Annotated in this window: 53 protein-coding genes and 1 tRNA gene (2 of these 54 cut by a window edge); 37 read left to right on the top strand and 17 right to left on the bottom strand. The window is 69.4% G+C overall.

All coding sequences use genetic code 11. The annotated features are described in order from the left end of the window. Together ACRYCC_RS06670 and ACRYCC_RS06665 are read left to right on the top strand one after the other, a co-directional pair. Positions 1 to 10, top strand: partial view of an NAD-dependent epimerase/dehydratase family protein gene (locus ACRYCC_RS06670; RefSeq protein ID WP_433809684.1) — the end only. The gene continues 935 nt to the left of window position 1, outside the view; the window shows 10 of its 945 coding nt (coding positions 936–945); the start codon falls outside the window, past its left edge; its stop codon occupies positions 8 to 10. Positions 11 to 141: 131 nt separating this feature from the next. Further along, the gene (locus tag ACRYCC_RS06665) at positions 142 to 669 is read left to right on the top strand and encodes a hypothetical protein (protein ID WP_433809683.1); all 528 of its coding nucleotides are present in this window, start codon (positions 142 to 144) and stop codon (positions 667 to 669) included. A 33-nt stretch (positions 670 to 702) separates the two neighbouring features. Here ACRYCC_RS06665 and ACRYCC_RS06660 read toward each other — a convergent pair whose 3' ends face one another. Continuing rightward, on the bottom strand, positions 703 to 1,173 hold the full coding sequence (locus tag ACRYCC_RS06660) for a MarR family winged helix-turn-helix transcriptional regulator (RefSeq protein WP_433809682.1): 471 nt from the start codon (positions 1,171 to 1,173) through the stop codon (positions 703 to 705). Positions 1,174 to 1,270: 97 nt separating this feature from the next. On the opposite strand from ACRYCC_RS06660, the gene ACRYCC_RS06655 reads away from it, so the two are divergent. From ACRYCC_RS06655 to ACRYCC_RS06640, 4 genes are all read left to right on the top strand, one after another. Next, positions 1,271 to 1,819: a dihydrofolate reductase family protein gene (locus ACRYCC_RS06655; protein WP_433809681.1), complete on the top strand. Its 549-nt coding sequence runs from the start codon at positions 1,271 to 1,273 to the stop codon at positions 1,817 to 1,819. Positions 1,820 to 1,928: 109 nt separating this feature from the next. Further along, entirely contained in the window at positions 1,929 to 2,273 is a 345-nt protein-coding gene (locus tag ACRYCC_RS06650; protein ID WP_433809680.1) for a DUF1801 domain-containing protein, read from the top strand. A gap of 154 nt (positions 2,274 to 2,427) precedes the next feature. After that, positions 2,428 to 3,234, top strand: coding sequence for a DUF5753 domain-containing protein (locus ACRYCC_RS06645; RefSeq protein WP_433809679.1), 807 nt, complete (start codon positions 2,428 to 2,430; stop codon positions 3,232 to 3,234). After that, positions 3,221 to 3,406: a DUF397 domain-containing protein gene (locus tag ACRYCC_RS06640; RefSeq protein WP_433809678.1), complete on the top strand. Its 186-nt coding sequence runs from the start codon at positions 3,221 to 3,223 to the stop codon at positions 3,404 to 3,406. The genes ACRYCC_RS06645 and ACRYCC_RS06640 overlap by 14 nt, the downstream gene beginning before the upstream one ends. Here ACRYCC_RS06640 and ACRYCC_RS06635 read toward each other — a convergent pair. Next, entirely contained in the window at positions 3,403 to 4,350 is a 948-nt protein-coding gene (locus ACRYCC_RS06635) for a 4-(cytidine 5'-diphospho)-2-C-methyl-D-erythritol kinase (protein ID WP_433809677.1), read from the bottom strand. The genes ACRYCC_RS06640 and ACRYCC_RS06635 overlap by 4 nt on opposite strands. Continuing rightward, positions 4,347 to 5,573, bottom strand: coding sequence for a 1-deoxy-D-xylulose-5-phosphate reductoisomerase (gene dxr, locus ACRYCC_RS06630; RefSeq protein WP_433809676.1), 1,227 nt, complete (start codon positions 5,571 to 5,573; stop codon positions 4,347 to 4,349). Before dxr ends, ACRYCC_RS06635 begins: the two co-directional genes overlap by 4 nt. Before the next feature lie 182 nt (positions 5,574 to 5,755). Here dxr and ACRYCC_RS06625 point away from each other — a divergent pair, with 182 nt between their 5' ends. Genes ACRYCC_RS06625 through ACRYCC_RS06605 form a run of 5 tightly spaced genes read left to right on the top strand, consistent with a single transcriptional unit; the run spans position 5,756 to position 12,337 of the window. Further along, a complete protein-coding gene (locus ACRYCC_RS06625) occupies positions 5,756 to 7,180 on the top strand; it encodes an NAD(P)/FAD-dependent oxidoreductase (protein ID WP_433809675.1) in 1,425 nt (474 codons plus the stop codon). Beyond that, positions 7,180 to 8,190: an alpha/beta hydrolase gene (locus tag ACRYCC_RS06620; RefSeq protein ID WP_433809674.1), complete on the top strand. Its 1,011-nt coding sequence runs from the start codon at positions 7,180 to 7,182 to the stop codon at positions 8,188 to 8,190. Before ACRYCC_RS06625 ends, ACRYCC_RS06620 begins: the two co-directional genes overlap by 1 nt. Continuing rightward, positions 8,187 to 10,055 (top strand): 2-oxoacid:acceptor oxidoreductase subunit alpha, encoded by a 1,869-nt coding sequence (locus ACRYCC_RS06615; protein WP_433809673.1) that lies wholly within the window; start codon positions 8,187 to 8,189, stop codon positions 10,053 to 10,055. Before ACRYCC_RS06620 ends, ACRYCC_RS06615 begins: the two co-directional genes overlap by 4 nt. Then, positions 10,048 to 11,133 (top strand): 2-oxoacid:ferredoxin oxidoreductase subunit beta, encoded by a 1,086-nt coding sequence (locus ACRYCC_RS06610; protein ID WP_433809672.1) that lies wholly within the window; start codon positions 10,048 to 10,050, stop codon positions 11,131 to 11,133. The genes ACRYCC_RS06615 and ACRYCC_RS06610 overlap by 8 nt, the downstream gene beginning before the upstream one ends. A 13-nt stretch (positions 11,134 to 11,146) precedes the next feature. Beyond that, positions 11,147 to 12,337, top strand: coding sequence for a nitric oxide synthase oxygenase (locus tag ACRYCC_RS06605; protein ID WP_433809671.1), 1,191 nt, complete (start codon positions 11,147 to 11,149; stop codon positions 12,335 to 12,337). Positions 12,338 to 12,417: 80 nt separating this feature from the next. On the opposite strand, the gene ACRYCC_RS06600 is transcribed toward ACRYCC_RS06605, so the two are convergent. Then, positions 12,418 to 13,728 carry an NADH-quinone oxidoreductase subunit D gene (locus ACRYCC_RS06600; RefSeq protein WP_433809670.1) on the bottom strand — a complete coding sequence of 437 codons (1,311 nt, stop codon included), beginning with the start codon at positions 13,726 to 13,728 and terminating at the stop codon, positions 12,418 to 12,420. Further along, a complete protein-coding gene (locus ACRYCC_RS06595) occupies positions 13,725 to 14,264 on the bottom strand; it encodes a NuoB/complex I 20 kDa subunit family protein (RefSeq protein ID WP_433809669.1) in 540 nt (179 codons plus the stop codon). The genes ACRYCC_RS06600 and ACRYCC_RS06595 overlap by 4 nt, the downstream gene beginning before the upstream one ends. A 425-nt stretch (positions 14,265 to 14,689) precedes the next feature. On the opposite strand from ACRYCC_RS06595, the gene ACRYCC_RS06590 reads away from it, so the two are divergent. Further along, positions 14,690 to 15,676: a hypothetical protein gene (locus tag ACRYCC_RS06590; RefSeq protein WP_433809668.1), complete on the top strand. Its 987-nt coding sequence runs from the start codon at positions 14,690 to 14,692 to the stop codon at positions 15,674 to 15,676. A 70-nt stretch (positions 15,677 to 15,746) separates the two neighbouring features. Here the strand turns inward: ACRYCC_RS06590 and qcrB are convergent, their stop codons facing one another. After that, the gene (gene qcrB / locus ACRYCC_RS06585; protein ID WP_433809667.1) at positions 15,747 to 17,408 is read right to left on the bottom strand and encodes a cytochrome bc1 complex cytochrome b subunit; all 1,662 of its coding nucleotides are present in this window, start codon (positions 17,406 to 17,408) and stop codon (positions 15,747 to 15,749) included. A 333-nt stretch (positions 17,409 to 17,741) separates the two neighbouring features. Between qcrB and ACRYCC_RS06580 the strand changes: the two genes are divergently transcribed. Together ACRYCC_RS06580 and ACRYCC_RS06575 are read left to right on the top strand one after the other, a co-directional pair. After that, the gene (locus ACRYCC_RS06580) at positions 17,742 to 18,314 is read left to right on the top strand and encodes a TetR/AcrR family transcriptional regulator (protein ID WP_433809666.1); all 573 of its coding nucleotides are present in this window, start codon (positions 17,742 to 17,744) and stop codon (positions 18,312 to 18,314) included. A 152-nt stretch (positions 18,315 to 18,466) separates the two neighbouring features. Then, on the top strand, positions 18,467 to 18,847 hold the full coding sequence (locus ACRYCC_RS06575; protein ID WP_433809665.1) for a sigma factor-like helix-turn-helix DNA-binding protein: 381 nt from the start codon (positions 18,467 to 18,469) through the stop codon (positions 18,845 to 18,847). Here ACRYCC_RS06575 and ACRYCC_RS06570 read toward each other — a convergent pair. The 4 genes from ACRYCC_RS06570 to ACRYCC_RS06555 all read right to left on the bottom strand — a co-directional run bounded on the left by ACRYCC_RS06570 (position 18,795) and on the right by ACRYCC_RS06555 (position 22,159). Further along, positions 18,795 to 18,998, bottom strand: a complete 204-nt coding sequence (locus ACRYCC_RS06570; protein ID WP_433809664.1) for an MbtH family protein — start codon at positions 18,996 to 18,998, stop codon at positions 18,795 to 18,797. The two genes, ACRYCC_RS06575 and ACRYCC_RS06570, sit on opposite strands and share 53 nt — an antisense overlap. A 238-nt stretch (positions 18,999 to 19,236) precedes the next feature. Next, on the bottom strand, positions 19,237 to 19,890 hold the full coding sequence (locus ACRYCC_RS06565) for a response regulator (RefSeq protein ID WP_433809663.1): 654 nt from the start codon (positions 19,888 to 19,890) through the stop codon (positions 19,237 to 19,239). Continuing rightward, the gene (locus ACRYCC_RS06560; RefSeq protein ID WP_433809662.1) at positions 19,880 to 20,983 is read right to left on the bottom strand and encodes a sensor histidine kinase; all 1,104 of its coding nucleotides are present in this window, start codon (positions 20,981 to 20,983) and stop codon (positions 19,880 to 19,882) included. The genes ACRYCC_RS06565 and ACRYCC_RS06560 overlap by 11 nt, the downstream gene beginning before the upstream one ends. Positions 20,984 to 21,223: 240 nt before the next feature. Then, complete coding sequence (locus tag ACRYCC_RS06555; RefSeq protein WP_433809661.1) at positions 21,224 to 22,159, bottom strand: UbiA family prenyltransferase; 936 nt, start codon at positions 22,157 to 22,159, stop codon at positions 21,224 to 21,226. 422 nt (positions 22,160 to 22,581) lie between these two features. Between ACRYCC_RS06555 and ACRYCC_RS06550 the strand changes: the two genes are divergently transcribed. The 10 genes from ACRYCC_RS06550 (at position 22,582) to ACRYCC_RS06505 (ending at position 32,742) form a co-directional block, all read left to right on the top strand. Further along, positions 22,582 to 23,289: a response regulator transcription factor gene (locus ACRYCC_RS06550; RefSeq protein ID WP_433809660.1), complete on the top strand. Its 708-nt coding sequence runs from the start codon at positions 22,582 to 22,584 to the stop codon at positions 23,287 to 23,289. Then, positions 23,286 to 24,140, top strand: coding sequence for a sensor histidine kinase (locus ACRYCC_RS06545; RefSeq protein WP_433809659.1), 855 nt, complete (start codon positions 23,286 to 23,288; stop codon positions 24,138 to 24,140). Before ACRYCC_RS06550 ends, ACRYCC_RS06545 begins: the two co-directional genes overlap by 4 nt. 191 nt (positions 24,141 to 24,331) lie before the next feature. Continuing rightward, the gene (locus tag ACRYCC_RS06540; protein ID WP_433809658.1) at positions 24,332 to 24,910 is read left to right on the top strand and encodes a response regulator transcription factor; all 579 of its coding nucleotides are present in this window, start codon (positions 24,332 to 24,334) and stop codon (positions 24,908 to 24,910) included. 519 nt (positions 24,911 to 25,429) lie between these two features. Next, positions 25,430 to 26,500, top strand: coding sequence for a LacI family DNA-binding transcriptional regulator (locus ACRYCC_RS06535; protein WP_433809657.1), 1,071 nt, complete (start codon positions 25,430 to 25,432; stop codon positions 26,498 to 26,500). 105 nt (positions 26,501 to 26,605) lie between these two features. Beyond that, entirely contained in the window at positions 26,606 to 27,574 is a 969-nt protein-coding gene (locus ACRYCC_RS06530; protein WP_433809656.1) for an ABC transporter substrate-binding protein, read from the top strand. A 68-nt stretch (positions 27,575 to 27,642) separates the two neighbouring features. Then, entirely contained in the window at positions 27,643 to 29,169 is a 1,527-nt protein-coding gene (locus ACRYCC_RS06525; RefSeq protein ID WP_433809655.1) for a sugar ABC transporter ATP-binding protein, read from the top strand. Further along, positions 29,166 to 30,221, top strand: a complete 1,056-nt coding sequence (locus tag ACRYCC_RS06520) for an ABC transporter permease (protein ID WP_433809654.1) — start codon at positions 29,166 to 29,168, stop codon at positions 30,219 to 30,221. Before ACRYCC_RS06525 ends, ACRYCC_RS06520 begins: the two co-directional genes overlap by 4 nt. Continuing rightward, on the top strand, positions 30,218 to 31,222 hold the full coding sequence (gene yjfF, locus ACRYCC_RS06515; RefSeq protein WP_433809653.1) for a galactofuranose ABC transporter, permease protein YjfF: 1,005 nt from the start codon (positions 30,218 to 30,220) through the stop codon (positions 31,220 to 31,222). The genes ACRYCC_RS06520 and yjfF overlap by 4 nt, the downstream gene beginning before the upstream one ends. 261 nt (positions 31,223 to 31,483) lie before the next feature. Next, the gene (locus ACRYCC_RS06510) at positions 31,484 to 32,461 is read left to right on the top strand and encodes an aldo/keto reductase (RefSeq protein ID WP_433809652.1); all 978 of its coding nucleotides are present in this window, start codon (positions 31,484 to 31,486) and stop codon (positions 32,459 to 32,461) included. A 208-nt stretch (positions 32,462 to 32,669) separates the two neighbouring features. Then, positions 32,670 to 32,742: transfer RNA gene (locus ACRYCC_RS06505), tRNA-Lys, on the top strand. Between the two features lie 344 nt (positions 32,743 to 33,086). Here ACRYCC_RS06505 and ACRYCC_RS06500 read toward each other — a convergent pair. From ACRYCC_RS06500 to ACRYCC_RS06490, 3 genes are all read right to left on the bottom strand, one after another. Beyond that, positions 33,087 to 33,404: a hypothetical protein gene (locus tag ACRYCC_RS06500; RefSeq protein WP_433809651.1), complete on the bottom strand. Its 318-nt coding sequence runs from the start codon at positions 33,402 to 33,404 to the stop codon at positions 33,087 to 33,089. A gap of 129 nt (positions 33,405 to 33,533) precedes the next feature. Then, complete coding sequence (locus tag ACRYCC_RS06495) at positions 33,534 to 36,092, bottom strand: ABC transporter permease (RefSeq protein ID WP_433809650.1); 2,559 nt, start codon at positions 36,090 to 36,092, stop codon at positions 33,534 to 33,536. Then, complete coding sequence (locus ACRYCC_RS06490) at positions 36,092 to 36,886, bottom strand: ABC transporter ATP-binding protein (protein ID WP_433809649.1); 795 nt, start codon at positions 36,884 to 36,886, stop codon at positions 36,092 to 36,094. The genes ACRYCC_RS06495 and ACRYCC_RS06490 overlap by 1 nt, the downstream gene beginning before the upstream one ends. Before the next feature lie 471 nt (positions 36,887 to 37,357). On the opposite strand from ACRYCC_RS06490, the gene ACRYCC_RS06485 reads away from it, so the two are divergent. Genes ACRYCC_RS06485 through ACRYCC_RS06475 form a run of 3 tightly spaced genes read left to right on the top strand, consistent with a single transcriptional unit; the run spans position 37,358 to position 40,067 of the window. Continuing rightward, positions 37,358 to 38,305 (top strand): histidine kinase, encoded by a 948-nt coding sequence (locus tag ACRYCC_RS06485; RefSeq protein WP_433809648.1) that lies wholly within the window; start codon positions 37,358 to 37,360, stop codon positions 38,303 to 38,305. Further along, complete coding sequence (locus ACRYCC_RS06480) at positions 38,302 to 39,462, top strand: sensor histidine kinase (RefSeq protein WP_433809647.1); 1,161 nt, start codon at positions 38,302 to 38,304, stop codon at positions 39,460 to 39,462. The genes ACRYCC_RS06485 and ACRYCC_RS06480 overlap by 4 nt, the downstream gene beginning before the upstream one ends. Beyond that, positions 39,462 to 40,067, top strand: coding sequence for a response regulator transcription factor (locus tag ACRYCC_RS06475; RefSeq protein WP_433809646.1), 606 nt, complete (start codon positions 39,462 to 39,464; stop codon positions 40,065 to 40,067). Before ACRYCC_RS06480 ends, ACRYCC_RS06475 begins: the two co-directional genes overlap by 1 nt. Positions 40,068 to 40,176: 109 nt before the next feature. On the opposite strand, the gene ACRYCC_RS06470 is transcribed toward ACRYCC_RS06475, so the two are convergent. Next, on the bottom strand, positions 40,177 to 41,184 hold the full coding sequence (locus ACRYCC_RS06470) for a GlxA family transcriptional regulator (protein WP_433809645.1): 1,008 nt from the start codon (positions 41,182 to 41,184) through the stop codon (positions 40,177 to 40,179). Positions 41,185 to 41,255: 71 nt separating this feature from the next. Here ACRYCC_RS06470 and ACRYCC_RS06465 point away from each other — a divergent pair, with 71 nt between their 5' ends. Further along, positions 41,256 to 42,560, top strand: coding sequence for an APC family permease (locus ACRYCC_RS06465; RefSeq protein ID WP_433809644.1), 1,305 nt, complete (start codon positions 41,256 to 41,258; stop codon positions 42,558 to 42,560). A 40-nt stretch (positions 42,561 to 42,600) separates the two neighbouring features. On the opposite strand, the gene ACRYCC_RS06460 is transcribed toward ACRYCC_RS06465, so the two are convergent. Next, positions 42,601 to 43,587: a helix-turn-helix domain-containing protein gene (locus ACRYCC_RS06460; RefSeq protein ID WP_433809643.1), complete on the bottom strand. Its 987-nt coding sequence runs from the start codon at positions 43,585 to 43,587 to the stop codon at positions 42,601 to 42,603. Between the two features lie 85 nt (positions 43,588 to 43,672). Here ACRYCC_RS06460 and ACRYCC_RS06455 point away from each other — a divergent pair, with 85 nt between their 5' ends. Further along, positions 43,673 to 44,932 carry an MFS transporter gene (locus ACRYCC_RS06455; protein WP_433809642.1) on the top strand — a complete coding sequence of 420 codons (1,260 nt, stop codon included), beginning with the start codon at positions 43,673 to 43,675 and terminating at the stop codon, positions 44,930 to 44,932. A 141-nt stretch (positions 44,933 to 45,073) separates the two neighbouring features. On the opposite strand, the gene ACRYCC_RS06450 is transcribed toward ACRYCC_RS06455, so the two are convergent. Further along, complete coding sequence (locus ACRYCC_RS06450; protein ID WP_433809641.1) at positions 45,074 to 46,309, bottom strand: cytochrome P450; 1,236 nt, start codon at positions 46,307 to 46,309, stop codon at positions 45,074 to 45,076. A 104-nt stretch (positions 46,310 to 46,413) separates the two neighbouring features. Between ACRYCC_RS06450 and ACRYCC_RS06445 the strand changes: the two genes are divergently transcribed. The 6 genes from ACRYCC_RS06445 (at position 46,414) to otsB (ending at position 52,782) form a co-directional block, all read left to right on the top strand. Continuing rightward, a complete protein-coding gene (locus ACRYCC_RS06445) occupies positions 46,414 to 47,016 on the top strand; it encodes a TetR/AcrR family transcriptional regulator (RefSeq protein WP_433809640.1) in 603 nt (200 codons plus the stop codon). A 488-nt stretch (positions 47,017 to 47,504) separates the two neighbouring features. Beyond that, positions 47,505 to 48,563 (top strand): mechanosensitive ion channel family protein, encoded by a 1,059-nt coding sequence (locus ACRYCC_RS06440; protein ID WP_433809639.1) that lies wholly within the window; start codon positions 47,505 to 47,507, stop codon positions 48,561 to 48,563. Positions 48,564 to 49,863: 1,300 nt separating this feature from the next. Then, positions 49,864 to 50,709 (top strand): hypothetical protein, encoded by an 846-nt coding sequence (locus tag ACRYCC_RS06435; protein ID WP_433809638.1) that lies wholly within the window; start codon positions 49,864 to 49,866, stop codon positions 50,707 to 50,709. A gap of 464 nt (positions 50,710 to 51,173) precedes the next feature. Beyond that, positions 51,174 to 51,272, top strand: a complete 99-nt coding sequence (locus ACRYCC_RS06430; protein WP_433809922.1) for a hypothetical protein — start codon at positions 51,174 to 51,176, stop codon at positions 51,270 to 51,272. Between the two features lie 95 nt (positions 51,273 to 51,367). Beyond that, positions 51,368 to 51,568, top strand: a complete 201-nt coding sequence (locus ACRYCC_RS06425) for a hypothetical protein (protein ID WP_433809637.1) — start codon at positions 51,368 to 51,370, stop codon at positions 51,566 to 51,568. Between the two features lie 344 nt (positions 51,569 to 51,912). Beyond that, positions 51,913 to 52,782, top strand: coding sequence for a trehalose-phosphatase (gene otsB, locus ACRYCC_RS06420; RefSeq protein ID WP_433809636.1), 870 nt, complete (start codon positions 51,913 to 51,915; stop codon positions 52,780 to 52,782). A 135-nt stretch (positions 52,783 to 52,917) separates the two neighbouring features. On the opposite strand, the gene ACRYCC_RS06415 is transcribed toward otsB, so the two are convergent. After that, positions 52,918 to 53,160, bottom strand: a complete 243-nt coding sequence (locus ACRYCC_RS06415) for a hypothetical protein (protein ID WP_433809635.1) — start codon at positions 53,158 to 53,160, stop codon at positions 52,918 to 52,920. A 147-nt stretch (positions 53,161 to 53,307) separates the two neighbouring features. Between ACRYCC_RS06415 and ACRYCC_RS06410 the strand changes: the two genes are divergently transcribed. Further along, complete coding sequence (locus tag ACRYCC_RS06410; RefSeq protein WP_433809634.1) at positions 53,308 to 55,284, top strand: PAS domain-containing sensor histidine kinase; 1,977 nt, start codon at positions 53,308 to 53,310, stop codon at positions 55,282 to 55,284. A gap of 270 nt (positions 55,285 to 55,554) precedes the next feature. Then, positions 55,555 to 55,889, top strand: partial view of an ATP-binding protein gene (locus ACRYCC_RS06405; protein WP_433809633.1) — the 5' portion only. The gene runs 1,348 nt beyond the window's last position; only the first 335 of its 1,683 coding nucleotides appear in the window; it begins with the start codon at positions 55,555 to 55,557; its stop codon lies off the right edge, out of view.

Here is a 55,889-nt window from a genome sequence, read left to right as displayed (position 1 = left end):
GACCGCATAAGAGCTTTTACTATTCCCTGACAAATCGATGTAAAGCCACTGGATTAAAGGTGATCCACGGCTCCATGATGGCATTACCCGACGATTCCGCCATGGTGGCCAAAGGGTGGCCGCGGAAACCGGAGGTCCGCAATGGACGGCACTTCGCACACCCAGTTCGGAGACCCCACGGCATGGGAGATCTCCGGCGAGATGACCCGCGGGACACTGGCGGTGGCCACCCGGAACGGGCCTCGGACGGTCGGCCACGTCTCGAGTTTCTGGGGCTCGTTCTATGTGCGTCACTGCGGCCGCCTGGCGGGGTTCTCGATCCATCTGGGCCTGACGCCCGCCCCCGGCACGAAGCTCGCGACGCGCCGCCCGGCCCCCGACCGTACGCTCTTCTGGGAGGCCGTCGACCTGGCGCTGACGGACGAGCGTGACTTCGCCGGCGAATGCCGCCTGCAAATAGCGGAACGCAAGATAATGGCCAGGACGTACGGGAAAGTGGTGACGGCGGCCACGCCGTATTCGAACCACCCCTATCTGAAGATAATCCTGTCGACCGACTTCCGCGGCCTGCAGCTGAACTGGCCGGCGGACCATCGCTACCTGTGCAGCCGAGTGGAAATGCGCTTCTTCACCGAGATCCACCAGAAGCGGGCTACCCGGAGTGCCTGACGTCCGGGCCCGCGCACGCGAGCCGCGGGATTCCTACTCGCCGGGGCGCGCGCCACGGACGTCGCGCCACTGCCGCTGCAGGCGTGTGATCCGCTGGAGCGCCGCCTTGAAGCCGGTGTAGTCCTCTGCGCCGAGCGCCTGCTCGTGACGGCGCTCGATCGCCGCGAGGATGGCGCGGGCTCGCGTGATCTCGTCGAGGCCGTGGGCGGTGGGGACGACGAGTTTGGCTCGGCGGTCACGGGGATCGGGCTCCCGTGAGACGTAACCCAGGTGGACGAGTTCGTCGACGATCGTGCCGACGATCTGCTTGTGCAGGCCCGATCGCCGGGACAACTCGGTCGCCCGAGCCCCGTCGCGATCCAGGAAGGCCAGCACCGAGCCGTGCCGCGGCCGCACGTCCGGATGTCCCTGTTCGGCCAGGGTCGCGAACAGCTCGTCCTGCACGGCACGCATGAACGTGCCCGTCAGCATGCCCACGTCCGGTTCCGGCCGGTCGTCGCCCATGAGCCCTCCTAGTTAGTCACGATGATTGACGATCACGATGTTTGACTATACAGTCCTCATCAGTTGATCACCACGGCCACGACAGGGGAAGCCTGAAATGCGCAAGATCATCGCTTCGACGTACGCCACCCTCGACGGCTTCATCGACAACCCGCACCTGTGGTCCATGCAGCACAACAGCGAGGACGCCATGGCGTACGCCCTGAACCTCACGCTCGGCTGCGACGCGCTACTGCTCGGCCGCGTCACCTACGAAGGCATGGCCCAGGCATGGCCGAACATGAGCGGCAACCCCTACGCCGACCACGTCAACGCCATGGCCAAGTACGCCGTGTCCTCGACCCTCGACAAGCCGGCCGCGTGGGACAACTCCCACCTCATCCCGGGCGACAAGCTCGTCGAAACCGTGACCGCGCTGAAATCCGAAGACGGCAGGGACATCCTCATCTGGGGCAATGGCCGACTCACCGACGATCTGGCCGAGCACGGGCTCCTGGACGAGTACAAGGTCTGGATCTACCCCGTCATCAAAGGCGGCGGCGAGACCCTCTTCCGCCCCGACAGCGCCAGCACCGTCGAACTCGTCGACAGCACCACTTTCACATCGGGCGTCGTCGTCCTGACCTACCGCCCCACGCGCCCCTGAGCCCAGCCGCCCGTGTCCCGACGAGACACTTTCCCCCTGCAGTAGCGATGATCGTTTCGCGGTCCACCCATGGACCGTCAGTTTCGGCAACGACGTGAAGGAGAACACCATGAATGACGAGGTCACCCAGTACATCAACAAGGCACAGCCCTGGCAGATCGAGGTGTGCGAGAAACTGCGTGCGATGGTCGGCCAGACCATTCCCGATGTCGAGGAGCGGCTCCAGTACGGCAAGCCGCACTACCTCAAGAACGGGCACTACGCGGCCGTCATCGCGGTGGGCAAGGACAAGATCTCGTTCATGGTGTTCAACGCGGCGGACATTCCGCCGGTCAAAGGGTTTCTTCGGGCCTTGGGTAACGGTGACCGCAAGGCCGTCGACATCAGAGAAGGGCAAGCCGTCGACTACAGCGCACTCGCCGGCATCTTGAAGGAGACCGCGACCGCCCTGTAGCCGGCAGGGCCGAACACTCCCCCGGGCAGGCGCCAAGCGCCCCCGATCCGCCATCAAGGACCCCTCGCCGTTCGTTCGTCGTCCAGCGGCGTCTTCCCCTCGCGCCCCATACTCAGGGTGGCGAAGCGGCTACCTGACGTAGGGAGAGAGATCCATGGCGGGACGTCCCAAGCCCCTCAACCCGGGGAGTTCCGGTCTGGCCGTGTTCGGTTCCATGCTGCGCATGTACCGGGAGTCGGGCGGTTACAAGCTCGTGGAGTTCGGCTCCATGATCAACAATTCGGCCGGCACCATCAGTGACACCGAACACGGGAAGTCACGGTGCGACCGGTCGCTGGCGGAGAGCGCCGACCGTGAGCTCCAGACGGGCGGCGCGCTCGCGCATCTGTGGGATCTCCTGGTGAAGGGCGCCGTCTATCCCCGGTGGTTCGACTGGCCCATGTACGAGGCTCGGGCCACGACCCTCCGGACCTTCCAGCTGTTAGCGATCTACGGCCTACTGCAGACCGACGACTACGCCAGGGCTCTCCTGCATGGCGACGAAGCGGCCGTCGAGGCCAGGATGAACCGCCAGGCGATACTGACCCGACAGGAACCCCCGCCACCCTTCATTATCTGCGTGATGAACGAGGCCGCACTGTGGTACCAGGTCGGAACACCGAAGGTCATGCATGACCAGCTGATGCACTTGGTAGCGTCCGCCAGCGACAGAATCTGTATCCAGGTGGTACCGAACGGCGCTGATCGGCCCGAGGTAACAGGTGCTTTCGTACTCGCTACGCTGGAAGACCGGAGCGAGGTGTCTTATATAGAGACGGCCGCGCGTGGAATCAGCACGGGCGATAAACAAGATCTCACGACCCTTAGTGAGTCGTTTGATAGGATCCGCGCTCAAGCACTGCCCGCGCAAATGCCGCTTGAGCGATCGCTAGAACGGCGGATGAACGATGGACCTGAGTAATGCCGTGTGGCGCAAGTCAATTCACAGTGGCCAGAACGACGGTGACTGCGTAGAGGTCGCGAGCCTTCCCGGCGCCATCGCCGTCCGGGACAGCAAGAACCCCAGGGGTCCGGTGCTCGCCTTCTCCCCCGGCGCGTGGCGTGGCTTCACCGAGGCGATGAAGAGCCGCTAGAGCGGCTCGTCCGGGATGATGGTGTGCGCTCCCGGTACCGGGCCGTACCCCCAGCCCGCGGCGGAGCAGTCCGCGGTCGCCGAGAGCGTCGCCGCCAGGTCCAGCGCGTGGCCGCGGTCGCGTGCCAGGAAGGCGCAGGTGGGCCCGGAGCCGCTCACGATCGCGCCCAGCGCGCCGTGTTCCCGGCCGGCGGCGAGGGTGCCCGCGAGTTCCGGCCGGAGGGCGAGCGCGGCGGCCTGCAGGTCGTTGTCCAGCGCCGCCCCGACCGCCTCGACGTCGCCCGTGCGCAACCCGTCGAGCAGCCGCGGTGCGGCACTGAGCCGGCGCACCCGTCCGCCCTGGCGGCGGTCGTACTCCGCGTACACCGCCGGGGTGGACAGCCCGCCGCGGGCGTAGGCGAACACCCAGTGGAACCGGCCGCCGACCTCCACCGGGGTGAGCGCCTCGCCGCGGCCGGTGCCGACGGCGGTGCTCCCGACGAGCGGGAACGGGACGTCGCTGCCGAGCGTCGCGGCGATGTCCAGCAGCCGCGAGTGGGACAGGGGCGCGCCCCACAGGTGGTTGCAGGCCAGCAGTGCGGCGGCCGCGTCGGCGCTGCCCCCGGCCATCCCGCCCGCGACGGGAATGCACTTGTCGATGGAGATCGCCACCTCGGGCTCCCTCCCCAGCGCCGCCGCCAGCGCCCGCACCGCCCGCGCCGCGAGATTGTCGGCGCCGAGGGGCACGGCCTCCAGGGGCAGGACGGGGTCACCGGTCACCCGGATGGTGAGCTCCTCGGCGGGCGCCACGGTGACCTCGTCGAAGAGCGAGACGGCATGGAAGACCGTCATGAGCTGGTGGTAGCCGTCGCGTACCGGGCCGACCTGCAGCAGCAGGTTGACCTTCGCCGGCGCCCTGACCGTCACCGCGGTACGCGCCGGTGCCATCGCCCGTCTGCCGTTCATCGTCCCGCCTCCACCCGGGCCGGGAGTCGGGTGAGCTCCCGGGCCCGCTCGCGTGCCCATTGATCCGCCGCCAGCACCGCCTCCAGGGTCGGCGCGCCGGACTCCCGGTGTTCGGCGACCACTCGCGCGATCGTGTCGACGATCCCCGGGAACGGCAGCCGGCCGGCGCGGAAGGCCTCCACGCACTCCTCGTTCGCCGCGTTGTAGACCGCCGGGAAACCGCCTCCGCGCTCCCCCGCCTCCCGCGCCAGCGCCACCGCCGGGAACGCCTCCTCGTCCAGCGGGAGAAGCTCCCAGGTGTGCGCCCGGGACCAGTCCACCCCCGGCGCCGCCGCCGGCACCCGGTCCGGCCACGCCAGCCCCAGCGCGATCGGCAACCGCATGTCCGGCGGGCTCACCTGTGCCAGCGTCGAGCCGTCCGTGAATTCCACCATCGAATGAATCACGGACTGGGGATGCACCATGACCCCGATCCGGTCGAAGCCGATATCGAACAGCAAATGCGCCTCGATGACCTCCAGGCCCTTGTTCACCAGCGTCGCGGAATTGATCGTGACCACCGGCCCCATGTCCCAGGTCGGGTGTGCCAGCGCCTGTTCCGGCGTCACCCTCTCCAGCTCCGCCCGCGACCATCCGCGGAACGGGCCCCCGCTGGCCGTCAGGACCAGCCGCGCCACCTCGTCCCCCGAGCCGCCGCGCAGGCACTGCGCCAGCGCCGAATGCTCCGAATCGACCGGCACGATCTGCCCCGCCCGCGCCCGCGCCTTCACCAGCGCGCCCCCCACGATCAGCGACTCCTTGTTGGCCAGCGCCAGCGTCCGCCCCGCGTCCAGCGCCGCCAGCGTGGAGGCCAGCCCGACCGCGCCCGTCACCCCGTTGAGCACCACGTCGCAGGGCCAGGACGCCGCCTCCATCACCGACTCCGGGCCGGCCACGATCTTCGGGACCCGGAAGGCCCCCGAGGAGAACCCCCGCCGCTGCGCCTCGGCGTAGAACGCCAGCTGGAGGTCCTGAGCCGCCGAACCGCGCGCCACCGCCACCACCTCGGGCGCGAACTCCAGCGCCTGCTCCGCCAGCAGCCCCACGCGCCCCCCGCCGCCGGCCAGCCCGACCACCCGGAACCGGTCCCGGTTACGGCGGATCACATCCAGCGCCTGAGTGCCGATCGAGCCGGTCGAGCCGAGCACGACGACGTCGAGGCGTGACGGGGTCTCCGCAATCATGTTCACCATTTGATTATGCCGATCGTTCGCCGCCGGGATATCTCGGCGGGGAGGGCAATTTCGTGCCATTCCGTGCTGACACCCGCGGGCAGTTAATTGCCGTAGCGTGCAGATCTTCGCGACCGTAATTTGAAGAAGATGGCGGGTGAATGACCAAGCGCTCGCGGCATGAGGAGGTACGGATGACGACAGATGAGAGCCGTCCCGGAGGCACCGGCCATGCGGTCGTCCTGGGCGCGAGCATGGCCGGGCTGCTCGCCGCGGCGGTGCTCGCACGGCACATGGACCGTGTCACCGTCGTCGAACGCGACCGTCTTCCCGAGGACCCGGCCTGGCGCCGCGGCGTCCCGCAGGCCCGCCACGCGCACAACCTCATGACCGCGGGGCACGAGGCGATGGAGCAGCTGTTCCCGGGAATCCGCCAGGAGCTGCTGCGGGCGGGCATGGTCCGCGTCCGGATGCCGGAGGACATGTTGCTGCTGACCGCGGGCGGCTGGATGCCCCGCTTCCCGACCGACCTCGCGATGCTGACCTCGTCCCGCGACCTGATCGACTGGGTCGTCCGGCGGCGGGTGCGGGCACTGCCCCAGGTGGAGTTCCTGGAGGAGACCGAGGCCCTCGGCCTGCTCACCGAACCGGACGGGTCCGTGGTGCGGGGGGTCCGGGTACGGGCCAAGGACGGCGCCGACGGTGGGCGGCCGCAGGAGCTGCGCGCCGACTTCGTCGTGGACGCCAGCGGCCGCACCTCGCGCGCACCGGAATGGCTGGAGGCCCTCGGCTACGGGCGGCCCGCCGAGAGCGTGGTGGACGCCCAGACGTCCTACTCGACCTGCGTCTTCCAGCCGCCGCGCGGCCACAGCGCCGACTGGAACTGCATCCTGCTGCAGTACTCCCCGCAGGCCCCGCACCAGGGCATCCTCAACCCCATCGAGGGCGGGCGCTGGATGGTGTCGCTGGCCGCGCTCGGCAAGGAGCGGCCGCCCACCGACCTCGAGGGCTTCCTGGCCTTCGCCCGCAAACTGCGCTCGCCGGTGCTCTACGACGCCATCCGTGACGCCGAGCCGCTCACGCCCATCCACCGCTCGGGCCGCACCGAGAACCGCCGCCGGCACTACGAGAAGCTCCGCCGGTGGCCGGACCGGTACCTGGTCATGGGCGACGCGGCCGGAGCGCTCAACCCCTCCTACGGCCAGGGCATGTCGGTGGCCGCCCGCAGCGCCCTCGCGCTCGACACCGCGCTGGAGTCGGCGCGATCGCTGGACGGCCTGGCCGCCGGGCTCCGCCGCTCCGTGGCCAAGTGCATCGACCTGGCCTGGAGCATCGCGGCCACCGCGGATCTCGCCTACCCGTGGGCCGCCGACCGGGTGAGCCTCGCGGCCCGGATCCAGCTGAGCTACCTGTACCGGGTCATCGCCGTCTCCCCGGAGAGCCAGGCGGCCTCCCGGGCCCTGCTCGACATCAACCAGATGGTCGCGCCCCCGCAGGCGGTGGGACGTCCGCGGGTGCTGGCCGCGGCACTGCGCGGACCGCTGCGTTCCCGGCTGCCCGTCGGCCCGCCGCCGGTCCTGCGCTCGCCGTCACCCGACCTCGTCCTTACGGAGGATTGATGAATTCCCGGCCCACGCCCACCGGATCACTGGTCCGGCTGAAGCGCATCCCGGTCACGCTGGAGATCCGCCCGCACCAGGACCGGGACACGGTATGGCACGTGTCCGGCGACCTGCACCAGGCCGCGGGGACGACCCCCGGCGTGGTGCAGGTCCTGGTCCCTGGACTCACCTACGACCGCCGGTACTGGACCCTCCCGGGGCGGTACAACTTCGCCGAGTACATGGCCCGCGCCGGGTACGCGGTGCTCACCTTCGACCGGATCGGCACCGGCACGAGCAGCCGGCCGCCGGCCGACGAGGTGACGGCCGACGCGCACGTCGCCGTGCTGCACCGGATCGTCCAGTCGCTGCGCACGGGCGAGCTGGCGGGCCGGTCCTTCGACCAGGTGGTGGTCGTCGGCCACTCGTACGGGTCGGGGATCGGCATCATCGAGGCCGGCCGTCACCAGGATGTGGACGCCCTCGTGGTGAGCGGGATGCTGCACGCGTTCACTGACCTGTACCAGCAGGTCATCGACTTCTTCCACCCGGCGGCCCAGGACCCGATCGTGGGCCCGACCCAGCCCCCGCCCGGCTACCTGACCCAGATGCCGGGCTACCGGGTGCGCATGCTGGAGCACCCGCCCAACGTCGAGCCCGACATGTCGGAGTACAACGAGCTGATCAAGTCGACGGGCGCGCTCGGCGAGGGCGACACACTCCCCCAGACCTACCTGCCCACCCACTCGCTGGCCGTCCGGGCGCCGGTCCTCATCGCGGTCGGCCAGTACGACGCGTTGTTCTGCGGCGAGGCGGTCGGCTTCGGCCGGGACTCCGCCTCGGTGCACGCCTACGAGGAGGCCTTCTACTCGCCCGAGGCCCGGCTGGAGACCCGGGTGATACCCGACGCGGGTCACTCGCTGAACCTGCATCGCAACGCGACCGACTGGTTCGAGATCGTGCTGGACTGGCTGGGCCGCCGCGTCTCCGGCACCGGCCGGCCGGCCGCCGAAAGCCGGCAGGCATGACCAAACACGTCCGGCAGCTCGACCGCGTCATCATCCGGTTCGCCGGGGACTCCGGTGACGGCATGCAGCTGACCGGGGACCGGTTCACCGCGGAGACGGCGTCGTTCGGCAACGACCTGTCGACGTGGCCGAACTTCCCGGCGGAGATCCGCGCCCCCGCCGGGACGCTGCCCGGAGTGTCGAGCTTCCAGCTGCACTTCGCCGACCACGACATCGTGACCCCGGGGGACGCCCCGAACGTCCTGGTGGCGATGAACCCGGCGGCGCTGAAGGTGAACCTGGGCGACCTGCCGCGCGGCGCCGATCTGATCATCAACACCGACGAGTTCACCTCCCGTAACCTCACCAAGGTCGGGTACACCGCCAACCCGCTCGACGACGACTCCCTGGACGCCTACCACGTGCACGCGGTGGCCCTGACCTCGCTCACGGTCGGTGCGCTGGCGGGGCTGGACGTCTCCAAGAAGGACGCCGAGCGGGCCAAGAACATGTTCGCCCTGGGACTGCTGTCGTGGCTGTACCACCGGCCGACCGAGGCGACCGTGGCGTTCCTGGAGCGCAAGTTCGCCGCCAAGCCGGCGATCATGAAGGCGAACATCACCGCGTTCCAGGCGGGCTGGAACTACGGGGAGACCACCGAGGACTTCTCGGTGTCGTACGAGATCAAGCCCGCGGCGCTGCCCGGCGGCCTGTACCGCAACATCACGGGCAACACCGCACTGTCCTACGGGCTCATCGCCGCCGGGGTGCGCAGCGGGCTGCCGCTGTTCCTCGGCTCGTACCCCATCACCCCGGCCTCGGACATCCTGCACGAGCTGTCCAAGCACAAGCGGTTCGGGATCCGTACCTTCCAGGCCGAGGACGAGATCGCCGCCGCCGGGGCGGCGCTCGGCGCGTCGTTCGGCGGGTCGCTGGGCATCACCACCACCTCCGGCCCCGGCATCGCGCTCAAGGGCGAGACCATCGGGCTGGCGGTGGCCACCGAGCTGCCGCTGCTGGTCATCAACGTGCAACGCGCCGGCCCCTCCACCGGGCTGCCCACCAAGGCCGAGCAGGCCGACCTGCTGCAGGCCATGTACGGGCGCAACGGAGAGGCGCCCGTCCCGGTCATCGCGCCGTGCTCGCCCAGCGACTGCTTCGGCGCCGCGCTGGAGGCCGCCCGCATCGCCGTCACCTACCGCACGCCCGTCATGCTGCTCTCGGACGGGTACCTGGCCAACGGCTCCGAGCCCTGGCTGCTCCCCGACGTCGACTCGCTGCCCGTCATCGACCCCCGTTTCGCCCCCGCCCCCGCCCCCGCTGACGGTGAAGGCGAAGGCGGCGGGGCGTTCCGGCCCTTCCACCGCGACCCCGAGACCCTCGCCCGGCCCTGGGCGATCCCCGGCACCCCGGGGCTGGAGCACCGGATCGGCGGGCTGGAGAAGGCCGACGGCACCGGCAACATCTCCTACGACGCCGACAACCACGACCTGATGGTCCGCCTCCGCCAAGCCAAGATCGACGGCATCACCGCCGGCATCGACCCCCTGCGGGTCGACGATCCCTCCGGGAGCGCCCGGGTGCTGGTGCTGGGCTGGGGGTCCACCTACGGGGCCATCACCGCCGCCGTACGCCGGGTGCGCGCCGCCGGCGGCCGCATCGCCCAGACCCACCTGCGCCACCTCAACCCGTTCCCCGCCAACACCGCCGAGATCCTGCGCTCCTACGACAAGGTCATCGTCCCGGAGATCAACCTCGGGCAGCTCGCCCTGCTGCTGCGCGGCAGATACCTCGTCGACGTCATCAGCTACAACCGCGTCCGCGGACTCCCGTTCAAGTCCGAAGAACTCGCCGGCGTCATCCAGGATGTGATCGACAGTGACTGACCCCCTCACCGACGGCGGCGGGCTCGCCCTGGTCCCCCGCGACGAGCGTGCGCAGACCGCCAAGGATTTCAAGACCGACCAGGACGTGCGCTGGTGCCCCGGCTGCGGCGACTACGCCGTGCTCGCCGCCGTGCAGGGCTTCCTGCCGGAGCTCGGGCTGCGCCGCGAGAACATCGTGTTCGTCTCCGGCATCGGCTGCTCGTCCCGGTTCCCGTACTACATGAACACCTACGGGTTCCACTCGATCCACGGCCGGGCCCCGGCGATCGCCACCGGCCTGGCGGCCTCCCGTCCCGACCTGTCGGTCTGGGTCATCACCGGCGACGGGGACAGCCTGTCCATCGGCGGCAACCATCTCATCCACGCCCTGCGCCGCAACGTCAACCTCAAGATCCTGATGTTCAACAACCGGATCTACGGACTCACGAAGGGCCAGTACTCCCCCACCTCCGAGCTAGGAAAGATCACCAAGTCCACGCCGATGGGCTCGCTGGACGCGCCGTTCAACCCCATCAGCCTGGCCCTCGGGGCCGAGGGCACCTTCGTCGCCCGCACGCTCGACTCCGACCGCAAGCACCTCCAGTCCACCCTCCGTCAGGCCGCCCACCACCAGGGCACGGCACTCATCGAGATCTACCAGAACTGCAACATCTTCAACGACGGCGCCTTCGAGGCGATGAAGGATCCGCGGACTCGCGACGACGTCACCATCCGCCTCGAGCACCAGCAGCCCATCGTGTTCGGCGCGAAGAAGGACAAGGGGCTGTGCCGGACCTCGACCGGCTTCGAGGTCGTCGACCTGGCCGAGACGGATCCCTCCCGCATCGTCGTGCACGACGCGGGCAATCCCGATCCGTCCCAGGCCTTCGCCCTGTCGCGGCTGGACTCCCCGGCGTTCGAGCACACGCCCATCGGCGTCTTCCGGCACGTGACCCGACCCACCTACGAGACCCTGCTCGGCGATCAGATCAGCGCGGCGGTCGCGCGGCAGGGCAAGGGCGACCTGGCCGCCCTGCTCGGCAGCGGTGACACCTGGCGCATCCAGCGAGACGACCAACCCTTCACCGTAGCCGTTTGAAAGGAGATCCTCGATGCAAGAAATCGGCACTCTTCCGGCACGGCCGGCGCCTCTGACCTCCGCTGACCTGATCGACCGGGAGGACCTCGCCCATCGCGCCCTCGCGCTCCTCGACCTGCTCGACTGGATGACCGAGGAAGAACGCCTCGAACGGATCACCGAGATCAGGGCCGAGCTCCATCAGACCGGCTCGTACACCCACACCTACGACGAACTGCTGCACGGCTCGCAGATCGCCTGGCGCAACCACGCCCGGTGCATCGGCCGCCTGCACTGGCGGTCCCTGCGCGTGGTCGACCGCCGCGACGTGCAGACGGCCGAGGAGGTCGCCGAGGCCTGCATCGACCACCTCCGGATGGCGACCAACGACGGCAACATCCGCTCCACCATCACGATCTTCCCGCCGGAGCGGCCCGACGGCGGCCAGATCCGCATCTGGAACCCCCAGCTCATCCGGTACGCCGGCTACCGGCAGGCCGACGGCTCGGTGATCGGCGACCCGGCGCACACCGAGCTGACCGAGATCGTCGAAGCCATGGGATGGCGGGGATCCGCCGGGCGGTTCGACCTGCTCCCGCTGGTGATCCAGATGCCCGGTGAGGCGCCTCGCATGTTCGACCTGCCACCGGACGTGGTCCTGGAGGTGCCGATCACCCATCCGGAGCTCCCGTGGTTCGCCGACCTGGGGCTGAAGTGGCACGCCCTGCCCGCGATCTCGGACATGAGCATGGAGCTCGGCGGCCTGAGCTACACCGCCTGCCCGTTCAACGGCTGGTACGTCAGCTTCGAGATCGGCGCCCGCAACTTCAGCGACGAGAAGCGCTACAACCTGCTCCCGGTCGTGGCCGAGCGGCTGGGGCTGGACACCGGCCGCACCAACAACCTGTGGAAGGACCGTGCGCTGATCGAGCTCAACCAGGCGGTGATCCACTCCTTCCGGGTGGCCAATGTCCGGCTCGTCGACCACCACGTCGCGGCCCGGCAGTTCGTCACGCACGAGGAGCGCGAGGAGCGGGCGGGCCGTACGACTCCAGCCGACTGGGCGTGGGTGGTCCCGCCGATCTCCGGGAGCACCACGCCGACGTTTCACCGCCCGTACTCGACCGAGCCGGAGCTGTCCCCCAACTTCCACTACCAGCCGCCGGCGTGGCGATCGGACGCGTCGCGGCCCGGAGCGGTCTGTCCGTTTCCTCACGACCTGTAGGGAGCGGCGCCGCGGAAGCGCCTGAGGTGCCCAGAGCCGTGCGCCTCAGACGCTTCCACGATGCCGGCCGGAGCGGTCCGTCACCTGTCCACCCCGCCGAGCAGCGGATCGACGGAGGCGATGGCGGCGATGGTGTCGCCGACCTGCCCGCCCTCGCACATGGCGGGGATCGCCTGCAGGTTGGTGAAGGAGGGATCGCGGAAGTGGATGCGGTACGGCCGGGTGCCGCCGTCGCTCACGACGTGCACGCCGAGCTCGCCGCGGGGCGACTCCACCGCCGCGTACGTCTGCCCGGCGGGCACCCGGAAGCCCTCGGTGACCAGCTTGAAGTGGTGGATGAGGGACTCCATCGACGTGCCCATGATGTCCGCGATATGGCCGGGCGAGTTGCCCAGACCGTCCGCGCCGAGGGAGAGCCGCGCGGGCCAGCCGATCTTCTTGTCCTCGATCATCACCGGCCCGCCGGTCCCGCGCAGCCGGTCCAGGCACTGCTCGACGATCTTGAGGGACTCCTCCATCTCCGCCATGCGGACCAGATGCCGGCCGTAGACGTCACCGGTCCGCTGGACCGGCACGGCGAAGTCGTAGGTCTCGTAACCGCAGTACGGCTGGGTCTTGCGCAGATCCCAGGGCAGCCCCGCCGACCGCAGCACCGGGCCGGTGACCCCCAGCGTCATGCATCCGGTCAGGTCCAGGTAGGCCACGCCCCTGGTCCGGGCCAGGAAGACCGGATTGGCGTTGAGCAGCTTGGCCAGCTTGGCGATGCCGACGCGCAACTGGTCGACGGTGGTCCGGGCCTGGTCGATCGCCCCCGAGGGGAGATCCTGGACGACCCCGCCGGGCCGGATGTAACCGTGGTTCATCCGGACTCCGGTGATCAGCTCGAAGAGCTCGAGGATCCGCTCGCGGTCCAGGAAACCGTTGGTCATCACGGTGGTGGCCCCGAGTTCGAGACCGAACGTGGCGATCGCCACCAGGTGCGAGGAGATGCGGTTCAGCTCCATCATCATCACCCGGATCACCTGGGCGCGTTCGGGGATCCGGTCGGTGATGCCGAGCAGCTTCTCGACCGCGAGGCAGTACGCGGTCTCGTTGAACAGCGGCATCAGGTAGTCCATGCGGGTGCAGAACGTCACCGCCTGCGTCCAGCTGCGGAACTCCATGTTCTTCTCGATGCCGGTGTGCAGGTAGCCGATGACCATCCGTACGTCCTCGACGGTCTCCCCGTCGAGGGTGAGGATCAGTCGCAGGACACCGTGGGTCGAGGGATGCTGCGGCCCCATGTTGATGACGAGCCGGTCCTCGCCCTCCTCCACGCCCGCCGCGGTGATCGAGTCCCAGTCCTGCCCGGCGGCGAGGTAGACCCGCTCCTGCTGCCGCTCGGCCGTCACAGCACGGCCCTTCCGGTGACGCGCATGGCGCGGGTCTCCAGCTCCTGGACCCGCTCCGCCCCGTGCGCGCCCAGCCCGGTGAGGCGGACCCTGTCGTGCAGCTTGATGACGGCGTCCAGGAGCATCTCCGGCCGGGGCGGGCAGCCCGGCACGTACATGTCGACCGGCAGGATCCGGTCCACGCCCTGCACGACCGCGTAGTTGTTGAACATGCCGCCCGTGGAGGCGCACACGCCCATGGCGATGACCCACTTCGGCCCCGGCATCTGGTCGTACACCTGGCGGATCACCGGTGCCATCTTCTGGCTCACCCGGCCGGCCACGATCAGCAGGTCCGCCTGGCGGGGGGTCGCCGAGAAGCGTTCCATGCCGAACCGGGCGAGATCGTGCCGCGGGTTCCCGGCGGCCATCATCTCGATCGCGCAGCAGGCCAGCCCGAACGTGGCGGGCCACATCGAGCTCTGCCGCGCCCAACCCGCGACCTGCTCGATCCTGGTCAACAAGAACTCGCCGGGCAGTTGTTCTTCGAGGCCCACGGCGAATCGCCTCCCTATTTCCTCATACCGGGTACGGACGTCATCCAGTGGCATGGCACAATGGAGAATCCTCCACCAATAAAGTCCGTCATGACACGTCCATTTGCAAGACGGGGAGATGGGCTGTGAGGAGCCTCACAACTGAACACGCAATTCCATGGCAGGATCTTGCCAAGGAATGGAAAGCCACACTGCAGAGCCTCGTCCGCGTCTTGACAAATGCCCTGATCGGCAAGGGAGCTCGCACTTTCTCCGACCGCGAATCGGCGCCTTGGCCCGGCCGCAGAGACGAAAGTAGGATGGCGTAGTAACCGTGGACGACCCATCTGCGGTTCCCGAAGGTCCACTGCTGAACGCGACACCGTGTTGCGGAGCTGAGATCCGTACTCCGGCACGGCCGCCGGCGATCAGCGAGAGGAAACGGCATGGATCTCAGCTGTCTCGGTATTTCGCCCGACGAAGAGACCGTCTACCGGTACTTCCTCCGGTATCCCCATCAGGGGGTGCCCTCCGTCGGGACCGAACTCGGCCTGGACCGTGACACCGTCGAAGCGACCGTCGAGCAGTTGGAGAGCCTCAACCTGCTCGACCTCAGCGACGGGCACGGGGTGCTGCCGACCGACCCTGCCGTGGGCATCGAGCGTCTGGTCGAGCGCCGGTTGAACGAGCTCAACGAGGAGATCAGGCGCGTCCTGGCGGCACGGGCGGCCATCACCTCGTTCCAGGAGGACCACCGGCGCGGGGCACGCTCCCAGTCGGTCCTGAACATCGAACGGGTCGACGGGGTGGACCGCATCCGCCAGCGCATCGACGATCTCGCCTTCTTCTCCTACCAGGAGACGCTGTGCCTGCAGCCCGGCGGGCCGCTCGCCGAGGGCGCCATCGAAGCGGCGCGGCCACTGGACATCCGTTCCCTGCGGCGCGGCATAGCACTGCGCTCGGTCTACCATTCCGAGGCGCTCGAGGACACTTCGATGGCCGCCTACATGCGGCACCTGGTGAGCCTCGGCGCGGAGATACGCATCACCGAAGGACGGATGGACCGGCTGCTGATCTACGACGGAAGTGTCGCCGTCGTGCCGCTCGATCCCAAGCAGAGCGCTCGGGGCGCATTGCTGGTCCGGGAGCCAGGGCTGGTCTCGCAAATGGTGGCGCATTTCTACGGTGTCTGGGAATCGGCTCAGGACATCGGCGACTACACCGGCACCGAGGATTCCGAGCTCATGCTCAGCGACCTGGAGAAGCTGGTGCTCAACACCCTCTCCAGTGCCGACAAGGACGAGATCGCGGCCCGGCAGATGGGCGTGTCCGTCCGTACCTTCCGGCGTTATGTGGCCGATCTCATGACCAGGCTCGGCGCCTCCAACCGTTTCCACGCCGCCCTCCTGGCGAAGGAGAAGGGCTGGATCTAGCGGGTCCGGCCCGGCGGCGCGGGCGCCGCCGGGCGCCGCCCGCGGGTCCGCCCCGGCGCCGCCGGTACGGCTACTCGCCATCGGCGGAGGCGGTCACTTCGTGCCTCGCCGCCTCGGCCGATGAGTGCCCGTTCTGGCCGCCGTGCCCGTTGCCTCCGTCGGAGTGGCCGTTCGCCGGCAGGTCGCCGGCGTGGTACCCGCGGTTGAGCCAGGCGCGCGTCCTGGTGAGGAGCCGGCGCTCGCCCGGCGAGACGACGCCGTTGGGGTCGGTCCCGCCGGTGGCGACGCTCGGGAACACCTTCTTGCTGTGCACCACGGCCGACTCGTGCTCGCTGAGCGGCCGGGTGCTCTCGGCAAAGGAGCCGTCGGGGCCCTGGACGATGATCCCCGTCTCGACCCCGTGCGCCGACACGGCCAGGTCGCGGCGCTGCAGGCCGAGGGCGATCCGGCGGGCGGCCACATAGGCGACGACCGGTGCCACGAAGATCAGGAAACGGAATGCCCAGGTCGTGGCGTACAGGCTCACGTGGAACTTCGCCGCGATCACGTCGTTGCCCCCGGCGGCCCAGAGCACCCCGTAGAAGGTGACGGCCGCGTATCCGATGGCGGTACGGGTGGGCGCGTTGCGGGGCCGGTCGAGGGTGTGGTGGTAGCGATCGTCCTTGAGCACCCACCGTTCGACGAACGGGTACACCGCCAGTCCCCCGAACAGCACGCCCGGGACCACCAGAGCCGGGATCACCACGCCGAGCGACACCGTGTGGCCGAGGGCCGACACGTCCCAGGCGGGCATCATCCGGAGCGCGCCCTCCAGGAAGCCGAGGTACCAGTCCGGCTGGGCACCGGCGCTGACCGCGGTGGGGTCGTACGGGCCGTACAGCCAGATGGGGTTGATCTGGACGAGGGTGGCGAGCAGGGCGATCACGCCGGCGGTGCTGAGCATCAGCGCGGTGGTCTTGGCCATGAAGACCGGGAAGAACGGGTAACCCACCACGTTCCGCTCGGTGCGCGCCTTGCCGGGGAACTGCGTGTGCTTCACCCGCCAGGTCAGCACGATCCCGTGCAGCGGAACCAGCGCGAGGAGGATGCCCGGGATCAGCAGGATGTGCAGGGAGTACAGGCGGGGGATGAAGTCGGTGCCGGGATACTCGCTGCCGAAGACGAAGAACGTCAGATACGACCCGACCAGCGGGACGGCCTCGAGCACCCCCACGGCGATCCGCAGCCCGGTGCCGGACAGCAGGTCGTCCGGCAGCGAGTAGCCGGCGAAGCCTTCGAGCAGCGCCAGGACCAGCAGCAGAATGCCGATCATCCAGTTGACCTCACGCGGCTTCCGGTAGGAGCCGGTGAAGAAGTGCCGCAGCATATGGATGAAGATCGAGCTGATGAACACCAGTGCGGCCCAGTGGTGAATCTGCCGGACCAGCAATCCGCCCCGGACGTCGAAGCTCAGGTGCAGTGTCGAGGCGTACGCCTCGCTCATGGGAACGCCGTTGAGCTTGATGTACGACCCGTGGTAGACCACCGTGGCCATGCTCGGCTTGAAGAACAGCGTCAGGTAGACCCCTGTCAGCAGCAGCACCACGAAGGAGTACAGCGCGAGCTCGCCCAGGAGAAAGGTCCAATGATCCGGAAACACCTTCTTCATCGCCGACTTGAAGAATGGGGTTCCACCGAATCGATCGTCGACCGCGCGGCCGACGCCGCCCATTGCTTTCTGAGTCGTGCTCATGGTCGCTCGTCTCTCGTCAGCCTGTCGCATCAATGAGTCCGGCCCGTCCCAGGAAATGCCGTACAGAACAGGCGCCGTCAAGGGCATGCGGCATCAGGCCGATGAAGTGCCTTCATCGGCTTCCGACATCCCGCGTTAGTTCTCTCTCTCGACCTTCTACCCGATCGCCCTTCGAGGGCCCACCGCGGGTTGGCCTTCGTTATTACACCGTAACGCACCTGAGCATTCTCTGATGTTGACCTGAGGCACTTTTGAGGTGGTTAGCAATTATCTGCTGGTCACGATACGAGCTATTGACAGACGCGGCGTCGTGTGGTTGATACGGTCACATACATGAGCGAGTCACGAGGACACGCGCCGTCGGAGGCACACGTTCTGGCCGCGGCGATCAACCTTTGCCGGGAGAAGGGCTACGGTGGCGTCTCCATCGAGAAGGTCGCCTCCGACGCCGGGGTCGACGCGAGCGACGTGTGGCGGCGGTGGCCCTCCAAGAGCGCTCTTCTGATCGACGCGCTCCGGGCGGAGGTGGCCAGTGATCTGGCCTATCCCGACACCGGGGACTTCGAAGCCGACATGCGCGTGCAGCTGAGGGCCATCAGCAGGCTGTTCAGCGATCCCTCGATCAGTCCCCATCTCGCCCGGCTGGTAGGGGAGGCGCAGCGCGGTCCCGCGGTGGCCGAGGAGTTCCGGGAGCGGGTCTACACCCCCAACCGCACGGCGGCGCGCCAGCGCTTCTCCAAGGCGCAGCGCGACGGTCAGCTACGGGACGACATCGACATCGACGCGGCCATCGACCTGACCTTCGCCCCGTTCTGGTTCCGCCTGCTCCTGCAGTCCGGGCCGATGTCCGAGGAATACGTCGAAGCGATCGTCGACATGTCCCTGCGGGGGCTACGCCCTTCCTGATGTGTCAGCTCCATGGCAGGGATCAGCCATTCGAATGCCGTGGAGGGCGCGGACCGCACCTTATTAGCCTGGAATCCACTGCCGTCCGGCGCGCGTCCGAGCGCGTCCCAGTGGCGGAAGAGCAGGCCCGCACCCGCGAATGGAGGTCACCGATGTCCGAGGACCTGTCCGCGTCGCACAGCCGGCCTTCCACCGAGCCCGGCGGCGCGCTCATGGACGCCGAACAGGAACTGACCGACCGCGTGTGGCAGGCTCTGCAGTCCGTCATGGCGGAATTGCCGCCGACAGATCGTGCCGTTCTGGCGCTGCACAACAGCTTCGCCTTCACCTATGCCGAGGTGGCCTTGATACTCGGTTTGGAAGAGGCGGAGGTGCATGCGATCGCCGCGCGACTGGAACGGAAGACCTCCGACTGGGGCGCGCAACTCGGCTCGCTCCGCAAGCCTTCCGCGAGTGGTGGTACGGCCTATGCCGGAGAGGTCAGTCGCACGGCGAGAGCGGACGCACCAGATCCGTCCAGACGGCCGAAATGAAGGCGAGGCATTCCTCGACCCGGCCTACCGGCCCGGCGTCCCGCCAGCCGGCGGGGTTCGGCTGGGAAACAGGCCAGGTGGAGTAATGCCCTTCAGCATTGACAAGAACCTTGTACCCTGAACCATTGTCACTGCTCACCGGGAACTCCATTCTTGGAATGACCCCGCAATCACCGGGTTCGCACCGATGATTGCGGGGCCAGGCCTCGGCAAGTTCTTTGTGGCGGCGTCCCCGTGTCGGCCGGCCGCCTTAATGGCAGTTTCTCCGCTCCACACGGCCGGCTCAATACCCAGTGCGGCGTATTTCCTCGTACCACCGGATGAACAGCCGTACTACCCCTAAAGAGGTATGCGCGGGCCGGGCACGGCCGGTGGGCGCGGCCGCCGGCTCATTTCGTCTTGGGCAGCCTGATGTAGCCGGCGGCGACCGACTTGTTCACGGCGTCCAGCCGGGAAACGGCGCTCAGTTTCGTGTAGACATTGCGGAGGTGGCGCTTGACCGTGCCCTCGGTGATGGACAGCCGGGAGGCGATCTGGGCGTTGCTCAGCGCACGGGCGACCAGGGTGAGGACCTCGCGCTCCCGCTCGGAGAGCGGGTTGGACGACGGATCGCTCATCCGGTCCAGGCTCTCGCGCGAGACCGACACCACGACCCGCTGCTCGTCCTGGACGACGCTGCGGACCGCGGAGACCAGCTCGTGCCTGCTGACGCTCTTGATGAGGAACGCGTGCGCTCCCCTGGCGAGCAGGTCGCGGACGAGGTTGTGGTCGTCGTGCATCGTCAGCACGATCACCTTGGTCCGCGGCGAGGACAGGCGGATCTGGCGCAGGGTGGTGATGACATCGTGCTGGGGCATCTCGACGTCCAGGATCACCACGTCCGGCCTCAGCTGCTTGACCAGCGCGATGGCCTCGACGCCGGTGCCCGCCTCCCCCACGATCTTGAGATCGGATTCGAGGGACAGCACCTCGTTGAGACCCTCACGGACCATGGTGTGGTCGTCCGCCAGGACCAACCGGAGCTGCCCGCCGCTAACGGGCATCGCGAGTCCCCGCCAGGGGGATGATGATGTCCAGCCGGGTGCCGTCGTCGGGACGCGACTCCACCACGAGGTCGCCGCGCAGCAGCTCGACCCGCTCGCGCATGGACAGCAGCCCCACATGGCGCAGGGACGTCGACGCCGAGCCCGGGTCGAAGCCGATGCCGTCGTCGGTCACGGTGCACCTCACCTCGTAGGGGGTGATGTGCATGCGCACTTCCAGCGCCCGGGCCTGGGCGTGCTTGAAGACGTTGCGAATGGCCTCGCGCAACGTCAGGAAGAGCTCGTCGCGCACCTCGGGCAGGATCCACGCCTCGTCGCCGGTCACCGAGATCCAGGTGTCGGGCTTGGGGGCGCTGGCCGCCTTGTAGTAGTCGTGCAGAGCGGCCTGCAGGGACTCCTGGGCGATCCGGGTGCGCAGTCCGGCGTTGATCTCCCGGATGGTGTTGAGCGTCTCCTCGAGCCCGTCCTTCGCCGCCAGCAGCTTCTCCTCGGCCCGGCTGGGCTGGTTGACGTAGTAGGCCTCGCACAGTTCGAGACTGCGGAACGCCACGTTGATGCCGTGCGCGACGCGGTCGTGCAGCTCACGGGAGATACGCTGCCGCTCGTCGGTGTGCGCGGAGTGGATGTGCTCCAGGAGGTACTCCACGTACCAGACCGATGCCGTGGTGATCCGCTCGACGAGGCTGCGGTGCAGGGCCCCCAGCACGATGGGGACGAGCACCGCCGAGTCCTCGCGCTCCACGAGTTCGCTGACGAAGATCCGCGCGGCGATGTCGAAGAGCACGGTGGCGGCGCTGAGCGACTCGTTGGGATGCACGCTGCGTGAGGCCCGCGAACGCCCTATCTCCTGACTCAGCGTGCCGCCTACGGCCGCCATCCGGGTCCGGGTGCCGCGCAGCGTGGAGAAGACGTCTTCGAGGATGCCGTTGGCCTGGGCGTTGAGCTGCGCGCGACCCTCCGGGCTCGCCACCAGCCTGCTCCCCGTCTCCATCAGGGCACGCTCGAATTGATCGACGACGTCGACCCTGCGTGTTTCGAGCAGTTCTGCCGCGGCGATGCCACCTCGGCTCTCGATGCCCCTGGTATTCGACATGGACTGCCACCCTGCGTCGCCGCCACATCCAGGCTAAAGTGCACCTTAGTCTGCCCAGGTCGATCTTTTTTGGCAAGACGGTCTGCATGAAAAACAAGTTACATATCCAGATGCGGCCAATTTGACCGGTGGATAGATCACATGTTGTCGCCCGCGCCGGGCCTCGTGAAACTGCAGGCCAGGCACGGGCGAGAGTGGTTCGGCGATCGGCGTCACACCATCACATCCGGTGCTGCGGGGTCATCCGGCCAACGCCTGAGCGAAGAGGGTTCCATGGACACCGTACTGAGTCATCATGAAAGCGCGGTATGGGCGACGGCGCCGCTCTCGGTTTCCGTACGACAGCGGGCCTGAGACCAGGAGCGCCACGACGCAGGCACCGATCATCAGGACCACCGCCTCGGGCGTCAGCGCGGGGGCCAGGACCACCGACGCCACCAGGAAGACCGTGCCGAGGCCGAGTGCCGCGAAGGCGATCAGCAGTCGCGCGCGCCGCTCACCCCAGAGAAGTGATCCGGGGCGCCGGCCGGCCTTGACGTCGCCCTCCAGGTCGGGCAGGTCCTTGGCGGCACCCACGAGGCCCATCCACAGCGACATCACGCAGGCCAGGATGGTGAAGCCGGCCGTGTGGTGCAGTGCGCCCGCCGCCTCGTGCCCGGCCGCGTAGGTCAGGAGCCCCCCTCCGGTGGCGACCACGAACAGCCCGCCCGGGTGCCGCTTCCAGCGGAAGGGCGATCCGGAGTACAGGTAGCCCAGCAGCAGCATCGCGAGGACCAGCAGGGGCATCCGGCCGCCCTGCAGGAGCCCGAGCAGGAGCGCCAGCGTCGCGGCGATGGCCGCGATCAGCCCGGCGTCGTGCTCGGACAGGTCACCGCGGGCGATGGGCCGGCCGGAGCCGTTGGCCCGGTCCTCCTGCGTGTCGGTGACGCCGTTGAAGACGTAGATCGCGAAGGTCACGAGAGCCCAGGTCACCGCACCGACGGCCACGTGCGCCACGTGCTGGACGGCCAGTGCGGACCCCGCGAGGAGCGCCCCGGTCAGGAAGCGCATCATGAAGATCACCTGGACGATCGGGCGGGACTCGGCGAAGCAGCGGCCGAGCGTCCTGCCCGTCTCCCGGACGATCTCCGACGGGGCGGTGGACGCCCAGCGGCGGGAGCGGGAGGGGTCCCACACCGGCCTCCTTTGCGGGAGCGGGAACCAGGTCCCCGCCGCCCCGCCCGACGAATAACCGTAAGCGGCTGCCACGTTCAACGAACGTCCCATGACTGTCCTCGCAGAGATTGATGAATGCGCCGTATCGAATCGCCGAACTCACAGTGGACGCGCCCCGTCCTTCCTCATTTGGCGCCGCACTTTTATTTTCGATTCGGCAGATATCGATTTGATCTGCCGGACGCGATCGTTAGCGAAGACCGCCGACGGCTCAAGGCTTGTACCTCCAAAGGAGTACGCCGTGCACCCCCCGGGGGGTCACCCCTGTGCCGACTTGGGAATACTGCTCTTGATTAGAGGTAGGCGGGCGGCTAAATAAATCTTGTAGACCTCCATCAGATCCCCGTGATCTACGTGTAAGCACCGAACCCCGGAGCCGCACCGTGAAAGTTCTCATCGTCGAAGACGACACACAGATCGCCGATGCGCTGGCCTTCACTCTCGGGCGGCACGGACACGAAACGGCGCACGCCGCGACGGCCGCCGAAGCTCTTTCCACATTCGAGGGCAATCAGATGATCCTGTTGGACCTGGGACTGCCCGACCTCGACGGCCACGAGCTGTGCCGGCGGCTCAGGGCCCACACCGACACCCCCATCATCGCCGTCACCGCGCGTAGCGAAGAGGTCGACCGGGTCATGGCCCTGCACATCGGTGCGGACGACTACGTGACCAAGCCGTTCAGCTACTACGAGCTGCTCGCCCGGATAGAGGCGGTGCTGCGGCGCACCACCCGGTCGGCGGCACCGGCACCGGCGCGGGCACCGGAGAAGGAGAAGCGCTCGGTGCTCCAGGTCGGCCCGATCAACGTGGACCTGCGCACCCGCCGGGTCCTGGTGGGCGACCGGCTGGTCCGGCTGACCCGCAAGGAGTTCGACCTGCTCACCATGCTCATGGAGGACGCGGGCACGGTCCGGACCAGGGAGGAGATCATCGCCACGGTCTGGGACGAGAACTGGTACGGCTCCACCCGCACCCTCGACGTCCATGTCGGCTCGCTGCGGGCCAAGCTGAAGTGCCCCGGCTGGATCGAGACGATCCGCGGGGTCGGCTACCGCATCGAGGTCTCACCCGGGCCCGATGCCGCGTGAAGAAGACGACCGAGCAGCGGACGCCTCATCTTCCGGGCTGCTCCTGCGACCGCACCGACTGCGTCGACCGCGTTGACCGCGCCGGCCACCCTCCGCTCGGCGGCCTGGCCGTCGCCGCGCACCAGCTGAACAACCCCCTCACGGCTCTCCGGCTGCGGATCGAGGGGATCGAGGCGATGGCGGACGCCGAGCTCCGGCCGCATCTCGAGCACGCGCTCCGGGACGTGGACCGCCTCTCCCGGACGCTCAGCGAGCTGCTGGCCCTGGAGCGCGCGGACCGTGCGCCCGCGTGTCTCGAAGCCGTCGACGTACGGGCGGACGCGCTGGACCGGGCCGGCTTCTGGGAGGCCGTCGCCGACCGGCGCGGTGTCGCCATCGACGTGGAAGGTCCGGCCGCCCTCGCCGCCGCCGCGCCCGGCGCGCTGCTGCAGGTCCTCGACGTGCTGCTGGACAACGCCCTGCACGTCTCACCGGAGTCGGGTCGCGTGCTCGTCCGCATCGTGCCCGCTTCCACGTCCGTCGGTGTGCACGTCATCGACGAGGGGCCGGGCATGACCCGCGAGGAGCGGCGGCGCGCCTGCGAGCCGTTCTGGCGCGGGCCCGAGTCGGCGCGGCGCGGCGGGACGGGGCTCGGGCTCGCGATCGCCTGTGCCTTCCTGCGCTCCGGGGGCGGCCGGCTGACCCTCGCGCCGGCGGGTGCCCGCGGCCTGGACGCCGCGGCCCACCTGGCGCCCTGGCCTCTCCCCGGCGCGGTCCCGGGCCGGCCGGGGTGCGCGTTCGCGGAGGTGAGCGTGCCCGCGTCCCGTCTTCTCAGCACCCGCGACGTGCGGCCCGTACGACGTCGCCGGTGAGCCGGCGTCCGGAGGCGTACCGGCGGACGGGCCGGTGCGCGCCGGGCATCGGCCGACCAGTGGAAAATGGCGTCCCGGTATCTTGACCGGCGCGCCTTTTTTCGCATTGCCGATCTATCCGATGATCGACGATCCCGGTTATGCTCCGGCTTTATCCGAGTAAACGGCATCCCACACCCTCCGGAGGCCGGATGAGTGTTGACGGAACAGCCCCGCTACGGGTGATGGTGGTCGATCGGGACGCGGACACCCGTGCCGGCGTCGTCACCCTGCTGGCCGACGGCACGGAACTCGAGGTGATCGGCGAGGCCGTCGACGGGGACGGCGCGGTCTCCATGGCCGACCGGCTCCAGCCCGACATCGTGTTGCTGGACGCGCATTCCGCCCGCACCGGACTCGCCGCCCCGCTCAGCCGCAAGGCCCGGGTGTTCGTGCTGACCGGAGCCGATGACCGCCCCACGATCGAGACCGCCATCCGAGGAGGAGCCTGCGGCCATCTGGTGCCGGGCGAGTTCACGGTAGGGGACCTGATCCGCAGTGTGCGGGACGTCAGCAAGGCCAGCCTCGGGCTGTCCGCCCGGGAGGCGGAGGTGATGGACCTCATCGCCGGTGGCCGCTCCAACCGCGAGATCGCCCGCGAGCTCTTCCTGAGCGAGAAGACGGTCAAGAACCACGTCAACCGGATCTACTCCAAGCTCGGCGTCAGCTCACGGCCGACGGCCATCGCCCTCTGGCGCGGCATGATGAGCGCCGTTCCCGTCCGCGACTGACCGCCCCGTCCGCCGCGTCACCGCGGCGCCGCCGACTCTCACCGGGCCCCGCTCGGGCCCCGTCCTGATCCGGCCTGGCCCGCGGCCGGGCGGCATGGTGCCGCCACGGCGGAGGACGGGCGTGCGTACGGTCCCGCGTCACGTCCGGCTGTGACCACTCCCCGCCCCCCGTGGCCGCCCGGGCGGTGAAGCCGCCGACCCCGATCACCTCCTCCGGTGCCATGCCCGCAGGGGCGATCGGACTGCTCATCGGCAGGCTCCCCTCGGCGCGCGCACCCGGCGATCACCTCTGCGAACACCGGCAAAGCTGAGCATGATTGTTAGCGCTACCACCCGCACCGGTCAATACCGTGACTACCAGCCCGGTGGGTATTTCGCCGTATACACAGGTGAATGCCGGTACGTCCCGAAGCGTCCGAAGAACTTCCAAGCCACCTCTTGACGCGTGGATTGTTATCGCCAACACTCTGGGAAACCTCGCCGTAACCTGAGCCCCACCCGAAGGGAGGGCCGCGGGACATGGACACCGACGACCAGCCGCCGACGGGTGAGATCGCCGCCGACGGCCCTCCTCCGGCGGCCGTACGGCCCCGGGCGGCGGTCATGGAGGACGTCGCGGAACTCGCCGGGGTCTCGGCCATGACGGTGTCCCGGGTGCTGAACGCTCCGGACAAGGTGCGGCCCTCGACCCGGGCCCGGGTGCTGGCGGCCGTGCGACAGCTGGGCTACCGCCCCAACTCCGCGGCCCGGGTGCTGGCCACCGGCCGCTCCGGAGTGCTCGGCGTGGTCAGCTTCGACACCACGCTCTACGGCCCGGCCTCCACCCTCTACAACATCGAGCAGGCGGCGCGCGGCGAGGACTACCTGATCAGCATCGCCAGCCTCAGCGCGCTGAACCGCCGGTCGATCAGCGAGGGGGTGGACCGGCTGCGGTCCCAGTCGGTCGACGGCATCATCATCGTCGCCCCGCACGAGTCGGCCGCCGAGGGCCTGCACGACCTCCCGCCCGATCTGCCCGTGGTGGTGGTGGACGCCGCCGACGAGCTCCCCCTGCCGATCGTGGCGGTGGACCAGCACGCCGGCGCGGCCCGCGCCACCCGCCATCTGCTGAGCCTCGGCCACCGCACCGTCTGGCACCTGGCCGGACCGGCCAACTGGATCGACGCCGGTGGCCGGGTGGCCGGCTGGCGGTCGGTGCTGAGGGCCGAGGGGCGGGAGATCCCCGAGTGCCTGACCGGCGACTGGAGCGCCCGGTCCGGCTACGAGCTCGGCAAGCGGCTCGCCGCGAACCTCGAGATCACCGCGCTGTTCGCGGCCAACGACGCGACGGCCCTGGGGGTGCTGCGCGCGCTGCGCGAGCATGGCCGGCGCGTCCCGGAGGACGTCAGCGTGGTCGGCTTCGACGACGTCCCCGAGGCTCCGTTCTTCTCCCCGCCGCTCACCACCGTCCGGCAGAACTTCGGCGAGGTCGGGCGGCACGCGTTCCAGCTACTGCTCGACCAGATCGACGGCCTCACCCCGGAGCGCCGGCGCATCGTCGAACCCGAACTCGTCGTCCGAGAGAGCACGTCCGCCCCCCATCGTCCCTGACCCCCGTCCACCCCCGACCATCCGCGACCCACGGACGTCTGCATCAGCCAAAGCAATCGCTAGCTCGAATTCACCCTTTCGAGATACCGGCAAAAGGAGAACACCATGCTCGGCAGAACAAGGATCGCGGCGGCACTAGCCACAGCGGTCGTGGCCTCCGCTCTCACGGCCTGCGGGGGAAGCGGTAGCGGAGGCGGCAAGCTCACTCTCGGCTTCTCCCAGGTGGGTGCGGAGAGCGGCTGGCGCACCGCGAACACCAAGTCCATCCAGGAGGCGGCCAAGGCCGCCGGGATCGATCTGAAATTCTCCGACGCCCAGCAGAAGCAGGAGAACCAGATCAAGGCGATCCGCTCCTTCATCCAGCAGCGGGTCGACGTCATCGCCTTCTCGCCGGTGGTGGAGTCCGGCTGGGACACCGTGCTCAAGGAGGCCAAGGCCAAGAAGATCCCGGTCGTGCTCACCGACCGCTCGGTCAACTCCACCGACAAGACGCTCTACAAGTCCTTCCTCGGATCGGACTTCGTCGAGGAGGGCCGCAAGGCCGGCCAGTGGGTGGTCGACGACTTCAAGAGCACACCGGGACCGGTGAACATCGTCCAGCTGGAGGGCAACACGGGCGCCGCCCCGGCCATCGACCGCAAGAAGGGCTTCGAGGAGAAGATCTCGGCCGATCCCAAGTTCAAGATGCTCGCCTCCCAGCCCGGCGACTTCACCCGGGCCAAGGGCAAGGAGGTCATGCAGGCCTTCCTCAAGGCCCACAAGAAGATCGACCTGCTGTTCGCGCACAACGACGACATGGGCCTCGGCGCCATCCAGGCCATCGAGGAGGCCGGCCTCAAGCCCGGCAAGGACATCAAGATCGTGACGATCGACGCCGTCAAGGACGGCCTGACCGCGGAGTCCCAGGGGAAGATCAACTTCATCGTGGAGTGCAGTCCCCTGCTCGGTGAGCAGCTGATGGACATCGTCAAGAAGGTCAAGGACGGCCAGCCGGTCGACGCGCGGATCGTCACCAAGGAGACGACCTTCACCCCCGAGCAGGCCGCCGCGGCACTGCCCAGCCGCAAGTACTGAGCGATCCCGCCGGGACCGGTCCGCCCCAGGACCGGTCCCGGCGCCTTTCGCACGAGAGGAGTGCGCGTATGTCCGAGCCGCGAGCGGTCCTGGAGATGACAGGCATCCGCAAGGAGTTCCCAGGAGTCAAGGCCCTCACGGACGTGGACTTCCGGCTCTTCCCCGGTGAGGTGCACGCCCTGATGGGCGAGAACGGCGCCGGCAAGTCCACGCTGATCAAAGTACTGACGGGGGTGTACCGCGCCGACGCGGGCGAGGTCACCCTGCGCGGTGAACCGGTACGGATCACCAGCCCCCTGCAGGCTCAGCAGGCCGGGATCAGCACCGTCTACCAGGAGGTCAACCTCTGCCCCAACCTCACCGTCGCGGAGAACATCCTGATCGGGCGCGAGCCGTACCGGCGGGGGGTGATCCGCTGGCGGGAGATGCGCCGTAAGGCGGCCGAGCTGCTCGACCGGCTCGACCTCGACCTGGACGTCACGGCGCCGCTCGGCACCTACTCACTGGCGATCCAGCAGTTGGTCGCCATCGTCCGCGCCGTGGACATCTCCCCCACCGTGCTGATCCTCGACGAGCCGACCTCGAGCCTGGACCGGGGCGAGGTCGAGCAGCTCTTCACGGTGATGCGCCGGCTCCGCGACGACGGCGTGGCGATCCTGTTCGTCTCCCACTTTCTCGAGCAGGTCTACGAGATCTGCGACCGGATGACCATCCTGCGCAACGGTGCCCTGGTCGGGGAGCACCGGACCGACGAGCTCAGCCGGATCGACCTCATCGGCCTGATGACCGGAAAGGAGCTGCGGGTCCTGGAGGAACTCGAGGAGCAGCCCAAGCGGGATCTCGCCACCCTGGAACGTTCGGAGCCGCTGCTCCGGCTGACCGGGACCGGCCGCAAGGGCGCCATCGCACCGTTCGACCTGGCCGTGCACCCCGGGGAGGTGGTCGGCCTGGCCGGGCTGCTGGGTTCGGGCCGCTCGGAGGTGGCCCGGCTGGTCTTCGGCGCGGAGCCCGCCGACAGCGGGGAGTTCGCCGCGGCCGGGGAGCCGGTCGCGCTCCGCTCGACCCGGGCGGCCATCGCCCGCGGCATCGCCTACTGTCCCGAGGACCGCAAGACCGACGGGCTCGTCGCCGACCTGTCCGTACGGGAGAACATCATCCTGGCCGTGCAGGCCGCCCGGGGCTGGACCCGGCCGCTGCCCACCCGGCGACGGGACCAGCTGGTGGCCGACTACATCACCATGCTGCGGATCAGCCCGGCGAACCCGAACGCGCTCGTACGCGACCTCAGCGGCGGCAACCAGCAGAAGGTGCTGCTGGCCCGGTGGCTGATCACCGAACCGAGGCTGCTCATCCTCGACGAGCCCACCCGCGGCATCGACGTCGGGGCCAAGGCGGAGATCCAGCGGCTGGTGGTCAAGCTCTCGGAGGACGGGATGGCGGTGCTGTTCATCTCCGCGGAGCTGGAGGAGGTGCTGCGTCTCAGCCACAAGGTCGAGGTGCTGCGCGATCGCCGGCTGGTCGCCGAGCTGGCCAACACCGACGAGCTCACCGTCGGGCGCATCCTGGAGACCATCGCGAGCGGAGCGGGCGAATGACATCGGCCCAAGTGATCACGTTGCTGAGGAGAACGACCAGGCACCGGCTCTTCTGGCCGCTGGCCGTCCTGGTGATCATGTTGCTGAGCAACCTGGCCTTCACCCACGACTTCTTCTCCATCCGGGTCCGGAACGGGCATCTGTACGGCAGCCTGATCGACATCTTGCACTTCGGAGCACCGCTGATCCTGGTCTCCCTCGGCATGACCCTGGTGATCGCCGCCGCGGGCATCGACCTGTCCGTCGGCTCGGTGGTGGCCATCTCGGGGGCGCTGGCCTGCTACCTCATCAGCAAGGAGCACGGGGTGGCGACCGCGGTCGTGGTCGCCCTGCTCGTGGCCCTGGCGCTCGGCCTCGCCAACGGCGTGCTCGTCGCCCGGATCGGCATCCAGCCCATCATCGCCACCCTGATCCTCATGGTGGCCGGGCGCGGAGTCGCGCAGCTGATCACCGGGGGGCAGATCATCACGATCAACAGCTCGTCGTACAAGCTGATCGGCGGCGGCTACTGGCTCACCGTCCCGTTCTCGGTACTGGTGGTGGCGGTGGTGGTCGCGCTGACCGGGCTGCTGACCCGCAGGACCGCCCTCGGGCTGCTGCTGGAGGCCGTCGGCGGCAACGCCGAGGCCAGCCGACTGGTCGGGATCCGGTCCCGCCGGATCGTGGCCATGGTGTACGTCTTCAGCGCCCTCTGCGCCGGCATCGCGGGGCTCATGATCAGCTCCAACGTGTCCAGCGCCGACGGGAACAACGCGGGCCTCTGGATCGAACTGGACGCCATCCTCGCCGTCGTGATCGGCGGCACCCCGCTCACCGGCGGGCGGTTCTCGCTCAGCGGCACCGTCATCGGTGCACTGATCATCCAGACCCTGAGCACCACGATCTACACGACCGGCGTGCCCCCGCAGACGACGCTCGTCTTCAAGGCGGTCATCGTCACCATCGTCTGCCTGATCCAGTCGCCGACGTTCCGCGCCAAGGTCTTCGGCCGCCGGAGCCGGTCCGGCCGGCCGCCCGTTTCCGCGCCCGCCAATGTGGAGGTATCGGCGTGACCATCCTCTCCCCCACCCGGGTGTCCCTCGCGGGCCCGGTCTCCGGCCTGCGACGCCACGTACCGGTGCTGGTGACGCTGGGACTGTTCCTGGTGCTGTTCGGCACCGGATCGGTCAGGTACGACAACTTCCTGTCCGGTCAGGTCTTCCTCGACCTGTTCGTCGACAACGCCTTCCTGCTGGTGGCGGCCGTGGGGGCGACATTCGTCATCCTCACCGGCGGCATCGACCTGTCCGTCGGGGCGATGGCCGCCCTGTCCACGATGATCTCCGCCGCCCTCGTGCAGAAGGCGGGGTGGCCGACGCTGATCGTCATCCCGCTGGTGCTGGCCATCGGCGCGCTCGCCGGGCTGGCCATGGGCAGCGTCATCCACTACTTCGAGATCCAGCCGTTCATCGTGACGCTGGCCGGCATGTTCCTGGCCCGGGGCCTCTGCTACACGATCAGCGTCAAGTCGATCTCCATCACGGACCCGGTGTTCACCGGTTTCGCGCAGACCCAGATCCCGCTGCCCGGAGATCTCTTCGTCTCCCCCAGCGTGGTGATCGCCCTCGCCGTGCTGGGCGTCGCCTTCTACGTGCTGCACTACACCCGGATCGGCCGCGGCCTCTACGCGGTCGGCGGCAGCGCGCAGTCGGCACTGCTCATGGGGCTGCCCACCGCCCGCATCAAGATCACCGCTTATGTGGTCAGCGGCTTCTGCTCGTCGCTGGCCGGGGTCCTGCTGTCGTTCTACATGCTGTCCGGGTACGGGCTGCACGCCGTCGGCATGGAACTCGACGCGATCGCGGCGGTGGTCATCGGCGGCACCCTGCTCACCGGGGGCTCCGGCTACGTCCTCGGCACCCTGCTGGGCGTCCTGGTGCTGGGGGTCATCCAGACCATCATCAGCTTCCAGGGCACGCTGAGCTCATGGTGGACGAAGATCGTGATCGGCCTGCTGCTCTTCGTCTTCATCGTCCTGCAGCGGGTGATCGGCACCCGGCGTACGCGCACCTGACTCCGGCGGCCGGGGTGCGGGTCCCTCCCGTCCCACCGCCTCGGGGCCGCACCTCGTTGCGCGGCGCCGTGGCGCAGCCCGTAGATTGGCAGGACACCCGGTGTCCGTACCTGCGCGACCCGGCGTGCGCGGTGCCCGACCTCCCGCACCTCACATCGCGGCGCCCGGCACCCCGCCACCCAACCCAGCGGCACTCAGGATCGCGGCGCTCGACGCCGCGGCACCCGAGACCGCGGCTCTCACGAGGAGACAGTCATCGTCATGGAACAACGGCTTCCCAGCAGACTCGGCCGGCCGCTCTCGGTCGTCGGGCTGGGCACCTGGCAGCTCGGCGCGGACTGGGGGGAGGTCGAGGAGAAGGACGCCATGGCCGTCCTCGAAGCCGCGGCGGACGCGGGAGTGACCTTCCTCGACACCGCCGACGTGTACGGCGACGGGCGCAGCGAGCAGATCATCGGGCGCTTCCTCCGCGACCACCCGGGGCTCCTGGTCGCCACCAAGATGGGTCGCCGGGCGCCTCTGGACCCCGGGCAGTACACGCTGTCCAATTTCCGCTCCTGGGTCGACCGGTCGCGGAGCAATCTGGGCGTCGACCGGCTGGACCTGGTGCAATTGCACTGCCCGCCCACCCCGGTCTACTCCTCCGAGGCGGTGTTCGACGCCCTGGACACGCTGGTCTCCGAGCAGCGCATCGCGGCGTACGGCGTGAGCGTGGAGACGTGCGACGAGGCACTGACCGCGATCGCCCGGCCGGGGACCGCCACCGTGCAGATCATCCTCAACGCGTTCCGGCAGAAGCCGCTGGAGCGCGTCCTGCCCGCGGCGGCCGCCGCCGGCGTGGGCATCATCGCCCGGGTGCCGCTGGCCTCCGGCCTGCTGTCGGGCCGCTACCGCCACGACACCGTGTTCGGTCCCGACGACCACCGCGCCTACAACCGGCACGGGGAGGCGTTCGACGTCGGCGAGACCTTCTCCGGCGTCGACTACGACACCGGCGTGGAGGCCGCCGCGCTGTTCTCCGCCTTGGCTCCCTCCGAGGCGACCCCCGCGCAGACGGCGCTACGGTGGATCATCCAGCAGCCCGGGGTGACCACCGTGATCCCCGGCGCGCGCAACGTCGAGCAGGCCACCGCGAACGCCCAGGCCGCCGGCCTTCCCGCACTCCCGGAGACCACCCTCACCGCCATCAGGGACCTCTACGACGACCGGATCCGCCCGCAGGTCCACGACCGCTGGTAGACCGGGAGTCCCTCCCGGTGACATGCGACCGGGCCACGGGCAGGTCAGCGGTATGCGCGGGTCTCCGGCAACGGTGGTTCGCGGTGATCATCCTGCTCCGTGGCCCAGGTCAGCGGCCTGACAGGGGCGAGATCAAACGATTCGCGCAGGCTCACGGGGGCTGCTAAAGTTCAGGACGTCGCGAGGGCCCGGAGGGCCCTGGAGACAAGCGCCGTTAGCTCAATTGGCAGAGCAGCAGACTCTTAATCTGCGGGTTCGGGGTTCAAGTCCCTGACGGCGCACCCCGTCTGATCTGGGCATTCATGGAGTGATCATGAATGCCCAGTGTCGTTTCTGTGGTGGTTTGGAACCCGTGGATGCTCGTTGGTTGCTCGCGGGGCGGATCCGGGGACGATCATGGTTTGAATCGCGTCGTTGAGACCGCATTCCAGCAGGATCGCATGTCTGTCACTCGTCGATCTGGCTAAGGGCCTTAGTTAGGCCGACCCGGGAGCCGACCCCGAGTTTGGCGAACACATGAGAGAGATGGGTCTCCACTGTCCGGAGCGCGCTGCCGTAGCGGCCCATGGAGGTCTCGGCATAACACAACCAGCTGAGGGCATCCATCCCCTCGGCAACGTGCTCGTCAGGAGCGGTGTCGAACAGCCGGTCGGCCGCCTCCAAATAAACAGACGGCGTCTGGGATGCGACCCATGGCCCAGGCGGGCATGACCCGCATCGCAGCGACCGCCAGCGGCAGCGACGGCTCCCAGCCCTCGGCGTCGTCGGGCATCATGTCGAGCACCGCCTGAGCGGCGCGGAAGTCGGTGCGCCACAGGCTCTCGGCGACCAGCCGCAGCCGGAGCAGCACCGCCGCCGCCGACCGGGGATCGGGCATCTGGCGCAGCTCGGCGAGCACCGGCGCCCGGCTCTCCTGCGGCCGGTCCAGCAGCCGCTCGATCATCGCGCGCCCGTTACCCCGGCGTGAGCGACCGCATCCCCGGTCGTCTACATCACTGTCCCGCCCGCCGCGACTGCCGGCTTCGGCCTTCCCCTTTTTCCGGACGTACCTCCATGCGACGAAGGGGCGGGTTCACGCGGGGCTCGCGGCCGCCTCCACCGGACGCGGTCGCATGGCCGACCAACTGGAAGCCAGCGTCACGACGAGGGTCAGCGCGCCCGCCGAGCCGATCACGGTGAGGTATATCCACAGCGGCCCGCGGGGCATCGGCGAGCCGTTCAGGGCGATACCGAAGGGCACGAGCGTCAGCGCCGACACGACACCGCCGAGGAGCACGCCTGCGATGGCGACGACCAGCCCCTCGACGCCCATCATCCGCAGCAGCCGGCCACGATCGGCCCCGATGAGCCGCTGCAGCGCGAACTCGCGACGCCGTTCCGACGCCGCCATGATCAGGGTGTTGACCAGCGAGATCACCGTGTAGCCGGTGATCACTCCGACGAACATGTAGTTCACCCAGGCCCCGGTCTGCTCCTGCTCGGCGTCGGCCGCGATGGCGCCCTCCCGGTCGGTGACCCGCACGCCGGGCCGGCCGGTGGTGAGGCCGGCGAGCGCGGCGGTCAGCCGTTCGTGGTCCACGCCGGGCGCGGCACGCACGAGGATCCGCTCGGGCACGCCGGCCGTGGTGTGCGGGGCCAGCAGGGACGCGGGCAGCAGCACCGTCTCGGGCCCGGAACGCACGGTGAACAGCGCGACCACCCTGAGATCGGCCTTCGAGCCGTCGCCCAGCCGGAGCGTCACCGTGTCGCCCAGGCCCAGGCCGCCGCCGATCCGCCGGGCGTGACCGCGCGCCAGGGCGACCGTGTCGCCCCGTAGCGCGGTGAGCGTGCCGGCGGTCACCGTGACCGCCGTGGTGGCCTCCGCCCCCTCCGGGGTGACCCCGCGCAGCGGCAGGCCCTCCTCGCTCTGGGACCCGAACCGCGGCGCCTCGACGTACCCGGTGCTGGTCACCAGGTCCGATGCCGCCGCGACCCCGGGCGTCCGGCGTACGGCGTCGACGAGGCCGGGCGAGAGCCCGCCGGTGGACGAGGTGACCACGGCGTCCGCCCGCAGGCCGTGAGCGAAGGCCTGCCGCGCGTCGGCCGACTGCGAGGTCTGCAGGTAGATCAGGCCGGTGGCCAGCCCCGTCGCGAGCATCACCGGGGTGATCGCGGCCGCCGTCCGGATCCTTCTCGCCCGGACGTTGAGCAGCGCGAGGTGACCGGCGTTCCCCGACACCGCGCGCAGCACCGGACGCAGGATCGCGGTGATGACCGGCGCGATCCGCGGCGCGAGCAGCGCGAGCCCGGCCGCCCAGAGCATCGCCGACGGCCCGGCGGTGCTCGCCGCGACCGGTCCCGACATCGCCAGCGCCGTGACCAGTGCCAGCGCGCCGGCGCCGGCCAGGCAGATCAGCCCGCAGAGGAGCCGGGGCCATCCGAGCGGCCGGTCCTGCAAGGACGCCTCGGTGAGGGTCTCGGCCGGCCGGGCCGTCGCCGCGGCGCGGGAGGCGATGAGGGCCGCGACCACGGCGGTGAGCAGCCCGACCCCGGCTCCGGTGCCCGCCGGTATCCAGCCCTGCCGGAAGGCGAGCTCGGCCGGGGCCACGCCGTGCTCCGTGAGCCGGTCGAACAGCGCCCTCCCGGCGCGCGCGCCGAACGCCTGCGCCGACGCGACGGCGAGCACGGACACCACGACCGCCTCACCGAGGACCATCCGGCGGAGCTGCCCCGGCGTGGTGCCGATGATCCGCAGCAGCGCCATCTCGCGCTGGCGCTGCTGGACCGAGAGCCCCAGCGTGCTCGCGACGACGAACACCACGACCATGATCGCGAGTCCGCCGAACACCGCCGACATGACGATGAGGACCTCTCCCGCGGGCCGGGCGGCGATGAACTCGGCCCGGCCTCGCCGGCTCCCGGCGGAGACGGTGACGTCGTGTCCCACGAGTGCGGCCGAGATCCGCCCGCGGAGCTCGCCGGAGCCGGTGCCCTTCGCCGGGAAGACGGCGATGGCGTCGATCCGCTCCGGCGCGAACCGCCGTACGTCCGGGTCGGAGAAGAACACCCCGGCCGGCAGCCCGGCGCGCCCGGCGGCCACCCCGACGACCAGGAAGCGTTCGGCCGCTCCGCGTACCACCAGCTCGACACCGCCGCCGGGCCGTACCCCAGCGGCGGCGGCCAGTGGCGCGTCGAGTACGGCTTCGCCCGGAACACGAGGAGCCCGCCCGGCGCTCAGCCTGTAGGGCGCGAGCGCGGCCGACGACCAGCCATGGCCGGCGGGCGGCCCGCTCGCGTCGAGCGGCCTGCGGTCGCGCGGCCCGAGCACGGCGACGGGGAAGGACACGTCCGGCACCGCCCTCGCGACTCCGGGCACGGCCCGTACCGCCGTCACCAGCCCGGGCGCGAGGCGGACTCGCTCCGGGAGCGGCACCCGCTCGGCGTCGCCGTCCTTCGGCACCCGGTACAACTGGTCACCGGTCACCACGACGGGGGCGGCGGCCAGCCGCCGTGGCGGCACGTCGGTACGGATGCCGGTCTCCATCAGCCCCCCGCAGGCCGTCACGATGACGACCCCGAGGAACAGGGCGGCGAACGAGGCGGCGAACCCGCCCTTCCGGAAGCGCAGCGTGCGCAGAGCCAGCCGGAACATCAGGACACCCCTTCGCCGCGGCGGACGGGCTCGGCACCCCAGGCGCCCAGCCGGGTCATCCGCTCGGCGATCGCGTCCGCGGAGGGCGCGTGCAGCTCGCCCGCGATCCGCCCGTCGGCCAGGAAGACCACCCGGTCGGCGTGGGCGGCGGCCACCGGGTCATGGGTGACGATCACGACGGTTCGCCCGGAGGTGCGCACCGCCTCGCGGAGCAAGGTGAGGATCTCCAGAGCGGTGCGGGTGTCGAGGGCACCCGTCGGCTCGTCCCCGAAGATCACGGCTGGACGGGTGATCATAGCGCGGGCGATCGCCACGCGCTGTTGCTGGCCGCCGGACAGCTCGCCGGGCCTGCGGCGTGCCAGCGAGGCGAGCCCGACCCGCTCGATCGCCTCCTGCACGGCGCTCCGGCGGGGCCTGCCGCCCGCGAGCCGGATCGGGAGTGCGACGTTCTCGGCCACGTTCAAGGCCGGCAGCAGGTTGAACGCCTGGAAGACGAAGCCGACGCGCTCGCGCCGCAGCCGGGTGAGGGCCCGTTCGCTCATACCCGCCAGCTCGTGGCCGTCGAGCACGACCGAGCCCGACGTCGGCCGTTCCAGCCCCGCCGCGCAGTGCAGGAACGTGCTCTTGCCCGAGCCCGACGGGCCCATGATCGCGGTGAAGCTTCCCGGCCCGAAGCCGAGGGTGATCTCGTCGAGCGCGACGACGCCGTTCCGCCTGGTGCCGAACGACTTGCGCACCGCCCGCAGGCGGACGACCTCGTCCGTACCAGGGTCCGAGCCTGCGAACCGTTTCATCTTTCCGCTCCCCATGGATCGCCCGGCGCCCGGTCTGGTTTCTCGCGCCGGCTGTCACGACGGCTCGTCACGCGGGCTCGTCCGGTGAGTCGAGTCTCGCGAGCCGAGGGGGGAGCGCGGCAGATGCCGATGTCGCCGGCCGGCGGTGACGAACGTCATCGGTGACGTGTGGACATCGGTATCTACCGGGGCGGACGGCGCCGGGACGAGACTGGTCCCCGATCCTCGGCCGGGACCGGCGGCCGATGACGACGCCCGTACCCGGCGGCCGTGCCGGCGCCCATCGCCGGCGGTCAGCGGCGGACACGCAGAGGAGGCCAGGTGCCCGAGGTCGTCGCCGCGCTGGCAGCGCCGCGAATAGGGCATATATCCTCGCGTACCTGGGGTTCACGGGTGGAGGGCCGCCTGAAGCCACGACGGAGAGCCAACCGGTTCGTCCCGCTCACGACGGGATTCATACCGCTGCTCACTATGGGCACGGTCGCCTACAGCGTGCTCATTCCCACGGTGGAGCTGTGGCGTTATGCCCTGATGTCCACCAACACGACCCACACCCTGGTCGGGGTGCTCGCCACGGTGACGTACTTGCCCCTGCACATCAGGCACGTCCACCACGCCGCCCAGGGCACCCGCCCTCGGAAGGCCGGCTGGACGGTGGCCGCGATGGCCGTGCTGATCATCGGTGCCGTCCCCTATCTGGGGGCCTACTGGCTGGGGCAGTTCCACGCACTCGCCGTCTCGGTGCTCATCGTCCTGCGCCCCCCGTGGTCGTTCGCCCTCTTCGGAGCGATCGTGGCCGCGCAGACACCGCTGGCGATCGCGCTGGACCACCCCGAGATGGCGCCGTTCTTCACGATCGCCGGGGCGCTCAAGGGACTGCCGGTGTTCCTGCTGATCTGGCTCGTCGGCGCGGTGCGGCGGCTGCGCGCGGCACAGCGGGCGCTGGCGGACCGGGCGGTCGCACGCGAACGGCTGCGGATCGACGAGGACCTGCGGCACACGGTGGGCACGGCCCTGGAGTCGATCGCCGCACAGGGAGAGCGGGCGGGCGCGCTGGCCCCGCGCGACGTGCCCGCGGCGGAGGCCGAACTGCGGGCGCTCTCCCAGTCCTCGCGGCAGGCGCTGGCCGGGGCCCGCCGGTTGATCAGGGGCTACCAGCACACCTCGCTGCCCGCCGAACTCGACACCGCGGCGACGCTCCTGGCCGCGGCCGGGATCGAGAGCCGCCTCGTCCTCCCCGACGGTGACCTCCCGGACGCCGTCGACGAGGACCTCCGCTCCAGCCTGCGGGCCGACGTCGCGCGCCTCCTGCAGGACGACACGGTCCGGCGCTGCGTCATCGTGGTCGCCCGCCACCATGGCCGCCTGCGGCTGGAGGCCGGCGCCGACCCCGGCGGCGCGGCCACGGGTGCCCCGTGAAGGCCACGCAGGGCGACTGGTGGGAAGGCCCCGCCTGGTCGCCGCGCCGGGCCCGCTGGTTCCTCGTCGCCGCTCACCTGCCGTTCGTCCTGACGTCCCCGATCTACGCGATCACCGGGCTGGACGGTGCCCCGGCCCGCTACCCCGCCGTCCCGCTGGTCGCGGGGCTCGCCATCGGCGCCCTCCAGTTCCGGCACAGCTTCGCGGCGGTACGGGGCGAACGGCCGCCCGGCTGGCAGTGGACCTTCCTGGCGTTGATCGCCCTGGTCTACCTGCCGATGCCGTGGTTCGCCGGGAACTGGATCGACATGCAGCTGTTCGTCGTCGTCTCGGCCATCATGCTGCTGCGCGGCGCCCTCGCGGTCGCGGCCGCCGTCCTTCCGGTGCTGGGGACCCTGGCCGCGCTGTTCGGCTCGGTTTCCGGCGAGTACTCCGACCTCGGCATCACCGCGGTGGCGGCCTGGGCCGTCTTCTGGCTGTCGGCCGGGTTCACGATCGGGGTGGTGGCCACGTACGGATCGGTGTGGCTGGTGCGCGTCGTCGACGAGCTCCAGGCCACCCGTACCGAACTGGCCGAGGTCGCCATCGGGCGGGAGCGGCTGAGGGTCTCCCGCGACCTGCACGACCTGCTGGGCCAGAGCCTGTCGGCGGTGTCGCTCAAGGGGGACCTGGCCCTCCGGCTGCTGTCCAGGGACACGCCCGCGGCCCAGGCCCAGATCGAGAACCTGACCCTCGTGGCCCGCGACGCGCTGGCCGGGATGCGCGCGGTGACCAGGGACGAGCACTCGGTGTCGCTGGAGGAGGAGACCAAGGGGGTGTCCGCGCTGCTCGGCGCCGCGGGCATCGAGGCCCGGATCGACGTGCGCCTACCCGGCCTCGCCCCGGCGGTGCAGGACGTTCTCGCCTGGGCGGTGCGCGAAGGGGTGACCAACGTCCTGCGCCACAGCGACGCCCGCACCTGCTCCATCACCGCGCGGCGCCGGGGCGGTACCGTGCGGCTGGAGATCGTCAACGACGGCGTGCGCGAGCCGAAGGGCGAGGGCAGCGGCCTGGCCGGCCTGGCCGAGCGCGCCCGCGCGCTGTCCGGCTCGGTGTCCGCCGACGGCGCGAAGGGCCGGTTCCGGATGCTCGTCGAAGTCCCGGAGGAGTCCGCCTGATGATCCGCGTGCTGATCGCCGAGGACGTGCACATGATCCGCGGGGCCCTGGTCGCCCTGATCTCGCTGGAGGACGACATGGAGGTCGTCGCGGAGCTGGACCGCGGCGACCGCATCGTCGGCGCCGCGCTGGAGACCCGGCCCGACGTGGCCGTCGTCGACATCGACCTGCCGGGCATGGACGGTCTCACCGCCGCCGGCGAACTGTACGAGCGGCTACCCGAGTGCCGGGCGCTCGTCCTCACCGGGCTCAGCCGGCCGGGCAACCTGCTGCGCGCGCTCAAGCTCCACGTCCGGGGGTTCATCATCAAGGACGCGCCCGCCGAGACGCTCGCCGACGGCATCCGCCGGGTGGCCGCGGGCGAGCGCGTGATCGACCCCGACCTGGTCGCCGCGGCCCTGGAGACCGGCAACAGCCCGCTGACCCCGCGCGAGGCCGACGTCCTCCGCGCCGCCGAGAGCGGCATCTCCACCGAGGAGATCGCCGTCACCCTCTCGCTGTCGCGCGCGACGGTCCGCAACTACCTCTCCAACGCCATCGCGAAGGTCAACGCCCGCAACCGCATCGACGCCATCCGGATCTCCCGCAACGCCGGCTGGCTCTGACCCCGGCCATTTGTATACAGCGCAGTGAACCGGAGCGGGTAGTGCGACCTGTAATCCCGTATTTCTCCACTTCGAGATTGCCTGGCCGGGGGCCGCCGCTGTGGATGGTCTAGCCGCCGCGAGGTGACGAGCCGCCCGCCGATCTGCGTCGGTGGGTCTTGGCCCGATGGCGGAAGACGTGGCGGTAGGTCTGAGGGGAGACGCTGATCACCCGGCCGAAGTGGTGGCGGAGGGTGGCGGCGGTGCCGAAGCCGGCCTGGCGGGCGATGTCCTCGATGGATATGTCCGTGGTCTCCAGGAGTTCCTGTGCCAGCCGCACTCGCTGCTGGAGCAGCCACTGCAGCGGGGTGGTGCCCAGAGCCTCGCGGAAGCGGCGAGCGAAGGTGCGTTCGCTCAGGTGCGCCACTTGGGCGAGCCGGGGAACGGTCAGCGGCTCGTGCAGACGATCACGGGCCCAGTCGAGCACCGGAGTCAGGGAGTCGTTTCTGCCGAGGTGTGTGACCGGTTGGGTGTACTGCGCCTGACCGCCATCCCGATGCGGTGGTACCACCATGCGGCGGGCCACCTCGTTGGCGATCGCGGCGCCGTGGTCCTGGCGGACCAGATGCAGGCAGGCGTCGATGGCCGATCCGGTGCCGGCCGAGGTGATGACGTCGCCGTGATCGATGTAGAGCGGCACGGGATCGAAGTCGATCTCGGGGAAGCGGTGGGCGAAGTCGCTGCCGTTCAACCAGTGCGTGGTGGCGCGCCGGCCGTTCAGCACCCCGGCGGCGGCCAGCACGTAGGCGCCCGAGCAGATCGACATGATGCGTCTGCCCTGCCGGTGGGCGGTGCGCACCGCCTCGACCAGTTCCTGCGGAGGATCGAGCTGGACGGGGCGCACGACGGCTCCCACCACGATCGTGTCGGCGTCCAGCAGGTCGTCGAGGCCGTACGGGGTGTCGATCTCTAGGCCCGCGGTGGTGCGCAGAGGACCGGGCTCGGCCGCGCACAGCCGCAGGTCGTACCACGGGGCTACAAGGTCGCTACGGTCGGTGCCGAAGACCTCGCAAGGCACGGCCAACTCGAACACCGGGGTGCCATCGGTGACCGCGAGGCCAATGACGTGTCGGCTCATGGCGGTAATTATGCGCAGCATGGCGTTTCTGCCGCTGGCCGCTTCTGGCTGTGCCCGTGACGCTGATCTCCATGAGTGACGTGACCAGGACAGGCTCCCTGACCTTCGGCCAGGGCACCGCGATGTACGTGGGCGCGGTGCTGGGCACCGGCGTGATCGCGTTGCCGGCACTGGCCGCCGAGGCCGCCGGGCCGGCCTCGTTGCTGGCGTGGCTGGCGCTCGTCGTGCTCTCGGCACCACTCGCCGGCACCTTCGCCGCTCTCGGCGCCCGCTATCCCGATGCCGGCGGAGTGTCCACCTATGCCCGGTTGGCCTTCGGGGAACGCGCGGCAGCGGTGGTCGGCTGGTGCTTCTACTTCGCAGTGCCCCCAGGGGCCGCCGCTGCGGCGTTGTTCGGCGGCGCCTATGTCTCGGCCGCGCTGGGCGGCGGGACGACGACCACCACCGTGACGGCCGTAGGACTGATGGTCGTGGTCACCGTGGCCAACGCCGTCGGCCTCCGGGTGAGCAGCCGGCTGCAGTTCGCGCTGGCGGGACTGCTCGTCACGCTGCTGCTGGTGTCGGTCGGGCTGTCGCTGCCGCACGCCCACGCGAGCAACCTGGAGCCGTTCGCCCCGCACGGCTGGACCGCGATCGGGTCGGCGGCGGCGCTGCTGGTGTGGAGTTTCGCGGGCTGGGAGGCGATCACCTCTTTGGCCACCGAGTTCCGCCGTCCGCAGCGCGACCTGCCGAGGGCGACCGCGGCGGCGGTGATAATCGTCGGTGTGCTGTATCTGCTGGTCGCCTTCGCCATCATCACCGTCCTCGGCCCCGGCGCGGCCAGGACCGACGCGCCGCTCGGAGAGCTGATGGCCCAGGGGCTGGGCGGCAACGCCCGCTGGCTCGCCGCCGGGGCCGCGGTGCTGCTGACGTTGGGTGCCATGAACGCCTACTACGCCGGCGCGGCCAAGCTCGGCGCCGCCCTCGGCCGCGACGGAGCGCTGCCGGGCGTGCTGGCCCAGGGAAGCGTGGCGGGCGAGGTGCCGCGGCGCAGTCTGGCCGTCAACTCGGCCCTGTCGTTCGCCGCGCTGGCGTTCGTGGTCGCGACCGGGATGGGGTCCCGGCCGCTGGTGCTGCTCACCACGGGCTCGTTCGTGGCGGTGTATGCGATCGGGGTCGCCGCCGCCGTCAAGCTTCTGCCCAGACGCGGCAAGGGCCGTGCCATGGCGATGGCGGCCCTCGTCGCGGTGGTCGCGCTGCTGCTGATGTCCGGCACCTACCTGCTGTGGCCCGTGGTGGTGACCGGAGCCGCCCTGCTGTACCTCCGGCTCAACCGGGGCCGTCGCCCCGCCGCACAGAGAAGCCCGTCGGAGGACGTCGCGGAGCTGAGCACGTGACCACCGATCACGCAGTACCCGGGCTGGAGAGCCTGACGGATCACAGGGCGGGCGTGAGAGGACGGTGAAAGGTGCGCCGGTACTCCATCGGGGTCACGCCCACCGTTCGGGTGAAATGATGGCGTAGATTTCCGGCTGAACCCATGCCGCAGAGCCGGCTGACGCGCTCGATCGGCAGATCGGTCGCCTCCAACAGGTGCCGGGCCCGCGCCAGGCGCTGGGCGTGCAGCCAGCGCAGCGGAGTGGTGCCGGTGGCCTCATGGAACCGGCGGACCAGGGTGCGTGAGCTCAGCCCGGCACAGTCGGCCATCTGTGCCACGGTGAGCTGCTGATCCATGTTCTCGACCGCCCACTGCAGCACGGGGGCCAGCCCGTCGTCGCCCGCGCGGGGGACCGGGGCCTCGATGTACTGCGCCTGCCCTCCGGGGCGATGGGCGGGCACGACCATGCGCCGGGCGACGTGGTTCGCGATCTCGGCGCCGAGATCGGTCCGGATGAGGTGCAGGCAGAGATCGATGCCGGCGCTGCGGCCCGCGCTGGTGAGCACGTCGCCCTCGTCCACATACAGGACGGCGGGATCGACGCGCACCAGTGGATGCCGCGCGCTCAGGATGTCGGTGTACATCCAGTGCGTGGTGGCCCGCCGCTCGTCCAGCAGTCCGGCCGCCGCCAGGACGAACGCGCCGGTGCACAGGGAGACGATGCGTGCCCCGCGCGCGTGCGCCGCGTTCAGCGCCTGAAGCAGTCGCGGGTCGATCGCGTCGTCCGACAGCACGCTGTCGGGCGGGAGCGCTGGGACCACCACGGTGTCGGCGGTGGCGAGCGCATCGAGGTCGTACGGGGTGTGCAGCGCGAAGCCGTTCTGCGTCGGCGTCGCGTAGGGGTCGGCGGCGCACATCCGCAGCTCGTACCACGGATCGGCGAGTTCGCTGCGGTCGATGCCGAAGATCTCGCAGGCGATGGACAGCTCGAACATCGGCATGCCGACGGTGACGGCGAGGGCCACGATTCCGGTGTTGACTGTCATGTCTCCACGCTAGCGGCAGGATTTTGATGAAGATGGGCAGTTCTGCCACTCGTCACCGGAAGGCCGTCCGGCGAGGCTGATGGACGTGAACAACGAGACCTTCGCTACTCCGTCCGCGCGACGGCTTCGGCCCGGGCTGGCGTTCGCACTGACCGCCGGGGTCATCGGGCTGTGCCTTGCCGCATCCGCCATGCCGTCGCCGCTGTACAAGCTCTATGCGATCAACTGGCACCTGCAGACCTCCACCGTGACCCTGATCTACGCCACCTACTGCTTCGGGGTGCTGGCCTCGCTGCTGGCGTTCGGCCGGGTCTCCGACACGTGGGGCCGCCGGCCGGTCATCGTGGTCGGTCTGCTCGGCCTGCTCGCCTCGATGGTGGTGTTCATGAGCGCGTCCGGCGCCGCCTGGCTCTTCGCCGCCCGTGCCGTCCAGGGGCTTGCCACCGGCATCGCGATCAGCGCGGCCGGCGCGGCCCTGCTCGAGCTGTACCAGGGCGGTAACCCGGCCAAGGCCAGCCTGTACAACGTCGTCGCCAGCGCTCTGGGCGTCGGGGTGGGCGGCCTGCTCGGCGCGGTGCTCGTGCAGTACGCCCCAGGACCGCTGGTCACCCCGTTCATCGTGCTCGCCGCGCTGAACGTCCTGCTGCTCCTCGGCATGCTGCTGGTGCCCGAGTCCGTGACGGGGCGCACCGGATTCCGGATCGCGGCGCCCGGTGTGCCGCGCCAGATCGTCACCCCTTTCGTCCTCGCGGGCCTAGGCATCACCTGCACGTGGTCGATCATCGGCATCTACCTGGGGCTCGTCGGGACGCTGGCCCCCGCTCTGATGCACACCACGAGCAATCTCGCCGCCGGTCTGGCCATCTTGGCCCTCGGCGGTACGTCGGCGCTGCCGCCGCTGCTCACCCAGAAGCTGGCTCCGGCCGTCCAGGTCGCCTGGGGGACGGTCGCGCTCATCGCAGGTGTCGCGCTCATGGCCTGGTCGCTGTCCATCAGCACGGCGGCGGGGTTCATCGCGGCCAGCGTGGTGATCGGGCTGGGCGTCGGCTTCGGGATGTTCGGCGCGCTGCGCACCGTCGGCGCCGCCGCGCCGCCGGACCGACGCGCCCAGGTCATGGCGGCGTTCTACATCGTCGCTTACGCCGCCATCTCCCTGCCGGCCATCGCCGCCGGCTTCACCGTGCGCCACCTGGGGGCGGTCCAGACCTTCCAGATCTTCGGTGCGGGCATCGTCGTGGTCTCGCTCGGCGCCCTGCTGCTGGCCGTGACCCGGCACCGCGCTCAGGTCCGGGCCACCGCCCTACCGGTCGCTCCGGCCCCTGCGGGCGCCGCCGAACGCGGCTGACCTGAAGGATGCAGGTCAGGCAGCCGCCATCCCCCGGCGGCTGCCTGAGTGAGCGGATGAGTGACTTCAGTAGGTCCAGGCGATGGCGCTGGTCGTACATCTGGGGCGTGCTTGATGGGGCGAGGGAGCCGGTCTGTCCGTTTAGGGGAGAACGCCGCAGTTCAGGGTGAGGGGGAAGGAGGTGTAACCGCGGATGGCGAGGCCGGGGCGGCGGGCGGGGGCGTGCGGTGAGGGCTGGAGGTCGGGGAAGCGGGTGAGGAGCCGTTCGAAGGTGATTTGGGCTTCGAGGCGGGCGAGGTGGGCGCCGAGGCAGTAGTGGGGGCCTGCGGCGAAGGCGAGGTGGTCGTTGTCGGTGCGGGTGATGTCGAGGGTGGCGGGGTCGGTGAAGTGGGCGGGGTCGCGGTTCGCCGCGGCCAGGAGGGTGATGACCAGGGAGCCGGGGGTGAGGTCGACCTCGTGGAGGGTGACGGGTTCGAGGACGGTGCGGGCGTCGATCTGGATGGGCGGGTCGTAGCGCAGGAACTCTTCGACGGCGGTGGGGATGAGGGTGGGGTCTGCGCGGAGCCGGGCCAGTTGGGCGGGGTTGGCGAACAGGGCGGCGAGGCCGTTGGCGAGCAGGTTGGTGGTGGTCTCGAAGCCTGCGCCGAACAGCAGGAGGGCGGTGGAGATCATTTCCTCGTCGGTGAGCTGGTCGTCGGCGACCAGGCGGCTGAGCAGGTCGTCATCGGGCGAGCGGCGCTTGTCAGCCAGGAGCCCGACGAAGTGGGCGACGGTCTGGGTTTCGGACTCGATGGCGTGGGCGAGGTCGTCGGCGGAGACGTCGGGGGAGGTGAAGGCGGAGGCCGTGCGGGCCAGCGGGAGCAGCACCTCCCGGTCTTCCTCGGGTACTCCGAGGAGGTCGGCGATGACCTCCAGGGGCAGTGGCAGCGCGACCGAGGCGACGAAGTCGGCAGCGGGGTCGGCGGTGAGCTGGTCGAGGAGTTTGTCGGCGCGCTGGGTGACGACATGGCGCAGAGCCTGGACGTGGCGGTTGGTGAACTGGTCGCTGACCAGGCGGCGCAGCCGGGTGTGGGCGGGCGGGTTCGCGAAGATCATGCTGTGCCCGATGCGTTCGGTGATCCGGGCGAGGATGTCGGGGGCGATGTCGGTGAAGCTCATGCCGAGCAGTTCGTCGCCCTTGCCGAGCGATCGGTGGCGCAGTGCCGCCGAGCAGCCGGCGTGCCCGCTGAGCACGAGGGTCCCGTCGGCGGTGAGCAGGACCGGGGCGGTCTCGCGCAGCCGGGTGTAGGTGGGGTAGGGGTCGTCGTGGGAGGTCACCATCATGGCGTCGTAGAACAGCTGGTCTGCGGTGTCGGAACGGATTGCCTGGGGCGTCATGTGCGTCTCCTTGGACGGGCGGATACCCAGAGGGTGACAGATTTTTTAAAACCGTCAAGGATGGGTACTTTTTTAAAAAGAGTGTCGCGTTGTAGGGTGCGGGCGTGGATGTTTCCGCCGGCTTCCAGGTCCGTGTGCGCAGACAGATGCGTGAGGACGCCATGGACGCGGCGTACCGGGTCCTGGTGGAGTCCGGCTGGTCGGCCGTGCGGATGACGGGGATCGCCGCCGCCGTCGGGGTGAGCAGGCAGTCCCTCTACAAGGAGTTCGCCACCAAGGAAGAGATCGGCGGGGCACTGATCCTGCGTGAGGCGACCAGGTTCAGCGAGGGCGTGAACGCCCAGATCCGTATGGCGGACAATGCCTCGGCCGTCATCGAGGCCGCGATCCGGTTCGGGTTCGAGCACGGCTCGGCCAACCGGGTCCTCATCGCCATCCTGGCCGACCCCGGTCACAGCGGAGGAGGCGGCCTGCTCCCCTTCATCACCACCGACGCCGGAACCCTGATCGACATTGCCGCCGGCCTCCTCGTCGAACCGATCCTGCAACGCGAACCCGGCCTCGACCCCGAGGACGTCGCCGCGACCTGCGACGCCCTGACCCGGCTGATGCTCAGCCACCTCCTGCAACCCCTCGGCGACACCGAAACCGCCATCCACCGCCTCATCCGCATGGCCCACCGCAACCTCGGCCTCCCCTGCCCATAGATCAAGCGGATCACTGCCTGTTCGGCCAACTCAAAGGTGTTCTGGCAAGCCCTGGGCGGCCAGAACAGCTCCGCGCCCATGCGGGAGAGAGCGTCCCCGCGCCCACTTCCGACACGACCAGCCGAGCCGCCATGTCGCGGTGTTCTTCCACCGGCGACCATGGCTCTCACCTGCATGGATGTAGCTTTCGGCAAGCGCAGTGTGACAGGTCCACCCAGCCTGACCTGGGGATTCCGATGCACGCGTCCCCGCCCACCTCCGGTGGGCATTGATCACCCGGCTCGTCCAGTTGATCGAACTGCCGTAGAGGACATCGGAGGATCTGATCGAGCGTGACCAGCCGCACCGGCCCCCGCGCCGCGGGCTTTCACTACGATTGAGCAAGATCGCAACCAAACGCCAAATCCCGCGAAAGAGCGACGTACTGCTACGTGATCGGAAAGCGGTGCGGTCGGCTGCAGGGGACCACAACAAGGAGAGATTCGCCTATGCCGGAATCCCTGGGTTGGGGCCGGGTCATCGTCGCCGCGATCGTGATCGTGGCGGCCCTGGCCCTCGCGATCATCCTGCGCATGGTGATCGGACGGCTCACCAAACGCGCTGGGGACACCCGCGCGGCCTGGGACGATCTGGCCGCACGCCTGGTGCACGACGTGGCCGTCCCGCTGGCGCTGCTCGGCGGCGTCTGGTTCGCGGCGAACATGCTCGCCCTCAAGCCGGGCACACTGCAGGTCACCGGCAAGGTACTGACCGCCGTGACGATCATCGTCATCTCACTCGCCTGCGCCCGGCTGATCTCGGGCATCGTCACCCAGATCGCGATGACCCGCCAGGGCGTGGCGGCCAGCGTGACCATCTTCGCCAACATCACCCGAGTGGTAGTGCTGGGCATCGGCGTCCTGGTGATGCTACAGAGCATCGGCGTCTCCATCACCCCACTGCTGGGCGCCCTGGGCGTCGGCGGCCTCGCGGTCGCGCTGGCCCTTCAGGACACCCTGGCCAACCTGTTCGCGGGCGTGCACGTGCTGGCGTCCAAGACCATCGAGCCCGGCGACTACATAAGACTGAGCAGCGGCCAGGAGGGCTACGTCGTCGACATCAACTGGCGCAACACCTCGATCCGCACCCTGTCCGGCAACATCGAGGTGATCCCGAACCAGCGGTTCTCCGACACGATCTTGACCAACTACCACCGCCCCGCACAAGACATGTCGCTGCTCGTCCAGGCGATAGTGGCCTACGACAGCGATCTCGAGCACGTCGAGCGGGTCGTCATCGAGACCGGCAACGAGATCATGAAAGAGATCGAAGGCGCGGTTCAAGAGCACGAGACCCTGGTCCGCTTTCACACCTTCGCCGACTCCGGCATCCAGTTCACCGTGATCCTGCGCATCATCGAGTTCGGCGAGCAGTTCCGCATCAAGCACGAGTTCCTCAAACGCCTGCATCGCCGCTTCCAGAACGAGGGCATCGAGATCCCCTACCCCCACCTACAGCTCATCCGGCCACCCGCCCTCGCTCCCGACCTGGCCGAACTCGACAACTAACGCGCCGGACCAAGAGTTCGTCGTACGCCCGACGTTGTCCAGAACGCCCTAGCATCACGCCGGTTCCTCATCATCCAGACTCCCCCGCGCACGTCTGCTCTGCGTTGGCACAAGCTCGCGCGATAGCCGCATGGATGGGGAGCGGTAAATCGGTTCACTGCCGGTGGCGCGCCCAAGCCCGCTCTTGTTCCGCGAGTGGCGGCGGCGTTCGGTCTTCGATCACCGATGAAGGTACGCCGGGCGGCGTCGCAACGTTCCCCGATGCCGCATGCCTTCGGCGGCATGCACGCCGTGGTGACCGTCGCCTGATCCTCCGGCCGCAGATTAAGGCCAGGGACCGCGGTGACCGCCGACCGCGGCGAGGACCAGGACGAGGACGTCTTGGCGCTGGACCTGGCGGAGCTCGACGAGCTGCGGTGAGCTGGTCGGCGAGGTTCCTGAGGGCCTGCCGTAGTTCGTCGGGTGATGGATGGTGAAGGGCCATCCCAGAGATCAGCCGAGTCGATCAGCTCGCCGCCGATTCACTCCTATGTCCGGACGTGCAAGCGCCTGCGAGGTGGGCTTCCTTCGCCGGCATTGTCCGGATCAGGTGTTGGAGGTCGCCTTCCGGTCTCAATCACACCTTCTGGCCTCTCAGCGCGACCTTCGACGACGCCTTTCGAGAGAACCGTAGCTCTCTCTACCGCACGCCGCTCCGGTCGAGCTCCCTCGCTCGCCCCGCAGGCTTATGTCCAGAATACTCTCGTCCGTATTGGGCGGATGGTATGAGTAGTGCAAAATCTCGCTGGGGCTCGAGGTTGCGTTCAAGATCGTGATGTACGAGTTTTCCCTGGTGACAGGCGCGGCGTCGTGAACTGAGACGGCCACCGCGCCACCTCTTACCGGCTGGGGTGTCCACCCGGCGGGTCGACAAGCTGGTGGAGCAGCCGCCCACGGGAAGGTTGAGCGCTCTCCAAGATCGTGGACGCGGGCGTCTCGTCCACCCGCGATGATCGCGTGGGCCTGGCCGAACCTGCCCGAAGTCACGGAGTTCGCGACTACCGAGGACGGGGAGAGCTCCAGACCGGCGGCAGCGCAGCGAGCAGCGACGTGCGGGCGTCACGACGTACCGGGCAACAGTGTCGGAACGGATGCCAACCGCGGGAGGAATTGCCGACTATGGGATGAGTTGCCAACGATTTTCTTGATCCACAGCCAGAGCCACCCCCGGATACACCATGATTCAGGCGACAGCAATGACGCCCCTGCAGGCGCTTGGACATCTTCGACGAGGTCGAGAAAGGCCTCGAGAGGAGCCTTGGTGAGATCCACGATGATGAGCGCTCTGGCGGCGGTAGTGACCGTCGCCACGCTCGGCTTGACGGCGACCCCTGCATCGGCATCGCCCGATGGCACCCTGCGCCTCAGCCAGGATGCCGCCGGGCAGGTGGCGATCCAGCAGGGTGCGACGCTCCGTGCCGGGCTCATCAATGTCAACATCACGAGCGCGTACACCAGCGCCGACCCCGAGACCTTCCGGCTCCGGAACGGTGCGACGCTCCCGCAGATGGACGTCAAGATCACCGAGGCCGGCAACTGGCAGGCCGACGCCGCCAAGGCCGCGGAGGCGATGCGGTGGTTCGTGGACAACACCACCTTCTACGGCGGTCTCAGCGCCGTCGGCCAGGTGTCGTACAAGACGGTCCTGTCGGCCGGCTCCTACTATGCGGCGCAGGTCAACAACCCGTCGGCGACGGCCCGGACGTTCCGGGTGGTCGGCAACGCGCACGCCACCCTGCCGGCGACCGACCAGTCCGTCTCGATGCAGGAGCCCGACCGGTTCGTGGTGAGTGGCCCCGGCGGCAAGCTGCACCGCGGTCCGCTGCGGATCTCCAATAACTCGGGTGAGCTGCATTTCGCGCAGTTCGTGCAGGTCCAGCCCGGCACGACGGACGCCGACATCACCGCCTGGTTCGCCGGCGGAGAGAACCCGTCGGTAAACGGCGGCGCGGTGCTGAACTTCGGCACTCAGTCGCCCGGCCGGGCATCCGTGGTCGACGTCACTCTGCCGAGCGGCACATACGCGCTGCTCGACTACATCCCGGACACCACGACGGGGATGCCGCATGCCTTTGGCGGCATGCACGCCGTGGTGACCGTCGCCTGATCCTCAGGCACGAGGCCGAGTGATGGAGCGGGTGTGATGTCGCCCGTGGTGCCGCGTAGCGATCACCATGTTCGCTCGGTGTCTCCCACATGGTGGAGGGTGCGACCTTCAGCCCGAGCACCAGCAGCTCGGGCTGAGCACGCTCCGGTATCACCGACTCGGGTTCTCGCGGACCGGGCGCAGCATCAGGACCCGGACGGAACGCACCGTCGGTGGCCGACCCGGCCGCTTCGGCCGGGGACCGGGCAGCGTACCGACGCCGGACAAGGTCACGGTGCCAACGCGACACCGGGTCCGGACGCACCAACAGCCTCATCCGGCGCAGCGCCTCGGGCGTCAGGCGGTGCAGCAGGGCCACCACGAACGCCCGGTCCGGCGGTGTGAACCGCACCTCCTTCTCGCCCAGCTGGCGCTCCAACCCCGCGAGCTGATGCCCGGGCGGCTGGCGACGCTGGGCGGACCAGATCCTCGAACCGACGGTCGACTGGCGCCGCATGCTCGCGGGCGCCGTACGGGAGGCGGTCGCCTGGGCCGCCGGGGCGGTCGACTACACCTACCGGTGACCGTCCCGCCGCACCGCCGCCCTGCGCGGCATCGTGCCGCCGAGCCTGCGCCGCCACTGCCGGTCGTCGCGATCGTCATCGACACCTCCGGGTCCATGAGTGAGGACGACCTCACGGCGGCCCTTGCCGAGGTCACCGGCGTAGTGCGGGAGGTCGGCGTCGGCGGCGACCGGGTCAGCGTGCTCGCCTGCGACGCCGACGTGCAGACCGCGGCCCGGGTGACGTCCGCGCAGCAGGTCGCACGCGCGGGCGGCGGCACCCGGCGGGCACCTCCCGGAGCAGTGACCCGTCACTGAGCAGTCCAGCCTCAGGGTTCGTCGGCCACGTCGTCGACGTGATCGTAGCCGTAGGTGTGCGTCAGCCCATCGCCCAAGCCGAACGGCGGCGGACATCCGAAACCCGCCACCCACACCGACTGTCGCCGCCACCGGAGACAGGCCCGCCGAGCGCCCACGCGCCGTGTCCCTCCGCAGAGAACCCGGTCATCGGGGTGTCGAGGACGGTGACGTATCCGGAATGTTAACGCGGTAACTGCCACTTGACACCCACCCTGCATTACGAACAGTCCACAACGTGGCAATCGGCCACAACGCAGCAGCTTGCATCGCTGCGAACAATCGAGATCAAAGGACGTTCCCCTATGTCCTGGGAGCTGGAAAATAGAAGGAACCGAGGCGTCATCCGTCCCGAGGGGACGGGCTGGCGCACCGGTTTCCTGACCTCGGAGGGGTCAGGGGCCTACGAGGCCATGGTGAAGAGTCCTCGTGGGTCCGCCCTGATCCTTGACTGTGACGGGACGCTGTGGGCGAGTGGCGTCAAGTGGCCGAACTGGCCTGAGATCGCCCCGCGCCTCCGCGGGACGCTCGAGCAGGCAAAGCAGCAGTTCGGCACAGTGGCGCTCCTCACCGGCAGGTCGGTCGAGCAGCTCAGAAGGCTCGGACTGGTCATCCCCGGGATCACGATCCTGGGGCAGTTCGGGGCAGAGTGCCTCGACCGCGACGGCGAGCTCCTCGAGTTGGTCGCCGTTCCGAAGGAACGGTCCAGGGTCGTCAACGAGCTGCGCGGGAAGCTGGAGTACTTCGGCATTCCCGAGGAGCAGATTGAAATGAAGTCTCACGCGGTCGCCGTCCACTACGCCGGCGACACTGACCCGGAGAAGGTCCTTGAGCTGCATCGCTGGCTCAAGGAGCTGGCTGGGCAGGCCGAAATGGCCTTCCTCCCGGGCGACCGGGTGGTGGAGCTGGGACCGTTCGGCGTGGACAAGGGCCGATCGCTCCGGTGGTTCCTCGACCGCGAGACGCCCGACGCGGCGTTGTTCGCGGGCGACAGCGGACCGGACGCATCAGCCTTCAAGGTGCTCCTCGACCGGCGACGGGACAGGGGCATGAACATCGTCAACGTGTGCACGTCCGATTACGGACCACTGCTCAACGAGGCCGACGTCGCCGTGGATGGCTGGGAAGGGATGCTGGATCTCCTCACCGAGATGTGCATCCTCGCCAGCCGATAGCGATGTGTCGTAGCCAACCGGCTGCGGCACAGTCGTAGTACACCTGTGCCCCGGACGTCGAACGTCCGGGGCACACCTACATGGCCCACGGTTCTTCGAATTGGCTTCTCGCAAAGCTGGTCTGCCATGGAAACCTCACTCCATGCAAACGAAACGTGTGCCGCTCGAAACTAGGATCGAGTCGTGCGCCTGTAGGACGGTCTCCACCGCCTGGAAGTCACACGCGGTGATCGCGTGACCCTGGGCGGTGAGGAACTGCCGCCAGGTCGGACCATCCCGGCGGGGCGCCGGATCGATACCGGCGGCGTGCAGGATCTCCCACACCGTGGAGGCCGCGATCGTGCAACCGAGCCGAGCATCCTGGTGGATCGCCGGCACTGAGCGGGGCTGTGGCGATACGTCCCCGCACCGCATGGCCGTAATGTCACGACAAAGCTTGGTCAAGGTTTACATAACTGCAGGTAGGCGCGGCTATTCTGGGAAATCCGGAAGCAAACTCGTCCCCAACCGGAGATGGGTGATGGCATGAAAGCAGCCGGCAGCCTCCGTGGAGAGGCGACCCCAGCGGTCGCCGTCGTCGACGGCGCCGGCACGGTGATCGGCTGGACCCAGGCCGCCGAGGAGCTCACCGGCTACCCCGCCGCCGACATCCTCGGCCGCCCCATCGGTTCACTCCTCGCGCCCGACGGCCACGACCGCGACGGTGAACGGCCCGGCGCGCACCTGCCCCGGACGGGATTGATGGAGGTGCGGCGGCGGGACGGCGAGGTGGTCATCGTGCGCGCCGAGGCCGCCCCGATCACTCTGGGCGACGACGCGGGGAGCCGGCAGGAATCCTGGCTGGTGTCGGCGATCCCGGCCACCATCGACCTGTCCACCGGCACCGGCGCCCTGCTGGAGTCGCTCATCAGCAGCTTCCCCGTCGCCATGGCCATCTGGGACAAGAACCTGCGCTGCGTCTGGTTCAACGAGGCGGCCGAGCAGCTCAGCGACGGCTACCCGTACTACCAGATCGGCCGCTCCCTGACCGAGGTCATCGCGGGGATCGACACGGAAGCGGTGCAGGACGCGATGCGCGAGGTGCTCGCCGGCAGCCGGCCCACGATCGACCGTGAGGCCCGCTGGTCCCACGGGAGTCAGGAGCGCGCGCTGTCCATCTCGCTGTTGCCTTTGGCGGGCGCGGACGGCCGGCCGCTGGGCGTGTGCTCGGTGGCCCTGGATTTCAGCAACAGCAAGGCGCGGGATCACCTCGACCTGCTGCGCGAGGCCGGCGTCCGGCTCGGCAGCACGCTGGACGTCATGAAAACCGCCCAGGAGCTGGCCGAACTGGCCATTCCGGTCCTCGCCGACTACGTGACCGTCGATTTGCCGGAGGCGATGCTGCCCGGCACAGAGCCGCTGCAGCGGCCGGCCGCGACAAGGACCAGCAGCCCCCTCTTCCGGCGGGCCGGCGTGGCCTCGGTGCACGACGGAGCGCCCGAGTCGCTCTGGGAGCGCGAGGAGACCGTGTTCGTGCCACCGCGATCCCCGTTCACGGAGGTCCTGCACTCGCACCGGCCGCACTTCGAGCCCGTGCTGGACACCTCGCCCGGTACCTGGCTGGATCTGGACCCCGACCGGGCGCGCACCGTCCACGCCATCGGCATGCACTCGCTGATCGTCATTCCGCTGGAGGCGCGCGGCGACGTGCTCGGCGTCGCGACGTTCGCGCGCACCTCCAACCCGGCGCCGTTCACCAGGGACGACCTGCTGCTCGCCGAGGAGCTGGTCACGCGGGCCGCGCTGAGCCTGGACAACGCACGCCAGTACACGATCTTGAACCACAACCTGGAGCTGCTGGAGGTGGCCGTGCAGCGCGAGCGGCGCTTCACCGCCGACGCCTCGCACGACCTGCGCACCCCGATCACCGGCGCCCGCCTACGCCTGGAGGAAGCGCTGATGGACCCGGACGCGGTCGACTGGCCGCGCATGGCCAAGGACCTGCTCAACGACGTCGAACGCCAGCAGGCGATCGCCGAGGACATCCTCACCCTGGCCCGCCTGGACGCCAACCGACCGGGGCAGCACCAGCGCACCGATCTGGCCGAGCTCGTCCGCACCGAGCTGCGGCGCCGCACACCGGGCCGCGTCCCGATCCGTACCGAGCTGGCGCCGGGCGTGTTCGTCTCCGGCGACCGGCTGCTGCTGTCCAGGCTCTTGACCAACCTTCTGGACAACGCCCAGCGCCATGCCGCCACCGGCGTCACCGTTGTCGTCCGGGCCGAGGACGACACCGCAGTCTTGGTGGTCATCGACGACGGCGCCGGTGTCGCTCCCGAGCACCGCGAGCTCATCTTCGAACGCTTCGCCCGGCTGCCGGAATCACGCGCCCGCGATCCGAAGGGCACCGGCCTCGGCCTGGCCATCTGCCGCGAGATCGCCCACGCCCACCAAGGCACCCTGACGGTCGAGGACCCGGGCCATGGAACGTCTCTGGTACTGCGCATGTCCCTGCTGGCCTGATCGCCGGGCTCCCGGGTGGCTCTGCACGGAGCAGAACTCCCCGACCGGACCCAGCCCCATCGGCGCCGACATCAAGGTCACCAGGCGAGACCGGCTCGACGGCCCGGCGGCGGCCGTACCGGCGGGAACGGCGCGATGAAGGTGTCCCAATAACGATCTACAAAGGATCTCCTGATGACTGTCACCAATCTCAATCGAGATACATACCCTTTAGGGGGGTTATCGCCGTTTGAGCGGTTTGCGTAGATGGCGGGGAAAGGGGGAACCGCCATGACAGACAGCGACGGCCTGGAGGACTGGGCGAGGTATGGGTTCAGCGAGGAACTCGTCAGATCCTTGTTCCACGGGCTGCATGTGGGTCTGTACATGATCGACCATACGGCGAAGATCCTCATAGTGAATCCGTATGCCGAGAAACTACTCGATCGCCCCGCACGGCAGTTGATCGGGGCCGACGCCCATGACCTACTGCACCGCAACGCCGACGGGAGCCCGATCCCCCGCGAGGACTGCCAGATTATGGCCGCGATCGCCGAAGGGGCGTACATCCGCACCGAGGAGACGTGGTTTCACGGCTCCGGGGGCCTGCTCCCGGTGGGTGTGAT

Source organism: Actinomadura scrupuli, assembly GCF_050971785.1.
Classification (GTDB): domain Bacteria; phylum Actinomycetota; class Actinomycetes; order Streptosporangiales; family Streptosporangiaceae; genus Actinomadura_E; species Actinomadura_E scrupuli.
This window is presented reverse-complemented; position numbering and strand designations above follow the sequence as displayed.

What these genes read in the sequence shown, in the direction of transcription:
- ACRYCC_RS06665 (WP_433809683.1), top strand. Translation starts at nt 142, where the DNA reads ATGGACGGCACTTCGCACACCCAGTTCGGAGACCCCACGGCATGGGAG.
- ACRYCC_RS06660 (WP_433809682.1), bottom strand. Translation starts at nt 1,173, where the DNA reads ATGGGCGACGACCGGCCGGAACCGGACGTGGGCATGCTGACGGGCACG.
- ACRYCC_RS06655 (WP_433809681.1), top strand. Translation starts at nt 1,271, where the DNA reads ATGCGCAAGATCATCGCTTCGACGTACGCCACCCTCGACGGCTTCATC.
- ACRYCC_RS06650 (WP_433809680.1), top strand. Translation starts at nt 1,929, where the DNA reads ATGAATGACGAGGTCACCCAGTACATCAACAAGGCACAGCCCTGGCAG.
- ACRYCC_RS06645 (WP_433809679.1), top strand. Translation starts at nt 2,428, where the DNA reads ATGGCGGGACGTCCCAAGCCCCTCAACCCGGGGAGTTCCGGTCTGGCC.
- ACRYCC_RS06640 (WP_433809678.1), top strand. Translation starts at nt 3,221, where the DNA reads ATGGACCTGAGTAATGCCGTGTGGCGCAAGTCAATTCACAGTGGCCAG.
- ACRYCC_RS06635 (WP_433809677.1), bottom strand. Translation starts at nt 4,350, where the DNA reads ATGAACGGCAGACGGGCGATGGCACCGGCGCGTACCGCGGTGACGGTC.
- dxr (WP_433809676.1), bottom strand. Translation starts at nt 5,573, where the DNA reads ATGATTGCGGAGACCCCGTCACGCCTCGACGTCGTCGTGCTCGGCTCG.
- ACRYCC_RS06625 (WP_433809675.1), top strand. Translation starts at nt 5,756, where the DNA reads ATGACGACAGATGAGAGCCGTCCCGGAGGCACCGGCCATGCGGTCGTC.
- ACRYCC_RS06620 (WP_433809674.1), top strand. Translation starts at nt 7,180, where the DNA reads ATGAATTCCCGGCCCACGCCCACCGGATCACTGGTCCGGCTGAAGCGC.
- ACRYCC_RS06615 (WP_433809673.1), top strand. Translation starts at nt 8,187, where the DNA reads ATGACCAAACACGTCCGGCAGCTCGACCGCGTCATCATCCGGTTCGCC.
- ACRYCC_RS06605 (WP_433809671.1), top strand. Translation starts at nt 11,147, where the DNA reads ATGCAAGAAATCGGCACTCTTCCGGCACGGCCGGCGCCTCTGACCTCC.
- ACRYCC_RS06590 (WP_433809668.1), top strand. Translation starts at nt 14,690, where the DNA reads ATGGATCTCAGCTGTCTCGGTATTTCGCCCGACGAAGAGACCGTCTAC.
- qcrB (WP_433809667.1), bottom strand. Translation starts at nt 17,408, where the DNA reads ATGAGCACGACTCAGAAAGCAATGGGCGGCGTCGGCCGCGCGGTCGAC.
- ACRYCC_RS06580 (WP_433809666.1), top strand. Translation starts at nt 17,742, where the DNA reads ATGAGCGAGTCACGAGGACACGCGCCGTCGGAGGCACACGTTCTGGCC.
- ACRYCC_RS06575 (WP_433809665.1), top strand. Translation starts at nt 18,467, where the DNA reads ATGTCCGAGGACCTGTCCGCGTCGCACAGCCGGCCTTCCACCGAGCCC.
- ACRYCC_RS06570 (WP_433809664.1), bottom strand. Translation starts at nt 18,998, where the DNA reads ATGGAGTTCCCGGTGAGCAGTGACAATGGTTCAGGGTACAAGGTTCTT.
- ACRYCC_RS06565 (WP_433809663.1), bottom strand. Translation starts at nt 19,890, where the DNA reads ATGCCCGTTAGCGGCGGGCAGCTCCGGTTGGTCCTGGCGGACGACCAC.
- ACRYCC_RS06560 (WP_433809662.1), bottom strand. Translation starts at nt 20,983, where the DNA reads ATGTCGAATACCAGGGGCATCGAGAGCCGAGGTGGCATCGCCGCGGCA.
- ACRYCC_RS06540 (WP_433809658.1), top strand. Translation starts at nt 24,332, where the DNA reads ATGAGTGTTGACGGAACAGCCCCGCTACGGGTGATGGTGGTCGATCGG.
- ACRYCC_RS06535 (WP_433809657.1), top strand. Translation starts at nt 25,430, where the DNA reads ATGGACACCGACGACCAGCCGCCGACGGGTGAGATCGCCGCCGACGGC.
- ACRYCC_RS06530 (WP_433809656.1), top strand. Translation starts at nt 26,606, where the DNA reads ATGCTCGGCAGAACAAGGATCGCGGCGGCACTAGCCACAGCGGTCGTG.
- ACRYCC_RS06525 (WP_433809655.1), top strand. Translation starts at nt 27,643, where the DNA reads ATGTCCGAGCCGCGAGCGGTCCTGGAGATGACAGGCATCCGCAAGGAG.
- ACRYCC_RS06520 (WP_433809654.1), top strand. Translation starts at nt 29,166, where the DNA reads ATGACATCGGCCCAAGTGATCACGTTGCTGAGGAGAACGACCAGGCAC.
- ACRYCC_RS06510 (WP_433809652.1), top strand. Translation starts at nt 31,484, where the DNA reads ATGGAACAACGGCTTCCCAGCAGACTCGGCCGGCCGCTCTCGGTCGTC.
- ACRYCC_RS06500 (WP_433809651.1), bottom strand. Translation starts at nt 33,404, where the DNA reads ATGATCGAGCGGCTGCTGGACCGGCCGCAGGAGAGCCGGGCGCCGGTG.
- ACRYCC_RS06495 (WP_433809650.1), bottom strand. Translation starts at nt 36,092, where the DNA reads ATGTTCCGGCTGGCTCTGCGCACGCTGCGCTTCCGGAAGGGCGGGTTC.
- ACRYCC_RS06490 (WP_433809649.1), bottom strand. Translation starts at nt 36,886, where the DNA reads ATGAAACGGTTCGCAGGCTCGGACCCTGGTACGGACGAGGTCGTCCGC.
- ACRYCC_RS06485 (WP_433809648.1), top strand. Translation starts at nt 37,358, where the DNA reads ATGGGCACGGTCGCCTACAGCGTGCTCATTCCCACGGTGGAGCTGTGG.
- ACRYCC_RS06475 (WP_433809646.1), top strand. Translation starts at nt 39,462, where the DNA reads ATGATCCGCGTGCTGATCGCCGAGGACGTGCACATGATCCGCGGGGCC.
- ACRYCC_RS06470 (WP_433809645.1), bottom strand. Translation starts at nt 41,184, where the DNA reads ATGAGCCGACACGTCATTGGCCTCGCGGTCACCGATGGCACCCCGGTG.
- ACRYCC_RS06465 (WP_433809644.1), top strand. Translation starts at nt 41,256, where the DNA reads ATGAGTGACGTGACCAGGACAGGCTCCCTGACCTTCGGCCAGGGCACC.
- ACRYCC_RS06460 (WP_433809643.1), bottom strand. Translation starts at nt 43,587, where the DNA reads ATGACAGTCAACACCGGAATCGTGGCCCTCGCCGTCACCGTCGGCATG.
- ACRYCC_RS06450 (WP_433809641.1), bottom strand. Translation starts at nt 46,309, where the DNA reads ATGACGCCCCAGGCAATCCGTTCCGACACCGCAGACCAGCTGTTCTAC.
- ACRYCC_RS06440 (WP_433809639.1), top strand. Translation starts at nt 47,505, where the DNA reads ATGCCGGAATCCCTGGGTTGGGGCCGGGTCATCGTCGCCGCGATCGTG.
- ACRYCC_RS06425 (WP_433809637.1), top strand. Translation starts at nt 51,368, where the DNA reads ATGAGTGAGGACGACCTCACGGCGGCCCTTGCCGAGGTCACCGGCGTA.
- otsB (WP_433809636.1), top strand. Translation starts at nt 51,913, where the DNA reads ATGTCCTGGGAGCTGGAAAATAGAAGGAACCGAGGCGTCATCCGTCCC.
- ACRYCC_RS06410 (WP_433809634.1), top strand. Translation starts at nt 53,308, where the DNA reads ATGAAAGCAGCCGGCAGCCTCCGTGGAGAGGCGACCCCAGCGGTCGCC.